The organism is Colwellia sp. BRX8-5 (assembly GCF_014077325.1).
In the GTDB taxonomy this organism is placed as follows: domain Bacteria; phylum Pseudomonadota; class Gammaproteobacteria; order Enterobacterales; family Alteromonadaceae; genus Colwellia_A.
Window position 1 is genome coordinate 173,015 of sequence record NZ_JACGVR010000004.1, and the last position, 53,407, is coordinate 226,421.

Sequence of the window (53,407 nt, forward strand, 5' to 3'; positions counted from 1 at the left end):
CGGCAATGGCTCTTAATTCAGAGCTCGAGCCAAAGATAAGATCAACCGGTGTCGCTTGCCACTTTACCTTGCCTGAAGCGCGGTCAGCACCGATATAAATTCCAGCTGTAGATTCATCTTTAGTCCACACGGTAGACATATCTAATAAATTTACAAAGAAATCATTCGTTAAGACACCAGGAGTATTTGTGAACACCCCAAAAGATGAACCATCATAGTTTGCATCAAGTGCTCGCATACCGCCAACCAACACCGTCATTTCAGGGACATTTAAACCAAGAGAATTGGCTTTATCCACTAACATCTCTGTTGGCGATAGGTAACTTTCATCCGTATAAAAATTACGAAAGCCATCCGCTTTTGGTGCTAAATAATTAAATGATTTAACATCAGTTTGTGCTTGTGTTGCATCAGCACGGCCAGGCATAAAGGGGACAGCTACTGTTGTGTCTGCTTTTTTGGCTGCACTTTCAATAGCTGCTGCGCCACCTAATACGATTAAGTCTGCTAGTGATACTTGCCTTTTAGCTGATTGCTTATTGTATTTAGCTTGAATAACTTCAAGTGTTGTTAATACTTTATTAAGTTCGGCTGGATTATTAACCGTCCAACTATTTTGTGGCTCTAGTTTAATGCGAGCACCATTAGCACCGCCGCGCATATCGGTGACACGATGACTCGACGCTGAAGCCCAAGCCGTTCTCACTAACTCAGCAGTGGTTAAATCTGACTGTGTAATTTGCTTTTTCAGCTCAACAATATCTTGCTTGGTAATCAGTTGATAGTTGACCGCAGGAATAGGGTCTTGCCATGTTAGCACTTCACTCGGCACTTCACTGCCCACGTATCTTGCACGAGGTCCCATATCACGATGTGTTAATTTAAACCAAGCTCGAGCAAAAGCTTTTTCAAATGCTTCAGGCTCTGCTCTAAAACGTTCAACAATTTTACGAAACTCAGGGTCTTCTTTTAGAGCAAGATCTGTAGTAAACATAATGGGTGCATTACGTTTATTAGGGATATGGGCATCCGGTACTAAGTTAACCGCAGCTTTGTTTTCAGGTGTCCACTGTTTAGCTCCAGCAGGGCTTTTCGTTAGAACCCAATTGAAGTTCATTAGGTTGTCTAAGTAATTCGTTGACCATTGTGTTGGTGTCGTTGTCCAAGCACCTTCTAAGCCACTGGTTATCGTATCTGCGCCAACACCGCTGTCACATTTATTTTTCCAGCCTAAACCCTGTGCTTCAATATCAGCGGCTGCGGGCTCTGCACCAACACAATCACTGGGTTTTTTCGCTCCATGTGCCTTACCAAAAGTATGACCACCAGCGCTTAAAGCAACAATTTCTTCATCATTCATCGCCATACGACCAAATGACATTCTGATGTCTTGAGCAGCTAAGAGAGGATCAGGTTTACCATGGGGCCCTTCTGGATTAACATAAATCAAGCCCATTTCTACTGCAGCAAGAGGACCTTTCAATTTACCCTTTTTATCGCGACGTTTATCAGTAAGCATGGTCGTTTCAGATCCCCAATAAACTAAATCAGGTTCCCAATCATCCGTTCTGCCACCAGCAAAACCAAAGGTTTTAAAACCCATCGATTCTAGCGCTACATTGCCCGAAAGCACCATCAAATCAGCCCAAGAAATTTTACGACCATATTTTTGTTTAACCGGCCATAATAATCGACGCGCTTTATCTAAGTTAGCATTATCAGGCCAACTATTAAGGGGTTCAAAACGTTGTTGCCCACCCGACGAACCGCCGCGCCCGTCATGTACTCTATACACACCAGCACTGTGCCAAGCCATGCGGATCATTAATGGGCCGTAATGCCCCCAATCTGCAGGCCACCAAGATTTTGAGTCAGTCAGTGTGGTTTGAATATCTTTTTTAAGTTGGGTTAAATCAAGACTGGCAAATTCTTCAGCATAATTGAATTGTTCGCCGTATGGATTAGATTCAGCGCTATGCTGGCGTAAGGGGCTAAGATTTAACATATCTGGCCACCAAAACTGATTGGTTTTTGCTTCATTGGCCGCGAATGCAGTTGTAGGTATTACCATTGCAGATAACGCAACAGAGATTGCCGCAGCAATCGGAAGGGTTTTATTAAACATGTCCAGTCCTTTTTTATAATAATGGGTTTATAATAATGGGTTTATAAAATGTCATCCTTAGCATAAGAACAATAAGGAGAATTGAATAGTTGATTAAATTGAAGATAACGTTCTATTTTACATAATGACTGGTTTAATATTTTCAATTAAAAATTATTGAAGACCTATCACATAGACTTGTTGAAAAGGTACCTGCCAGTGAAATTGATGCCGATATTCTTGCATTACCCTACTCTATTGAGGGATTGATCAGTTTCAATTTTTGGCAAGAAGGCTTTTATTGGGTCTGTCATAAAGATGAGTGTCCAAAAAAAGTTCAGGGAATTATCAGTGAAGCGTTAGAAATTGATAAACTGATGTTGTTAAAAGAAGGTCATTACTTAAAAGATCATGCCATAGCAGCTTGCCGCTTGCAGCCTTCACACAAAAAGCAAGACACTGATGTTGACTCGGCGAGTCCTCATACTTTGATACAAATGGTGGCAGGAAAATTTGGTAAAACGCTTTTGCCACAGATAGCCTTAGAGCCATTGACCTAGAACGAGTCAGAGCTTCGGGCGGTTCATGTAAATGAACCCGGACCACACCATTGTCTTAATCATTAGACTAAACTATGTCCGAACTAATGAATTAACTCTACTTAAAGATATTTTCACCAAACAATTAACTAACAAGTATAGCTAAAGCGAAATGCTGTTTAGTTTCATTAAATTAACGATAATTCGCTTCTGCTAATAACGCCAATATCTTATACTAGGCAGTCATCATTATTGAGACTGAAATGACAAATAGACAACTTTTACCACTGCTGATTTTAATGGTTATTTTTAGCCCCTTAGCCATAGATATATTTTTACCCGCTTTACCCATTATGGCTGAAGAACTTCTTGTTCCCATGAAGGAAATTCAATGGAGCATAACGATATTCATTCTAAGTATGGGCTTTGGTCAACTGATAAGTGGCCCACTCGCTGATAGATATGGTCGTCGCCCCGTTGCGATAGCTGGTATAATTATTTATGGCTTGGCTTCTCTTCTTTGTGCTTATGCAGATAACTTAACGTTTTTTCTCCTTAGTCGTTTAGTACAAGGCTTTGGTGCTTGCGCCATTGTTGTAGCCGCCTTTGCCAGTGTCCGTGATAAATACAACGCAATAGAAAGTGGCGTGATGTACTCTTATTTAAACAGTGCTATATGCTGTATTCCTGCGCTTGCACCATTACTGGGTAATGTTTTAACCGAGTATTTTGGCTGGCGAAGTAACTTTCAATTTATGACAGGATATGCTGTTTTTGCCGGTTTGATTTTGTTTTTTACCCTCAAAGAAACCAGGCCCACATATACCATACCCTCTAAAAATCTTATCAGCTTGGGGCATTTTATTACGGTGGCGAAACACCCTGTCTTTCTTTTTAATGCTTTAGTAGTAATGTTATCAATGGCAATTATTATTGCCTATGTAACGAGTTCACCTGCTTGGTTAATGGTGAGATTGGGGTTAGATCAGCAAAGTTTTGTTTATTGGTTTAGTCTCAATGCTGTCATTAATATTGTCGCTTGTTTTTTGGCTCCTCAGGTTTTAGTTAAATTTGGTGCCCGGGTGACCATAGGTTTTGGTATGGTTTTACTGATTGTAGCCGGATTGTTAATGTTAGCTTTATTAACTTGGCAAACACCTGTCGCTTTTATGTTACCAATAATGATCAGTTCACTTGGTTTTTCATTACTGATGGGAGCTTGTGCAGGACAAGCTCTAGCACCTTTTGGTGAAAAGGCAGGTTCAGCTTCAGCGCTGTTAGGATTTGTACAAATGAGTGGTTCAGCAGTTATTGTATATTTATTACAACTATTGCCACTCAATGAAGCTGAGCAATTGGTGTTATTAATGTTGTCAATAATTCCAGTGTATTTCATCTGGAAGTTGCCTAAAGTAAAAGCCCGTATCATGTTAGATGGTTAGCAATTGGTGGTGATTTTTGATTTATTACCACGATTACCACTAAATTTAGATAATGAAGATATACCTGACTTGAGACTCTGGCACAAGAAAGTGTAATCGCTGACAAGTATTGTATTTTTGGTCAATATCAATATTTCACAGAGTAGATTAATTTTGACTTTGATAAATATAAACTAACCTTTCTTGTTATTTTTAACTACTTGCATAACGAACGCTTAATATTCGGGTAGCCAGCGTTTCAATGCCTCTTGTAGCTTGTTAGGGTTCACAGGTTTAGCAATAAAGTCGTCCATTCCTACGGCTAAGCATTTCTCTCGGTCACCTTGCATTGAATTGGCAGTCATGGCGATTATCGGAATATTGCTATTAAGTACCTTAGATTGAGGAAGACGAATTTTTTTAGTCGCTTCATAGCCATCCATTACCGGCATTTGACAATCCATAAAGACTAAATCAAAAGGTAAGTTTTGTAACGAATTTAGTGCTTCTTCACCGTTAGCCGCTATGTCGACTTGCACACCAAATTTTCTCAACAAACCTTGTGCAACTCTTTGATTGATAGCATTGTCTTCTACAACAAGAACCCTTGCTTTGAACTGCGGAAGTGCACGAGCGCTAAACGCCGTGATCAAAGGTTGCTGTTGGGAATTAACGCCAGCAATGGTCATTAAGGTATTGTAGAGAATCGACTGATCAACAGGTTTGTTTAGATATCCGTTAAAGCCAGCCGCTTTTAATCTTTCGACATCGCCACGTTGCCCTTGTGAGGTCAACATTAATAAACGAGTCGTTGAAAAAATATCGCTATCGGCTTTAATCTTAGTTGCTAGTTGAAGCCCATCCATTTCAGGCATTTGCATATCCAAAATAGCAATATGGTAAGGAGTTCCTTGTATTCTAGCTTGGGTCAGTTTTTCTAATGCCTTATCTCCACTATCTACTAGGGTATGCTCGACTTGCCACTTGGTCAGTAATAAACCTAACAAAGTCCGGTTAGTTAAATTATCATCAACCACCAGTATCTTTTGATTCTGTAAATTGTCATAAATTTTCTTGGGTCGCATGTTATCAGCATTAGCAATATTTATACTAAACCAAAATGTAGAGCCTTCTCCGTCAACACTTTTCAGTCCGATCTCGCCGCCCATCAATTCAACTAATTGTTTACTTATAGATAGCCCCAATCCGGTGCCACCATATTTACGGGTCGTTGAACCATCGGCCTGGCTAAAACGTTCAAATAGCTTGTTTTGATCCGCTAACGTTAGACCAATGCCAGTATCAGATATCTCAAAGAGTAATTTAGTGTGCTGATTAGTCTGCTCTTGTAATTTGCAATGTACTGAAACCTCGCCTTGCTCTGTAAACTTTATCGCATTACCGATAAGATTATTGAGTATTTGACGAATACGCCCAGAGTCTGCAATAAATGACTGAGCGGGTAAAATATTAGCCGGACAAATTAGCTCTAAACCCTTGTTATGCGCTTGAAAAGCGAGACTGGTAGCAAGGTCATGGAGCAATACTTCTAAATCAAATTCAAGTGGTTCAAGCGCTAACATTCCCGCTTCAACTTTTGAATAATCAAGAATATCGTTAATAATACACAGTAATGACTCGGCACTATTTTTTACTGTTTTCGCAAAGTTGTGTTGTTCTGGATTTAGAGCCGTATCAAGTAAGAGGTTAGTCATGCCGATGACGCCATTCATCGGTGTGCGGATTTCATGACTCATGTTAGCTAAAAAAGCGGTTTTTGATTCATTAGCAACATCAGCTTGTTTTTTGGCTTCAGCTAAGCGAATAATCGTCTCTTTTTGATGGCTAATATCAGTACTGATATAAGTATAACCACTGAGTAATTTATTTTTATCGTAAAGTGGTACAATCGTAGTGTCTACCCAATAGCATTGTCCCTCTTTAGCTTTAATACGCACCTCATCATGCCAATATTTCCCCTTAGAAATCGCCGCAAAAATCTTATGCCAATAATTTTTTGATTGGTTATTAGCATTGAGAATACTATGACTTTTACCGATGAGTTCATTACGATTGTAACCAGTAATGGCGCAAAACTTATCATTGGCGTAGCTAATAATACCGTTAATATCGATGACAAGGACCAACGAATGTTCGTCCATCGCTTTTTTTTGTGCAGCCAAATCTTGTTGGGCGGTAATGCGTTTTTCTTCATTGATCACTCGTGCATCAATTTCTATTTTTAGTTTTTTATTCATGCGAAAAAACACTAAAATAATCAAAATGAGCAATGAGGCTATCGGTAATGCCCAGACGAGAATGGTTGATAATTCAGTACCCGATTGAACGTGTACCGATAACCAATTATTTGCAATAGCAGAACGTTTTTTTTCATTCATCGCAGCAAAGGTTTTATTTAAAATAGGAATAAGAGGTTCAAGCCCTTTTCTTACCGCCATCGATATTTCAAGTGTATAAGGGGTAAAGGAGGTAATAATCAGATCATTAATTTTATTTTTGTTTATTTCATAATTAATCGCAGCAATAGAATCAACAAAGGCATCAATTTCACCCAACTGTAATTTTTTAAGTCCGTCTTCAACCGATAAAACATCTACAATTTTAATACTGGGGTGATCTCGACTAATCAATTCATTATAAACATAGCCTTTAATTAGACCTAACTTCCTGCCTTGTAATGACGATAAACTTTCAGCATAGAAAGCGTTTTTCTTGCTAACAATGACGAGAGAAATTTCAAAGTAGGGTTCAGTAAAATTAATATATTCAGCTCTTTCTTTTGTATAAAAAATTGAAGACATGACATCAATATTGCCAAGTTTAAATTCCTCTAGCGCTTCCCCCCAACTCTTACCTACTGTTGGTGTTAAATTTATTTGTAGTTGTTGTTTTGCATGCAACATGTAATCTGCTGATATTCCGCTATGTTCACCCAATTCATCATTAAATTCAAAAGGAGGAAATGCAGAGTCAGTCCCCAAACTAAAAGAATTATTTTCTGACAGCCATTTTTTTTCGTTATCCGTTAAACTAGCAACAGATGATGATTTTTGAAAAAATGGTTTTAAGGTGGGGAGCCACTGTTTTTCTAATTCAATAATGTTATTAACGGGCATGTTTTCAATACCAGCATTAATTTTAGCTAATAATTCAGGTTGACCTTTTGCTATCACCCCAAAGACATTATTAGAAACAATAATCTCTTCAGAAATAGTGAATACTCCACTTAAGCCTTTTTTCGCTATTTGTGCAAAGGCATTAGGTAACTCAGCAACAACAGCCTGAACCTCATTATCTAACAACTTCTCGAGAGCATCATCAAAGTTTTTATACGTTGATTGTTCAAAGCTAGCAAAATTTTCCTTAAGGTAGGACTCTTGAAAGCTAAAATATTGACTGGTTATTTTAATATCACTTAATTCTCTTAGCTTAGATTTTTTGTCAATTGAGCGATTATAAATGATACCGGTTTGTACATTATGGATAGGTAAGGAAAAATCAGCCCACTGTTGTCGTTGCTGATTCTTAAAGAGCCCAACATGTAAGGTATTCTTTTGTTTGAGCAACGCTATACTTTCTTCAAAGGGTAATAGAACAAAGCGAATAGGAATATTGTTAGTTTTAGACCAGAGCTGCCAAAACTCAACATAAAGCCCACTAGGATTACCATTGGGAAGCTTAAAACTAAAGGGCAAGTTATCTTCAGTGCCAACAACAGTAATAACACCTAACGGCTCATTACCCAGCTCTTGTGAAACTGATTGAAAACTATGAATAAATGCAAAAGTTAATAGCAGGTAAAAGGTAATTCTTAATTTCATATTATTAATTTTTATTCTTCATAGTCGTTAGTATAAGTTAAGTATTTTCTTGAATATCTTACCGGGAAATTAATAATTCTCAGTCAATAGCATTACCCGTAATATATCCATAATAGAGTCGTGTGTTGAGAACACATTTCATTAACTGATGATTAGAAAGCTTATCGTTATACAAGCGCATTCTATCAACAAAACTTAGCACTAAGTCGCTTTAAAATCAATCAGCACTAACATCCCTCTCCGTCTAAAATGTGCGCTTTGGCTATCCAACTACAGATATTAAAAACTATTTTTGCAATTCAACACATATCAGTTTATTCACGTCGTTTAATATCACCAACCGTAAAATTAGTCTTTGCGATGATAGCGCCAACTTAATACCTCATAAGCTTGACGAATTTCGATAAAATCCGCCGCGCAGCCACCTTTATCGGGATGGGTAATGGCAATTTTCTTCTGATAGGCCCGACGTATCCCAAACCAATCAATATTTTTATCTACCTCTAACGTCGTTAGAGCAGCAGCAACCTTATCTACTGCACGGTATCTTTGCCAAAAACGGGAAAAGAGTGACTCCACTTCTGCAAGGGTAATGTTATTCAAGTTAGACCAGCTTAAATAGTAATGGGCTAGATCAGTATCGCGCATAGCCAAGGTACCTTTTGCGGCAGCATGATTTGGTACTAAACAAATTTCTAATGGAAAAATAGTCAGTAAAAAACCCTCACTTTTAATATCTCGTTGAATTTGATAAAGCGCATTCATAACAAAAAAATTCTTTTGAAATATGGCAATTTGAGGGTCAACATCCTTTTTTATCAGTAGCAAAAAATCCTGTTGGCAAAGATTGACTAAATCAATTATGGAACAAGCACAGTTTTGTTTTTTTAAATATCCCAGTATGTTAATAATCAAAGGATTGGTCATGGGTTCATTCCTTGTTGATTTAATACTTTTAAGCCAGTAGATAAATTAAAAGCTAACGTTAAACGGTTGTCTTCTGATGACAAGTTACCTTAACGGCTACGCGATCACTCGCGGGTAAGTTTAGTAACACACCTGCAATTGAAGACATAAACTATTTTCATCTCTTTTCAAGAAAATAAGTAATAGCTCACATGTAATGTCAAAAAATAATAACTAAAATTAATGATAGGCGCGTTAGACTGATTTGTTGATATTATGGATACTATTTATCTACTAGACAGCAAGAATCCACAAAATTTTCTGTATACCTTGTTCACCAAAGGTCTGCAATTTATTATTGTGCAGCAGTAAAGTATTAAAAAAGTCATTGCCTCTCACATATCAGGAGTAATGACTTGTTAGTATTATCTATCTTAAATTTTTTCGAATACAGTCACTCTTAACTTGCGGTCAACATTATCATCGGGAAAATCACACTCACTGGTAAAGCGTTCTGACATTTTCAAACTATGGCCAGATGATTCAATAATCTCGGCATCTGACTCATCCCACGTTGCATCATAACGATGAAATAAACAAATCAACCAACCGCCCTGACTTAAAAGCTTTGAACACATACTCACCAATTTAGAAAAATCTTGTCCTTTAGGCTGATGCTCTGCATAAGGTGATTTATAAACGGTTGGCGGTGGATCTAAAATAATGCCTTCGAACTGCTGACCACTTTTTATTGCCTTAGGTAAATGCTTATAGATATCACCCTTTATAAAACTGCGAGTGCCAAAGTCCATAGCATTTTTTTCGTAGCTTTTTTCAATACGCGGTAATAACGCTTTCGATCTGTCCAGGTGAATTGCGGCCTTCGCGTTCCCTTTTAAAGCCGCTATACCCAAACTGCCCGTGAATGAAAATAAATTCAATACACGACGGCCTTCACTATTATTAGCTAACCACTTACGAACGGGACGTGCATCCAGATATAAACCACAATTATGCATCGTATCGGCAAGCAAACTATAATAGACCCCGTATTCTTTGGTAAATTCTGGCGCATCAGCAATATCGCCATGAAGCGAGAACATTCTATTCTTCAAGCGTAACCCGAGAGTTTGATCACCTTTTGCCATAATAAGCGTGAAGGGAAAACACTGTAATAGTGCATCTTTGATTACATCAAGGTCCTCACGAATATCGTCTTTAAATTCGACCAAGGCCATAGTGCCAAATTTTTCAATAACTACACCCGGCGCTCCTTCGGTGTAACCATGGAAAACACGCCAAGAATCAAATTCATCTGATTCATTTAAGACTTTTCTATCATTCCATGCTTTTTCGATGAGATCTTGCCACTTTATAGTCAAATCTATGTCCTGCCCTTAGGTATATTTCTAGTGTGGATTGTCTATATTCGTTAGATAATAAGTTAACAAAGAACACACTATCGCTTAAAACTTGTCAGCACGAGTTACTTTGAAAGCAGAACATCAAATAAATAAAATAATATAATGCTGCATCAGCAACTTATTCAATCAATATTATAACTAACCACTGCCGGTGTTAATACTGATATCCTAATAAATCAACCTTGTTATTAAAAGTTCTCCTAATTGAACATATTTTGTTTAAGATACTTCTGCCTAAATACTATCAACATCAGCAGTAGTAAATAACTGAATAAACCACCACTACTTTTTTCCCTCTTATCATCACCAGTGTCAAGCGGCATGTTGTTAACGCTAAATTTAATAGTGTTGCTTACTGAAAGTCTTGGGTTACCGTTGTCAGTTACGGTCAAGTCTACTTGATATGAATTCCCGCCGGCCATAGAAGAGGGATCAAAACTAACAAGACCACCGTCGATAATAGGTGATGGAATAGTACCGGATATAAGCCAAACATAAGAAAGGATATCGTCAGCATTTTCATCGGTGGCGTTAGCAGATATTGTGACTAAACCTACGCTAATATCAACTGATGACACAGCCACATTATTCTGTGTTATCGACAAAGAAACTTCAGGAGATATATTAACCATCTCTTCGAAACAGCCCTTTTCATCAACACTTTCTCCTGATGGAGTATTTGGACACTGATCAAGGTTGTTCTCTATGCCGTCATTATCATCATCAGCATAAACAGCGGGCGTATTTTCATTACAGCGCTGGGCATTATTTTGATTGGTAGCAGTACAATGCGCCAAATAATCCACTTCCATGGTTACTTTACGCAGACTTGGGTCTATCGCCCCACCTAGATTTCCCCCCATAGCAACATTGAGTAAAACAAACATCGGTTCTTTATATTGTGGACAATTCGATACATTATGCGAAGTAACTAAGGTATCATCCATATAAAATGATATGTTGTTTTCATCCCATTCAATGGCGTAATCATGCCAATCGAGTACATCATTAGCGCCATTTGGATAAGTGAATCTCACTTCACTACCACAAGATCCCCCTCCGGTATTAAAAAAGTTAGTTATATAAGTGCTAGGACTATTGGCAAACCATTCCCAGACATCAATCTCGCCAGCACCTGGGTTGGGCCAGTTAACAAAGTCATCATCATTTTTACGGGGGCTTTCAGCGATACGATTCTCTAACATCCAAAACGCCGGCCAAGACCCCCTTTCAAGGTTATGAAAACGAATTCTTGACTCTATTCTGCCATAGAGAAACTCACGTTTATCTTTACCGTTAATTCGACCGGAGGTCCAATCTCTAGATTGATTATTCAAGCCTGCACAATTAGTTTGCTGCTTTCTGGCGATTATTTTTAAGGTGCCATTAGAAACATCAAAGTTCTTATCAATGGAACTATCATCATCGGTATAACATTGAACTTCATTATTAAAGTTGGCATCGACTTGGGCCGTCCAATTTTGCCAATTAACACTGTCCCCTGAAAAAGTATCTATATAGTTAACTTCCCAACCTGCCATAGTAGGTGTCGTTATTAACAAACTCAGCAAACTCATTAAAAACAGTCGACTTTTAAAGCTGATATTCTTTAGCATTGAATTAACATTGCACTGATAAACTGAATATTGGTTCATTATTATTCTCTTTTTTCTTAAAAGAACTTATTAAATCAATCGATAATCAATTTAATAAGCTGCCGATTTTATAGTGATTTTAAAAAGGCTATTAATGAAGCTTCGTCAGCATCAGAAAGTGCTTCATACTTAACTTTAGAAGCTTCTGATTCCCCACCATGCCAGAGAATTGCTTCATCAATCGTTCTCGCACGTCCGTCATGCAAATAACTATGCTCGGGCGTACAAACTTCATTACCTTGGCCGCCAACTGGGTTTTCTACACCTCCAGTAACGCAAGCCGACAAACCTATGCCCCATAGCGGTGTTGTTCGCCATTCAGCCCCTGTAGCGTTGCCCTCTCCTAAGTTGTCAGCAAGACCTTCACCCATATCATGTAACAGTAAGTCGGTATAAGGATGAATAGTTTGATCTCTTAGTTCTGTAAACGGGTGATAGATACTGGTTTGTAATGTTTGCGTATGACAATCCACACAACCAATACTTGAGAATAACGCTTGTCCTTGTTGTACCTGAGGATCATCAAGGCCACGTTGCGCTCGTACACCCAACAATGCGATGTATTTCACTAAATTGTTCAAGTGCTGGTCGCTTATTTCAGATTGGTCATGACCACATTCATTTCTTTCTTGTTGAGCAGAACCACAATCTGGTGATGGTAGTACAGAGGTCATCACCCCCATATCAGTATTAAACGCTGCCGCAACTTGATGCTTTATGCTTGATGTAGCGGCTTTCCAACCAAAACGCCCAAGGCGAATATCTTGGGTTTCGGGATCGATAGCACTTTGCGCTTTACCTGAAATACCAAAGGGAGCAAATTCATCATTAACATCAGCCATCGCTAAAATAGTTTCTTCAGGAATTGCTTCTAATAATCCTAGGCCAACGAGTTGAGGTGCAATGCGTGCTGAGAATTTTTCTGGCGTACCCGTTGAAAACTTATAATTAGGTGAACGTAAACCATTCACCTCAGTCCATGATTCAATAGCTACCGTTCCTTCACTTTGTACGCTTCCCGTATTCGATGGCTGTAAAACATCGCCACGCTGGGCATCGGGTTCACCATCAGCATCAGCAATTTTAAAGACCCATTTGTCTAATGCCTCGCCAATTGGTGCTGGAGCTGCCCTACCATTACGTTCATGACAACTTGCGCAACTATGATTAACAAAATGCGTACCTGACTTACCTACCATTTCTGAAAAAACACCATTGGCTGGGTCTTCATCATGCTTACCATCAACAAAAGAGGTATGATGAATACGTCTTCCTAAAACGAACGCTTGCCCATTTAAACTTGATAAATTAGTCGCCATTTGCATGAAATGGTCATTAGGTTCATTAGTATATTGATAAGGTAATGTGGTATTACCGCCTAACCAACCTTGTTTAGCGATAGGATGTGAGTTTTCACGCTCTGATGATTTATCATCAAAATCTCCGACTGTTTTCCAAGGAGCCATGCCACCTTTACCGACTTGGTAAAGATAAGTTGTGCCGTAATAATTTGACCGCCCCTCTGGAACGCCTAATAAAAACTGACTGACTTCAATTTCCATGTGTTGGCCAATACTGAGGGTTTCTATGCTGCCATTAAGTCCGCGAAACTCATTAATGGTTACTGAATATTTATATTGATCGCCATTTGTACTTGTTTGCACAAGGTCGTCGTCGTAACTACCGTGACCGACCGTCACAACGTTAGGCTCATAATTACCATGGTATTCAGCAACAGTATTCATTCCTGAATACCATGCTCTAAATTCTAACGCCTCAAGCTGCCATTGTGTTACCCATTCAATTAAAATAGATGAGCCGCCTTTAGCCACATAATCGGTGAATTTATAACGTGCTGTTCTATGAGTCCAATAATGAGAAAGGTAATGGTCGTATTGCTGAAATTGATCTTCTTTAGCATGACGATCACGTCCTCTGTCAGCAAACTTGGTGACCACAGCATCATTAGTTTCATAAATTAAAGCATGTTCTTGTGCCGTGCTAGAGGTATAAAGTGGCACGATATCACCAAAAAGTCCGTATTCTTGAAGGTTCCAACCCGCTATAGCCGCACCTTCAATAGTTCCTTTTTCGGTGTCACCTTTATAAAAGTATAACGGTTTACCCTGATAGGCAGCTTGTGTTGTGCCATCATTTCGATTAATGATTGATAAATTTGGCACACCAGAAGCGACACCATCAGTCACTAGAAGCGGAGGCCAATTAACCGCACAACCATCGTTGCAATTACTGCCGTCAGATCCAATGTCATTATCAAAGGTATATAAGCTAAAACTTGGCTTTTGGCTGTCTTCACCACCAACAAGAATATCGTTGTTAAACGCCACTTCAATTAACTGTTCTACGGCTTCACAGCCGAGAAAATCCACAAAGGTCCCGATAGGTGTATCTGGACAATTATCCAGATTATTAAATACGCCATCACCATCTGAGTCAGCGCACCCGACCTCATTAATTTCTGCATTTTCAAGCGTATCAGGACACAAATCTAGGTCGTTACTAATACCATCTAAATCATCATCAATAACCGCTGTTATTTGCAGCCAATTAATATTGAATGAACCTGCGTTTATCGCTAATCGTAAGGTAAAAGTACCGCTCGTCGTTAAAAACGAATTAACCACCTGGGTTTCAAAGGTTTGCCATCCCCCCGTGCTAGCAACATTGTCACTACCAATTGTATTGCCATTTATCGACAGCGTATAATTACCACCGCCTGAATCTGAAGCCACACGGCTGCTAATGGTATAAGTCCCAGCACTTAAGGTTACCGGGTATTCTAGCCATTCTGTTGCTTGGGTATAACCAATATTGTAACCGCCGCCCACATCAGTGGTAACTTCGATATCTACAGCGTCATTACGGTAACTTGCTCCGCCTTCATTGCTCGCTGTGGTATCAAAATAGCTGATGTAATCTTCTGCTTGAACAAGCACATCAACAACCTCTTCAATGACCGCACAGCCAGAGCTGTCTACCCTTGTATTGTCTGGAGTTTCAGGACAAGTATCATCTGCATCTTTAACACCATCATTATCACTGTCCGTATCGACACTAACAATAATGATGTCGCAACCACTCGTATCTACAGTGGTATTGGCTAATGTATTAGGACACGAATCGACTTGGTCGAATACCCCATCATTATCAGTATCTACATTGATAGTCTCTTTTTCTGTTGGAGTTGACCCACCTCCACAACTTATTAGCGTACTGAGTAATAACAATGAAAGCATTTTTTTTGAAAAAACACTTAAAGCTCCTGTTAGTGCGCTAAGATTTAATGTTAATTTGCTCATTATTTTATTATTCTTCTCTTAAAATATTCAATTAAGTCAATGATTAACCAGCTTAATGAATAATTTGGTTTATAACGATCCCAAAAGATAAACAGTACTGCTGCACTTATATCAATAAGCGCTAACTCTGCATTTTTGAATTATCTTACTGTCTAGCATCCTATAAATAGTCATGTTCAGACTTGACTATTTTTAGCACAATTATTGGCCAAACAGCATCGAAATACGGTCAAAGGGGGGGTAGAAAAAGTTGAAGTGGATAAAGGAAATGAACGAGTATTAATGATAAACTTTTGTTATCACCCTCACAAAAGCTTGCTTTGTTTTCATTTAAAACAATAACTTAAAAACTTTTACATTTATTTTATTTCGTACTCATATTTAATAAAAGTATAAAGATCTCACGAAAATAAAGCTCATTGTATATCTACATAGTTAACTATGTAGATATACAATTTATAAGTGCCTTAGGCAGGCGTAACACCGTCAGTACTGTCATCTAAGTCATTCACTTCAGCCGCCATTTTTCCTCGACGTGCCTCAAGTTTACTGCGGGTATCATGAGCCATTTTCTCAGTAATCGGGTAAGTAGCGACCATCCAAATAGCAACCACCGAACAAAGTACAGGCACAAGTACATCAGCTAAGCGCATATAAAACAGTGTATCAGCAGATTGGGCTCCAGCTAACGCGACATCAAAACCTGTTGCATGAAGTAAAAATCCGCCAGCTGCCATCGCCGCTGCCAAGCCTAATTTAACAACCCACCAATAAATTGAGCCAAACATACCTTCACGTCGCTCACCGGTTTCCAATTCATCAAGATCACAGACATCCGCAACCATAGATCCCATTAAGGTGAACAAACCGCCTAAACCAAAAGAGAAAAATATTGGTGGAATAATCACTAGCATTGGATTATCCGGTGTAAAACAAATCCATTTAAGTGCATAACCAAAGATAGAAATGGCAATGGTTATGAAAAAAGCATTTCGCTTCCCTAACCAGCTTGATAATTTAGTAACAATAAAAATAGCACAAGACGTTGAAATAAATGACACCGTACCCGCCCAACCGACATATTCAGCACCTAATGCTTGATCGCCGCCAAAGACATAATAAATAATCACGTAACTTTGGAAAGCTGAAACCATCATAAAGCCGTTGAACACTAAAAAGGTTGCGCCACATAAACTAAGGAAAGGCTTAAATTTAAGTGTAATTAAAAAGCCCTTAAAGAAATCAGTAACGGCATAACTCAAGCTTCTTGGTTTTACTGGTGGTGCATTCGGGTCAATAATTGTTTTTGAAGTTGCTATGGGTGTAAAGCGTTCAGTAAGAAATATTGCCGGTAAAATACCAACAATAATAGTAAATAGCCCAATAATGACGGCCAACCAACTGGCGCCTTCAATCATATCGCTAAACAGCGATTCATTTTGCATAAACAGTAAGAACCAAGGTGCAAATAACCAAGCAAATTGGCCCATAAAATTCTGCACAGCCATGATGCTGGTACGTTCATGATAATCAGGCGTTAATTCATAGCCTAATGCGACCCAAGGTGTTGCAAAAATAGTATAGGCTAGATAAAAAATGATAGAACCAATTAAAAAGAACCAAAAGTAAAATTCTTCACTCTGGCCTCTCGGTAATTGCCATAACAAGGCAAAAGTAATACCTGCGACAATAGCGCCCCAAAATATATAAGGTCTGCGTCGACCCCACTTTGATCTTGTGTGATCGGAAATATACCCCATTAGCGGATCGGTAAAGGCATCGACCAAACGAGGTAATGCACCTAACAAACCCACTAAAGCTGGATTCATACCTAAACCCAAGTTAAGCACTATGGTCATAGTACCAATTGCCGCACCTAATAAGTTATTTACGAAAGCGCCGAAGCCATAGATAATTTTTCTTAGTGTGGAAATTTTATCTTCAGTCGCGGTTTGATAATGTTCTTGCGTACTCATAAAGCGCTATTCCGTTAAAATGATTATTGAATGAAACTTTAGCCTAATTAAAATTTAGTGAAAGGTTTCAATTATAAATGTCATTTGACACTATATAATTGTAAATCTTAAACAATATAAAAACGATGAGTCGGTCATTGTGGGGCGATGAAATGGTCACAATGAGCTTTTTAAATTGATATAATTTTTTCTACTAGCTCAATAGTCCAATAAAAGTATTTACTGAAAAATTGATAAAATCCCAATAACCTCGAAATAAGTCCACCCTACCGTATTTTAGTTGTATCAATTTACATTCGTAATAGTCTGTTAAAGTAAACTAATTTATAAATAATATGGCTAAGGTTAATTAACCGTTTAAATTTATATTTTTAATTTCATTTGAGAGATGTAATACCTGTAAATATTTGTCAGCAACTAAGCAACGCTAAGGATCTAGATATAGCGTTTTACGTGCCTGCTTAGCTCACTCAAATGACATTAAAATAAAATTGGCAAAATGAAGAAATTAAATAATGTCAGGATAACTCAATACTATGCAGCCACTACTTAGTCAGCCGTCAATAAAGGAACAAGTTGATGAGCTAATGTCAAAAATGACATTAGCACAAAAAATTGGACAAATGACCCAAGCTGAACGACTGAGCTGTACGCCCGATGATGTCAGAAAGTACCATTTAGGTTCGGTATTGAGTGGCGCAGGTTCATTACCCGAAAATAATGATCTTAACAGTTGGCTAAAAACAACCGATAGCTATTGGCAAGCATCAATGGTTAGTGACGAAAATCATTTAGCAATCCCCTTACTCTATGGTGTTGATGCCATACATGGTCACAATAATCTTAAGGGAGCAACAATTTTCCCACACAATATCGGTTTAGGTGCTGCCGCCGATGCTGATTTAATAGCACGTATTGCACAAGTAACACGAAAAGAGGTATTAGCGAGTGGCGTCGATTGGGTCTTTGCACCCAACCTAGCTGTTGCACAAAATATTCAATGGGGTCGCAGCTATGAAAGCTACGCTCAAACCCCAGAATTAATTAATCAATACGCAAGTGAAATTATCAACGGTCTTCATGGAAAGCTTGCTGGTGAAGGCGTTATCGCTTGTGTCAAACATTGGGTTGGCGATGGAGCTACAACGCATGGTATTGACCAAGGTGATGCTAATATTTCTTGGCAAGAACTCAACAATACCCATATTAGCCCCTACATAATCGCTTTAAAAGCGGGGGCAATGACAGTTATGGCGTCATTTAATAGTTGGAATGGCAACAAGTGCCATGGCCATAAGTATCTGCTCACGGATGTACTAAAACAACAATTGAATTTTTCTGGTTTCATTGTTTCTGACATGAATGGTATTGATTACCTCTGTGATGATTTTTATCTCGCGGTTGCTCAAGGCGTTAATGCTGGCATCGATATGTTTATGCTCCCCGAAAACTGGCAGCAATTTATTCACCATCTTCATAACCATGTTGAATTAGGAACTGTGCCTATATCAAGAATTAATGACGCCGTCCGCCGGATATTGTCAGTAAAGTTTGCCAGCGGATTATTTAATTCGCCTCGTCCCAGTGAAAGGATTTGGGCAAATAATGTTAGTTTTGGTGCTAGTGCGCATAGGAATATTGCACGAGAAGCGGTCAGAAAGTCACTTGTGCTGTTAAAAAACAAGAAAAACACACTGCCTTTAAAAAAGCAGGCTCGAATTTTAGTTACGGGTAAGAATGCTGATAATATCGGTCATCAGTGCGGAGGGTTTACCATTGATTGGCAAGGTGTATCAGGAAACGATCAATTTGAAGGAGCCACTTCTGTCTGGCAAGGTATTTCAGCGGTTGCGCCCAATGCGGTATTAAGGCGTGATAGTGATGTTTCAGCAATATCGGCAAAAGATCATGATATCGCTGTGGTGGTGATCGGTGAGTACCCTTATGCAGAAGGCCATGGTGATATCAGAGATTGTGAAAACCTTATAATAGAGGCAGGATCACAAATAAACGGTCAAGTAAATATTTCAGCGCCCTATGGCAACTCACTAGCATTAAAACAGTTACACCCAGAAGACTATCTATTGATAAAAGATATTAGTGATAAGGGCATACCCCTGGTTGTTATTTTGATCTCAGGGAGAACATTAATCATTAATGACGAATTAGATAAGTCAGCAGCATTCATTGCTGCTTGGCTTCCTGGCTCGGAAGGCCAAGGTGTTAGTGACATGCTCTTTGGCGAGTTTAACTTTCAGGGAAAGCTGTCTTTTTCTTGGCCCAAAAAAACCTCAGCAGAAAAGAAGAAAAATAACACCAAACCACTCTTCCCCATCGGTTATGGTTTACGTTACAAAAAATAAAATAATGATATTCACTGGCAATAAATCCTACGATGATAGTGCATTCACACTTAGTGAGCACCCACCATCACTTAGAGCAACTGGCAATAGGATGGACTAATGCTTTGGTAATTTTTCCCTGTTGGTGTTTAACCAATGGTTGATTAATATAGCCAGTAAATTTAGCTGACATGCGTTCAGATATTAAGGTAGCGCCTGAGCTTAAATTGGCAATAAACCCCGTGGACTTTTGTAGTTTTTGTTTCTTTTTATTGGCATTTTTATTGGCGTTATCACTATGTGAATCGACCGATAAGCAGCCCGCAGCGAAGCTCTGTTCACGACTCGCGGCAAGAATACAAATTCTATTTTCTGCGGCACGCGATAACAAGCAATATTCAACCTCACCTGGCTCTTGAATTTCAAAAGGCACCAGTAATAAGTGAACTTGATTCAACGCCGCTACGTTAACTATTTCAGGTATGGTTGCATCATCAGCTGTTAGCATAACAAGCTTGATATTACCTTGCTCTAACGGTAATTCTACAAGAGTTAACGCATCTCCAAGTGGTGTCCACTGGTATCGTTGGCAAAAGTGTAATTGCTGCTGTTTTGCCAATAAACCCTGTTCGCTTATTAACACCGCCTGATGTGCGCCATCAATCACTAAACTAGTACACACATATTGAAAAGGTCTCAGTACTGAGCTGATTTGTATAATGAGTTGTTTACTCAAAGAGGCTATATCGGCGAGTTGCTCAGCATTATTCGTTATGGTTTTATCTGCAATAAAAAATAACTCAGGCAATTGAATAATATCACTGAGGTTGTTTTCAATGTAAAAACAAACATCTTCAATGGCTTGTTCATTAGACTTATAGGTTGCAAATATTGCGACATTCGCCGTTTCGGGAACCTTGTCATTATTCATATGCTTAGCCACCTTTTTTATCGGTAATGTTAGCGCTTGATAAAGTTCAGGGCGTCGTTGCATAAAGACATCGCTGCCATCAGGTCGGCATTTGTTATTGGGTGCTATCGCAGAGTTTTCTAAATCAAGATCAGCAAACACAAAACCTGCTTCATTATGGTTCATTTTAGCGAGTACTTTACCCTCAGGAGAAACTATTTGGCTTTGGCCTGCGCCACTTAGAGATCCCGTTGCTGACAATCGACCAATTTTATTTGCTGTGGCCAAAAATACTTTATTTTCACACGCTCGAGCTGGGTCATGTAAGTGACTTTGATCGTAGGAAAATGTGCTTATTGAATTACAGAATAATTGCCCACCTTGCAAAGCTAATTCACGAGAGGTGTTAAAGGTCATCGTGTCATTACCCATTAACAGTCCAATTTTTGCTAGCGGCGTTAAAGTTAACGTAGACGCCTGACTTGCATTAATAAAAAAATCATTTTCATGACCTTCTAATTTTTGTTTATCGACTTGGTCAAGGCGTTGCCCAAACGGCGAAAATAAACAAGTGGTTATACTAACACCTGCTTTAATCGCATCCTTTTTTTGTTCAGGTGACCAGCTACTTGCAGCATATCGCCTTAAAGTAACGTTAATTACGATGTAGCAGTGATGCTTTTTGGCTTGTTCTGCAATAGCCAGTAAAAAAGGACCGTCAATGTCTAAAGCTTGATGCCAAGCCTGACTACGGTCCTTGTACCCTGGTTCGGTATGGCAAAAAAGTGTATTACAAAATTGAGGTAACACTATGAGTGCTGGCTGACAGACGGCCGCCTCATTTATCATACCCAGGCAGGTTACTTGATTTTCTTGAACATCCAAAGTGGTGGCAAATTGAGAAACGGCGACTCGCATGATATTTTTTCCGGATAATGGGCTGGTGCAGTGATGCAAGCTTAAAGTCATAACTTTAAGCGAGGGGATATTATACTATTAAACATTGCAGCCCAAACTTTCGACAAACTTAAGGGTGGGCTAACAATTAAGGGGTTAGCAATAGTAGGTGATTAAACCTTATAACGTTGCGTTACTTATAAAAATTTCATTTGCATACCCAAACTAATGCGTTGTTGATGACGGTCATAGTCGATAAGTGAATCCCCATAACCATTAAAGTACTGTATCAAGAAGTCATAACCTTCAGTCAATGAATAAGAAAGATTTAGTTCGACACTACCTTTATTATCACTCAATTTAAGATTATTTCGCACCGCAGTGAAAAGGTTGAATTTGCCTAGCTGAGTACCAACACCAAATTCCATATGCCCAAGATAGTCTGTAATATCTGGATTGTCATCACCAATCACAGAAAGTGGTGTTTCTTTTTCATCTTCAGCTAGTCGATGCCAAGCTTTTATATAATAAAAAGCACTTTCGTCACTAAACACTAACGAAGCAAAAACTCGGTTCCAACTGCGCGATGAAAGACCACTTTGACCATTGGATTGATGATTGATGCCAAACTGAACTTGATTAAACTCAAAGCCTAATATGCTGTGATTCTGTTGCCAACTGTAAAATAATTCAGGTTCGTAATTTGTTTCTCGAAAAGGTTTAGATGCCTCACTGTTGTACAATTGCCAATACGATACTGCGGTAAAACCAAAGTACAGACCTGAAGCATCAGTCGTTGGTAAATATATAGGAAACTTGATGCTAATTTGATATTTAGCCTCTACATTATCAACATTATCATTAGTTAACTCTTCAACCGTGCGGGTACCTGGTTTACTAATATAGGAGACTGGCAGTAGGTAATTTAATCTATGTTGCGAAATAGCAAAGGGGTTAGCGGTTGTTTTCAAAAGCGCTTGTTCTCTTTTCTCTAGAATAGATTTTTCTTTTTTTGTGGCGACACTTACTTCTTCAGCCATTAATAACTGAGGTAAAAAAAGCAGGATTAAGCATAAGGTTTTAGTTATAACTGTTGGTATATGGACGTTGTTCAAGTGTTATTTCTCATAAAAATTTAGTATAGGATCGACTTATCAATCAATGTTTAAAGGCATTGTGATAGTCGCTCAGTTTATTTTTCGTCATTCACTGTTTTGTTATTAAGTACTTAAACAGGGGTTGATTAAGTACATTGTTAACTAGAGTTAATAATAGCGATAATAACAGGTAAATCCAATTGGGTCAGTCAAACTTATTTGTAAAAGTAGTTTACATAAGCACCAGGGTGCGGCTTATTGGCCTTCTGCTGATGATTAAAACAAGGCTAATTAAATCAAAATATAAGTCGCAGTCCCTAAAAAGATTAAAAAACCAACCGCATCGGTTATGGTTGTTAAAATAACACCGCCCGCAATGGCTGGGTCTACACCCAGTTTTTTCAATATTATAGGAATAAGCGCACCTGAAAGCGTACCGGTAAGGCTCACAACAAAAAGAGCCAGCGCAAAAACGCCCCCTAACTGCCAATCGTCATACCATAAAATTGTAATTAAAAAGACCACTGCAGCCCATAATATGCCATTAATAAAAGAGACTTTTAATTCATGAATGGTCAGCGAAACAATATTGGCACTACTGACTAAATCGCGCGCAATACCACGAGTAACGACAGTTAACGTTTGGCTACCTGTAACGCCTCCCATGCTTGCCACTACGGGCATGAGTACCGCGAGCGCGACAAGTTGTTCTATTGATGCTTCAAAAAAGCCAATGACCCAAGCGGCCACAAAGGCGGTGATTAAATTGGTGCCTAGCCAAATAGCTCGATTAAAAGAAATATGAGAAACAGGGGCAAACATATCGAGCTCTTCATTAAGGCCGGCGGAGGCCAATAAACGCTGCTCTGAATTATGTTTTAGCACATCGATAACATCATCAACCGTTATTCGACCCAACAAAAAATTATTTTCATCTACAACTGGCGCAGAGATTAAATCATGGTCTTCGAAAATTTGTGCAACCTGAATGGCCGATTGTAACGAATCAATCAAGGGCACATCGTTTTTCATTACATCGCCAACCGACAAGCTATTATCCATTGAAACCAAGTCACTAAGATATAAGGTTCCTTGTACCTTGTTATTTCTGTCAACAACAACCAGTTGGTCAAGTTGTTCGGGCAACATACCTTCTTTTTTTCTTAACTTACACAAATACCGATAGACGGCTTTAAGACTAACATCCTTTCTGACCGCCGTAGCGTCAACATCCATCATACCGCCGGCTGTATTATCAGGAAAAGAGGCCACTGTTTGGTAACGCTCTTTTCGCTGACTATCCATGGCCTCAACCATAGCGCTTACTACTGGTAATGGTAAATCAGCATCAATGTCGGCTAACTCATCCATTTGAAGCGTCGATAAACATTTAAGTAAATCAGCTTCACTGGTTTTTTTAATCAAAAATTGGCGCAGTTCGCGGTGCACTGAGAGTAAGACTTCACCCTTGTAATTAACCGGGATCAAACTCCAAAAATCATCGCGATATTTATTGGGTAGTGATTCGAGTAATCGGCCCAATTTAGCCGGATGATATTTCTCTATTGAAATCAACAGCTCACGATCGTCTTCTTGCTCTAATGAATGCGTTAATTGGCTAACAAGTTTGGTAAAAGTATTGCTCATAGGATCCACTTATAGTGATTAATTCAATATTTACTGGAAAAGGCGTGCTTAGCAAGTTGCTTGAGCGTAATTTAGTCGCAATCACCACTGACATCAAGGCTTATTAATAGGTCAAGCTATTGCTTGAAAAGCCCGGCTAAATTTATGTAAATAAAACACTTACTTTAGGCGCTTAACAATAAGTCATCGCTAAAAGCGCTAGCCAGTCACTAGATATTAAAATAACGAGGACAAAAATAATTTTAACAATATGCATATAATAATGTAGACAAAGCAGTGCATTGGCCTTATAAAAACATTAAAATTGTACCATTTGCTAACTTTACTGGACCACCACTTTTTAGCCTTTAAATAATAGATAGAAGTAAGGCTTTCTCTATTTCTTGTTATAGAAAGCCTTAATGTAAACACTGAGTGCCAGTAATGCTAACCGGTAAGCTAACACCTACAAATCGTCAATAGGCCTAGTAATAATAACGTTTAAATATCGCCTGAGGTTTTTAATTACTTGGCTTACCAAATGATAATGACTGCAATAATTTTATTATTTTAAAATACCACACAACAAAACAATTAGAGTATACACTGAGCCAATTATTTGTATTAAACAAGGGTTACAATGAAGGAAAATATGCAGACATTCATCGCTTTATTGTCAGCAGATGACGATAATGATTTACGCCAACATTATTTAGCTTCAAGTGAGTCGGAAAATATCATTCAATTAGCTTATCTATTTCAACAAGGAATAGCGCAAGTCGCATCGTTTGATTTTTATCAACAATTAACCACGACATTAATAGCCAGTAAAATTTTACCTGTTGCGCTTATCGCACAAATTAAAACCAACGACACATTGAGTTTTTTTACCCCTGCCCTTCAGGTACAAGACAACTTTACAAAAACAGATCGCAGACAGCGCAATGCTTTACATTATTTATTCGCTGGCAATAAAGCAGTCGCCAGTACCCCACCCTTTATTTATTTACGTTCAATGATGTTATTTGGCAGCAATAATACCTTACGTGATGCACTCTGCCAGCGTGACCACGAAAACTTAACTCCCATTGAAGTTTATTTATCGACTAATCAAAATTTAATTTCGCTAGCGCCGCACGAACTTACCGCATTATTGGCCTTAATAGAGATCGAAAGTAAACAACAGCCCTTAGCCACAACCAACTACTCAAAGGTAATTAAAGTGCTTGCTGAATTATGTTCTCGTCAAGATAAGCACTTTGACAGTGAGCTACAACGTCTTATCTTGGTCGCCATCTACTACAAAAAAGCCATTAACGATATCGTTAATGGCTTACACTAAATTCCAGTTGGCGTTATCGCAATGATTATTGAGACTTGTTATCTTGTAAAAATTGTTTAACAACTAATACTGTTGCCTGAGGGTTTTCTTCGTGAGGTACATGCCCTAAATCATCAAAGACAACTAATTGACTGTTGATAATATCTTTCTTAAATTTCATCGCAAGCTTGATGGGGATGAGCTTATCTTTTCTTCCCCAAATGATAAGCGTTGGTACATTTATTGTTGAGATCTTTTTGGCTAAATCCCCGGGGACCGTCTGCTTAAAGCGTTCTTTTAGAGCGTTACGATTTCCTTCACGAAGCGTCAAATCATAGTATCTGTCAACTAATTCACTGGTGACTAAGTCAGGGTTTCCATAAACATTCTCAACACTTTTTTTCACCAAAGATTTAGGTAAAACGTTTTTTAATAACCGGCTCGTTATCGGATTTTTAGACAATTTAAAGGCTAAGGGTAAAGATTCAGACTTAAAAGGATAGCCACTCGCGTCGACTAAAATTATTTGAGAGACTCGCTCTGGATATAACACTGCGGTAGCCCAAGCAATATACCCGCCTAAAGAGTTACCTGCTAATACACTTTTTTTAACCTTTAACTTATCTAACACAGCAATAACAACTTCAGCATAATGTTCAATAGTATAATTATTTTTAGGATCGGGGCCGGTTAGACCAAAGGCAGGTAAATCAAAGCGAATAACTCTGCGTTGTGTTTTTAGTTGGTCAACCCAGCCATCCCATGTATGTAATGACGCGCTCGTACCATGAATTAAGACAATAGGATCTTCATCAGACTTTGGTCCTTCATCTCTAAAATGTATATTCATACCAGCAATCTGCATAAATTGTGATGGCTCAGCAGCCCAGCGCTTGCTGAGTTCAGCGACAGACTTATCAGGTGCTTGATTAACATAAAGATAACTGGCAAATAAAACGACTACGCTTAGTAGTATAAACAGACTGATTTTTAAAATTCTCAAGAGATTATTGGCCTTTTTCTCTATATATTGTTGATGAAGATTGATTGTAGCTGAATTTATTCTATCAGTATCAGCTACAATGAATAATCATCCCGGGTAAATATCCAAACGCTAACAACGCCATAATGATAAGTTGTTATTAAGCATAATCGTAATGACCTCCAGACTTAAGGGCTTTTTGATAGGCTGAACGGGCTTGAAAACGCTTAACGTAAGCGGTAATTTCTGGGTAGTTATTGTCATTTGAACTTTTGGCAACCCAAGCCTCTAGAGGAAAACTCATTTGAATATCAGCACCAGATAATTCTTCTCCAGCAAACCACTGATTATTTTTTAAATGGCTTTCGATAAAGTCTAAGTTCCCGGTAATATTTGGCCCAACATAGCCTTTCATTACTTTTTTCACAATCCCTCTAGCAATTGGCTTAACAAAAAAGGGCATCGTACTTTTCAATATTTTTTCAAAGATTATTTTTAGTAATAATTGTGGCATCAATGTTCCCTCAGCAAAATGTAACCAGTATATATACTGGCGATGTGCTTCTGTGCCAATATCGGGAGTAAAATCATCACCACCATAAGTTTGTGCAAGGTATTCAATAATGGCTCCAGACTCAGCAACAGTAATGCCACCATCAGTGATCACTGGAGATTTACCCAATGGATGTACTTTCTTTAAGGTGTTAGGCGCTAAATTTGTTTTTAGGTCTCGCTCATAACGCTTAACTTCATAAGGGACGCCAAGCTCTTCTAAAGCCCAAAGTACCCGCTGCGAACGTGAGTTATTAAGGTGGTGTACAACAATCATAGTTTTCCCCATTAAGATAAAAGCCTAGAGCCAACTATTGTACTATAAATTGCTATCATGATTTATTCGTGATGACCGCAATCAATAGTACAATAGTGCTAAGTAAATATTATTTTAATAGCTTTATTGCCTGGCGTCGCATACGATTGAACCACATAATTATACTATCGGACTATTTTAATGCTTTGGACATCCAGTGTTGTATTACGTCGAGATATCGAGCAGCACCAGCATAACCTGCATGAGTTTGTCGTTTGTTTAAAAGGTGCTGTAAGCATAACGATTAATGACGAAAGCCATCAAATTTTAAGTGGACATTCTGTTTTTATCCCTGCTGAATATCAACATTCAATTACGACAGATAAAAACACCGAAACAAAATTACTGTTTGCATGTATTGCTCCCCCGTCCTTTGATAACTTGTCAACACCCGCCAACAGTTTGTATTTAAAAACGTTATCTAAAGGAGGATTTTTAACTAACAATCTCAATTTAAGCAGCCAGCACAGTACGCAAGGAATGCAAAAAATTGCCAATGAACTCGAAATACAACCCATTTCGAGCTCACCATTAAATGTTTGTTTAAAAGAGAACCTCTACTTACGACTATTACTGATCCATATCAGCAACGCCGGTTACGAGCAGCAAGCAAATGCACAATCATCTTTGCGAATGACCAATGCTCAAGATTGGATCAACAATAATTACACTATGGATATCACTCTAGATAAGGTGGCAAAGCAAGTTAATCTATCAAGAAGTCATTTTGCTCGCCAATTTCGCCAGCACACCGGTTTCAGCTTTATTGAATACCTTTTAAAACTGCGTTGTGATGCCGTTGCTAAAAACCTTGCTAGTTCCAACACCGATATAACCGAAATTGCTTTTGCTTCGGGCTTTAGTAATCTTAGTCATTTTTACCGGCACTTTAAACGCCGCTACGGGATAACTCCCGGTGCTTTTAGGTTAATGATTAAACATCAAGGGGTAACACTGAGACCTTAGGCCGCTGTAAAATTTTTCTAGCTAAGGAGTGTTTTACCTTAAGTGTTGTCATAGATGTATTAGCGCAAATATAGACTTCAAAACCCTATAAGCTCAAATATAATAAAGTTACCCTTGCAAGGGTTCGAGATAGAGTGACACAAGATTCATGCAATGTGTTGCCAGAATACTATTTTTCAAAGTAACCACAGCAGAAATTTGTCTACGTCAGATAAATTTATCATTTGAGAACCTGCTTAGATTCACGATTAAATACCTGTCGATTATCAGAATTATATAGGGGAGCTAAGATATAAACTTTGCTGAAGTCTTTACGGGTAATGGGGATAACGTTGAGCAGGTATTATGCAGGATAACAAAAAATAAAATCGAGCACGATGAAGATAACGAACACCTACTTCAGCATGCTTTAAATCAGCCTTACTTGATTGAACTACTCGGCACTTAAGTACCGAGTTTTCTCGACGACACTGATAAATTTAACCGAACTTTAGTCATAAGTATTAAATTTATTAAACTTTATAATAGAGGTTAATTCATCACCATATTCTGCACCCTTTTCAGAATAACGGTCTAACTTTTTAACTAAAGAGTAGGGGTCATCAGTTTTTAGTCGTAATTGCCTAAATTTCTGAAAGGCGGCGCTGCGTCCAAGGGTTCGATAGTAGCCCCTTACCGAGGCTTTAATAGAAGGGTATCTTTTTAGCCAAATGGTTTTATCACCCCTTTTTTTCAGTGCCGCGATTCTAGGTTCATCTTCATCGAATGACCAAACACCAAAAATATTATTAGCTTCATTAAAAAAACGAGAGGTTGCCCAAGAACTCTCCATTGCCGCTTGTGCAATAGCAATACTTTTAGGGTGAGGTTTAAGTGCCATTAACAGCTCATTATCAGTTTTGGCTTTATATTCTATTTTCAGTTTTTCTATCATATCGTTATCACTACCTAACTTAAGTGACTCTGAAACGTCAAGATATTGAACCATAAGTTCATCATAAACTTCGTCTATTGCAGGAATAATTAAATTTTTAAAGCGAGCCTTTTTCTCTTGTACTGTCATTTTTGGCAAAGTAGGTTCATTTGCGCCATAGAAATAAATCGCTGTCGATAATAATAATATTAAGGGGATAAGTATCAATAATGTTTTTGACTGAAAAGCAGTTAATTTCATGGCAAGCCTTGTAGTTAGAAATATATTGTTAAGTATAAAAAAGCGGTTAACTTTCAGGAAGTATAGCATAAAGTCCGCTAAAATTTTAAAAGTAAAGTTATCTAGTTCTGCAGTCTCGTGTCATAAAAAATTTACTTGTTTGATAAACAGCTGTGAAAAATTATTTTTCGTCTATTTTTCGTCTATTTTTCGTCTATACTCATTTTACTTATTTATTATCCTATTAACTAACATATGCAGCTAAAACTATTTTTATTAATCATCAGTTTGTTATTTACTCTGCCTTCCTTTGCTCAACAAAAAATCACCATTGCCTTTGGTGATGCTCTTGCACCTTGGGTAATGCCTGAAACTAACGACGGTATAATAATAACTTTAATAAGAGAGGCCTTAGAGCCAGCTGGCTATGAAATAGAAGCAATTTATTATCCATATGCTCGCCGAATAACATCATTCAGAGCTAAGGATGTTGATGCGGCCTGTGACATGAACTTAAAAACAATGACCAAAGAAAACCTTACCGGTTTCTTATCTGATGAAGCTTATGCTTACGAAAATTTTGCCTTCGCATTAAAAAAGCATAATTATAAATTTACTCACTTGAATGAGCTAGCTTCATACTCTTTATTGTCTTGGCAAGGCGCCAAAACACACTTGGGTGGAGAGTATGCCGTAATGGCCAACAAAAACCCGCTTTATCTAGAGAATCATGATCAAGAATTACAGGTTAAAATGTTATATCTAGAACGTTTCGATATCATTCAGTTAGACCTACAAATATTTAAACATTACCGAGCTAAAATTCAAAAAGAAGGACAAATCAATACCCATTTATTAGTGGATAAATTTCCACTTTTTGGAGCAAGCCCTAATAATATTCTTTTTCATGATAAAAAAGCCAGAAATGCCTTCAATAAAGGCCTTAAAGAATTAAAAGCGAATGGTCGTTATGAAAAAATATTCGCATCGTATACCTTAGGTAACTAGTGAGTTATTTACGGATTATAGTCTCGACTCTAAGGATGACGAACCATTAGCGAAAAGTGCTCAACGTTTAGTGGTTTATTCTTATCATCCTCGCCTCAATATTACTCATCAATTTTGCACGAAGATAAAATGCCTTCGCTATTTTATATCCGTTAGCTTAAACAAAAATATTACAAGGTTAGCTTCATAGCTACTTATGCTCTATATTTCACGTAAAAAATACCGTTAGTTTAATCTGATCTTGACCAGAATATTAAGCTTAATGTAAAGTTAGTTTAAATGAGCTCGTCGTTCATCTTAACCATTATTTCACTCAACTATTTTAAAGGGCAATGCTATAGCGAAAGCATTTTTTTTACGCTAATAGCCACTTAAGTCTGGACTAAATGACTAAAATTAAAAACATACAAGATGTCTCTTTTGGCACCCCTATCGGTATATCGATGGGCAATGTAACCGCTTATTCTAGCGATTATGATACCGTAGACCCATTAATCTATAAATCGCGTAGTCACTTTAGAAGCTATGTAGATGATATTTATATGGGACATAAATGGCAATGTGTTGAATTTGCTCGTCGATGGCTTTACACCAACAAAGGTTATATTTTTAACGATGTAGCTATGGCTTACGAAATATTTAATTTACGTTCCGTGAGAGATATTGTAAATAATAACGAACTCGCCTTAAATGCCTTTGAAAATGGTGCAAAGAGATTACCTGAAGTAGGAAGTTTACTGATTTGGGATGAAGGTGGAGAATTTGAAGAAACGGGTCACGTAGCTATTATCACTGCAGTTTTTAACGATAAAGTGCATATCGCCGAACAAAACATGGCCTTTGCACCTTGGCCAAATGGGCAAAACTATTCGCGTGAAATAAAAGCAAAATTAGGCAGTAACGGCGACTACTGGCTACACTGCCCCTCTGATGGGTCAACCATTTTAGGGTGGTTAATACAAACTGATGATGAAACAGATGCGCTGATTTTTTCTCTGCCAGAACCCGCAGTGTTTAATATTGAAGCTTGTACTGCGCCAGCACAAAATAAAGCCAATACCCCTTGGTTAAACCTCGCCAATGACGACGAATATGCATTTTTTCAAATGATGGCTGGCCATAGACTTTCATGTGATGATGCAAGCGCTTTACGCTATTACCGTATATCACCCCAAGCTCATTTAGCACTAGAAACGGCCACGGATGAACTGCATCAAATGTTTATGCATGCTACCGATTACGTGCTGGAACATCCAGAGCTATTGGAAAAATTCGGCTTACCCAAAAATCTAAATGAAAAAATTAAGCGCTCATGGTCTAACCGCGCTAATCAATTAGTAACAAGTCGTTTTGATTTTTCAATGTCTGAACATGGCTTGAAGGTCTACGAATATAATTGTGATTCGGCATCATGCTATATGGAGGTTGGAAAAGTACAAGGTAGATGGCTAAAACACTTCCAAGTGAAAGGTGGAACTGATGCAGGCACAGCCTTATTTAGCCTTTTAGTTAAAGCTTGGCAAGCTCGTGCTATCGACTCCGTTATTCATATATTACAAGATGATGACCCCGAAGAAACCTATCATGCACTCTTTATGAAAAACGCCATAGAAGCGGCGGGTCATCAATGTAAAATATTGGTAGGGATTGATTCATTAACGTGCAATAAAAATAATGAAATTGAAGATTCAGCCGGCATAAAGCTTCAATGGATATGGAAAACATGGGCGTGGGAGACTGCACTTGACGAAATAAGAGCAAATCAAGATGATGTCATTAATGATGATGTCATTAATAAAGCTCAGCATAAAAAACCGCATAAACCTAGCTTATCTGACGTACTACTAAACGATAATATTATGGTTTTTGAGCCACTTTGGACACTTATTCCTAGCAACAAAGCGATTTTACCTGTGCTATGTATGCTATTTCCAAATCATCCCTACTTGTTAAATACCAGCTTTGAATTAACGGATGAACTTGAGCAAACTGGCTACGTAAGTAAGCCAATCGTTGGCCGCTGTGGTGCAAATATAAAGATAATAGATGAAAACAAGCAAGTGATTGCCGAAAAGTCAGGTAATTTTGAAACAAGAGAGCAAATCTACCAAACATTGTTCCCCTTGCCCTATGTCGAGGATAAATATGTGCAAGTTTGTACTTTTACCGCAAATGGCAATTATGCCGGTAGTGGTGTAAGAGTGGACTCGTCAATGATTATTGATAAAGATAGTGATTGTTTAGCATTACAATGTAAACATGACGTATAAAAATGTTTCTTGCGCTAACATTCAGCATATCTGCGCTTATTTCAACCGTATCTAGGATATTAACTTGCAATTATTAAGTATATTAAAAAATATTAAAAACTTTTTATTAACGGCATTTATTGGTGGAATGGTTATATTATTGCCCGTTGTTATTGTCTTTAAAGTCGCTTTTTGGCTATTAAATTCACTTTCAATGGCCTTTGAACCGATATCTACTTTTTTCTCAACACAATTTGTCTCTCACATCCCTTTAGCTGAAATCCTTGCGTTTACTGCCGTATTTTTATTGTGTTTTATCATAGGACTACTCGTACAAACAGTATGGGGACGCTATGTTCATGGCCAATTAGAACAACGCTTACTTGTTCCAATTCCTGGTTATACGCTGATAAGAGATATACTGAGCCAGTTTAAAAATAAAGATGGTGGTTCTTTTACGCGCCCAGTAATGCTTAAAGCATTTCAATCTGAACAATTAGTTTTGGGTTATATTACTGACGAATTAGAGGATCATTTTGCAGTATTTGTGCCTACTAGCCCTAGCCCATTTAATGGTTTTGTTATTTTTGCTCCTAAAGCAGATGTTAAACACATTGAAGGCAGTGCTAAAAGTGTGATGAACTTAATCGTCGGCTGTGGTGTTGGCTCAGCCAAAACATTAACAAAAGATCATTTTAAAACCCCTTAACTTTACTATGTGTTAATGCGCAAATTTACAGAGTAAAACCAATAACATAACAATTTACTTTTGGTGCTATAACTCAGTTAGTAACTCGTAATGACTATGGAATTTAATGACCAATGAATACATTAGAAGTGGAAAAAGAACGGATATGCCAGATAAGTTCTATTCTATATAGCGCTAGCCAACCGATTAGAATACTCACCCATTTAGAATGGAACAGAGATATTAAACAGCAATTCTTTGCAGATAAGTGTAAAGAGCTACCTAAGGTTAGCTACCCTACTTTTGATCCCAGTAAAACTTTAAGTTTAGTGAATGAAGCTAGAAGCTTAATGGGTAATTCAGACATAGATGAATGGCTAAAGCGCATTTCAACTAAGCTTGAATATGGTGCTTTGATGATGGGATCGGTAGGCACTAAAAAGTTTTATGAATTTTCTGAAGCGCTTTACGGTAAACCCACCAACCCATTTACTGACGGTAAATCAACACCGCTTGAATTAGCGAATATTTTTGACAAACAAATTAGTAGTTATGCTAGTTACAACTTTGGTAGTCCACCACCTATGTGTTATCTAGCTTCAGATATCGCTGAGCAAATGCAAGCAGCCGTAACTAAAATGTTTGGTACAGATGCGCCAAAAGTTGAAGTGGTTGACGAGCTATCTGCCAACGCACTAGCAAACCCAAAGTTAATACGGATTAGGAAGACAGCCTGTTTTACTGATCTTGACGCGCAACAACTCATTAATCATGAAGCCCATATTCATGTTGCCACTTCAATTAATGGACTTAATCAGCCGCACCTTAAAATATTAGCCGCTGGTCATCCTGGGACCACTAAAACACAAGAAGGCTTGGCGGTATTTTCTGAATATATCACTAATTCTATCGATTTAGATAGACTGCGCAGATTAGCTGACCGTATTATCGCGATACAAATGTCGATTGAAGGCGCAGACTTTTTAGAAGTGTATAACTACTTTTTAGGTCGTATTGGCAATGAATCACAAGCTTATGAAAATACTCGAAGAGTTTTCAGGGGAGGTGTCTTAACTGGCGGCGCTCCCTTTACTAAAGATGGTGTTTACTTAGAAGGACTTATCCGCGTGCATAATTTCTTAAAAGCTATCGCCGCTAATGGTCGAGCAGATTGTCTTAAGTTATTATTTTGTGGAAAGTTAGATATTGAAGACATTCCTGTACTATACAAATTAGAGGAAATGGGACTATGTCAGCCCGGTAAATACTTACCACCATGGGTTGAAGACGCACGCTATTTATTGGCTTACTTAACCTGCTCTGAGTTCCTCAATAAAATGGATATGCCTAAAATTTATAGCCATTACGATGAGTTGCTGCACAGCATTCCAAAAACGTTCAATTAACGTTGCGGAATACAATAGCTACTAGCTGCCATCCGGCTTAAATTCGATAGCGGCTAATGCTGTTGTTAAAACAGCGTTACTTATGCAAAAGTTAGTGATCGTCCTTATATTTTTCATAGACCTTTTCAAAATTCTCTGGATGTGCGGCAAAAGCAGCAAGCACCTTAGGGTCAAAATGCTCAGGCATGGTTCTACCATCACCTTCAATAATTATTTTTACTGCCTTTTCATGACTAAAAGCAAGCTTGTAAGGACGTTTTGAACGCAGCGCATCATAAACGCCACACAGCGCCATAATACCACCAGATAATGGAATATCTTAACCAGAAAGACCATTAGGATAGCCAGTGCCACCCCATCTTTCGTGGTGATTTAATGCTATTTCAGCGCCCATTTTGATAAAAGGAGAATCCCCCTTTTGCAGGATTTTTGCGCCAATAGCACTATGGGTGTTCATGGTCTCACGCTCTTGAGGTGTAAAAGGCGTTGTTTTGAAAAGAATAGCATCTGATATACCAATCTTACCAATGTCGTGCATTGGGCTCGCATAAAACAATGCTTTATTCATTTTTTTACTCAGACCAAGCAATCGTCCTTACAGATATGAATAGTGTGCAATAAGGCGTACGTGTGCCCCTGTCTCCTCATCCTTAAATTCAACAGCGCTGACCATGGTGATGATAGTTTCCTTATAAGCATTTTTAATGCTTAATAGTACGTTCTTTAACCTTGTCTTCAAGTTTATTGTTGTAGTCTGTAAGGAGATCACTTTAATCCTTTAAGCGCAACATATTCCTAACCCGTAATATAAGTTCAGCTCGGTCGATTGGCTTAGTAAGAAAATCATCAGCGCCTACTTTAAGTGCCGTCAATTTAGCCGCATGCTCGTCCTATCGAAGTCACCATAATAATTGGAATATACATGGTCTCAGGATTAAGTTTTAACCTTTCAGCAACTATATTGCCATTTAGCCCAGGCATCATGATGTCGAGTTAAGGTTTGATAGCGTGCTCAATAAACAAAACACTTAATATAGCTAATTCATTAATACTCAGCTTGGGGTAAAGCATAAGTAGCTTTAATCGCTAACCGTTGCGGTGCAATATCATCGAAGGCCTTTTGATATAGTGCTATCACGTCATTGGCTGTGTTTATATTGAAAGCAAAGTAGTTACCTACCTTATTGACCTGCCAGACCTGTTCATAGTCAGTTTCATCAAAGCCAAGTTGTTCTGCTAAATGAGCGAAACCATGTATAGAGATAACAATCATGTCGACACGATCTGATTGCATCATTAAAAAAGCTTGTTTTAAGGAGGAGACTTTTGCCAAGTTAGAGGAAGGGAAACCCACTTGATTAAGCGAAATTTCTGAGATATCGCCTGCTACGGTGGCAACTTTACGATAAAAAACTTGCCCTAAATTAGCGAACTCAAAGTTTTTTGATTTTTTGGCCATTAGTACATGAGTAGAGTGAAAAATAGGCCCGACCCATTTAAATAAACCTTCGCGAGCTTGTGTTCTAGAAACGGTAAACAAAGCGCTGTTGGCTTTATCTAAGGTAAATCTATAGCCACGTGCCCAGGGAACAACCAGAATTTCTTGTTCTGCAATGTCTAAATGTTTCCATAACGCTTTTAAGGTCTCTACTGAAATTCCCTTAAGCTTATCATTAACTAAATAATTAGCAGGAGGATAGTTTTCAGTATAAAAAGTAATATTTTTTGTTGGCGATAATTGTTGAAGTGCTTGTAGCGGAGCAATCACAATAAAAAATAGTAAAATAGACTTAATAATAAATTTATTCATTAAAACTGAATCCTCCACCACGACAAAACAAAATTAACAGACTTTATTATCAATTAACGTCGACCTTATTTATAGTCAATATATCTTCCCATATCAACGTTATTGATGGTGGACTGAGCTATGTGCTGTAAATAAAGTACGGACTACATTTATCAGCTGACTATAAAACTATAACTAACTTAACATATTGTTTGAGTTTATTATTTTAATTAGTAACTTTTTTAGTGTACAGGTATTACTGGCTATAATCCTCGTTGCCATTCTTGACGAAGCGGAATTTCTGTAGAATGCGCTAATGCCATTTGCACCGTATTAACTAGTTTCTCTTTATCTTTCCCTAAAATGCCCTTTAAGACTAAGTAATTTGAAGCATGATCAGACCTAAAAATAGTTTTTTCTAATTCCAGAGCGGATAACAATGTTGCCATTTCAATAAATAACTCTTGCTGACTTAGCAGTCGATAGGGTTGATATTGTCGGTCAGTAAAGTTTTTAGCAAAACGTTCTTGCCCTAAAGGAAAGCTAACCACGAGTGTCGATAAGTAGTCGGGTTGTGCTTCATTCATTAATTTAGCTGAGTTAATGGCATGCTGTTTGGATAGCTCAGGTCCGCCAAGTCCATTTAAGATCATCACTGAACTTTTAATACCTGCTTGCTTAATTTTGTTGAGCGCAATTAAAGAGCTTTGATAGGTTTCGCCCTTGTCAATTAATTGTAAGACCTCATCGTCACCGCTTTCACAACCAACATACAAGAGAGACAAGCCTAACGCCTTTAACTCTGCTAGCTGTTCAACCGTTTTATTACTGACGTTTCTTGGTAGACAATAACTTGCAACACGAGTGACTTGCGGAAAATATTGCTTTATTAGCTCAAGTATTTCTTTCAAGCGTTTAAACGGTAACATCATTGCGTCACCGTCGGCTAAAAACACCCGACCAACCAGTAAGCCTGAGTCGACAACTTTAATCATCTCTTCTTCAATTAATGCGACTTTTTTCGGTTTAAATTTTTTATTTTCGGCCGTATACATTTCACAAAAAGAACAATTATTCCAAGAGCAGCCATTGGTAACTTGCAAAATAAGGCTCTTCCACTCACTGGGCGGACGAAAAACTGGCTCTATATATTTAAGGGGATACATTGGTCACTCACTTTTTAGATCACTTTAGATAGCTACACATCATCGAAAAAAGTAGCAAATTCAACCTGAAAATATTCAGTTAAATCTTACGACCAATCGCCTCTATCTTTAAAGACTTTCGCTTCACTGGTGCTATGGGTTTGGTTGTAAGTTTTTATCTTTTGATTTTTACCTAACATAACTTTTAATTGATAATAAGTTTCACGGGCTAAGGTAAAACGGTCACTTCGCCACCAAACATGATTATAAAGTTTTTTAACACCTGCAACCGCATCCGGTGATTGCTGGCAAAGTTTATCTGCTAAGCTTTTTGCTGACACTAAGGGATCAGCACAAATATCGGTAATTAACTTGAATTCAAGTGCTTGCTGCGCAGAAATTTCTTGACCAGTCATCGCCAACAACTTCGCTTGATCTGCTGGCAAGTGTTCTTTAAGTGCCAAAGTGCCGCCCATATCCGGAATGAGTCCCCACCTTGCCTCTAAAATAGATAAAGTAGCACTGGGCTCAACAAAGCGAAAATCGCCACCGAGTGCTATTTGTAAACCGCCCCCCCAAACTCTGCCATGTAATGCCATGATCACCGGAGCAGGAATTTTACGCCAGCCCGTTGATACACGTTGTGCTAAATTTGATTGACCGGGTAACCATTTAAACAGGAGTTTAAAGATATTAACCGGTGCTTTCATCACAGACTTAACATCTAAACCACTACAAAAATCGACACCCTTACCATGAACAATTACTGCTCGCAGTGATTTATCTTTTTGTAATTGTTTAATAATATTATCAAGTTGATAAAACATCATCATATTAATAGCGTTATGTTTATCTGCACGATTAAGGGCAACATAAGCAATGTTGTTTTCGATAGTTAACAATACGGTTTTTTCTGGCATACTGACCTCTGGTTAGACCAGAATAAAATAACCTTGTCGACATGAGATGTAAATAAATAAAACAAATAAAAACAAATGAAACTGGAAGCATAAAGATGGAACATTATTTTCAAGGTAAAACAGTCGTTATTACCGGTGCATCTGCAGGTGTTGGTGCAGAAACTGCCCGAGCCTTTGCCAAATTGAAAGCTAATTTGGTTTTGTTAGCGAGAGGACAACAAGCACTCGACGAGATTGAAAAAGAACTTAGTGTTGAAACTTCGGTGTTAACGATCAAGATGGATGTCGCTAATTCAGCTGATTGCCAAAAAATGCTAGAGAGTGCTCAAGAGAAATTTGGCAGTATTCATTATCTTATTAATAATGCTGGCTATCATCAACGCGGTAATGTTGAAGATAATACCGCTGAACAATTAGCAAAAATGGTCGATGTAAATTTACGTGCGCCAATAGCACTGTCGGCATTAATTTTACCTTATATACGCAGCAGTATAACTAATGGTGGCTTTGGCGGCATCGTTAATGTTGGCTCTTTAGCTGGTCGAACACCATTACAGGGCGCTGCAACCTATTGCGCAACTAAGTCTGGGCTGCGTGCATTTACCTATGCCCTTGCTGATGAATTAAGCGGTTCGGGGATTAGTATTGGTTTGGTTTCTCCGGGGCCAATCAATACTGGCTTTATTATGTCTGAAATAGATGAAGTAGAAGATATTGTATTTTCGCAACCCATGAGCAGTCCACAGCAAGTCACTGAGGCAATAATCCGCGTAGCTAAAGGTGAGCAAATCGAGATTACATTGCCTCGTTCGAGCGGTTGGTTAACTACTGTTTCTTATCTATTTCCTTCACTAAGACGCTTTCTAAGACCGGCACTTTATAAAAAAGGTCGAAAAGCAAAAGAGCGTTATCGAAACAAAAAATAATAAAGGCAAGTACATTGTCCGCATATCCGTATATAATATGGCTATAACTGTTTAGTAAAAAAGAATCTCATGACGCTAGAAGACGAACAACTCAATAATCCCTTGCACGGGCTTAAATTAGATACACTTTTAAATGAAGTGTATGATCATTATGGTTGGGAAATTCTAGCGGAATATACCAATATTAATTGTTTTAAAAACAAGCCTAGTATTGAATCTAGCTTAAAGTTTTTGCGTAAGACCGAGTGGGCACGTGAAAAAATGGAACGTTTTTATTTATATCAATTTAAGAACTTGCCTAAAGCTGATGATGAACAATATGAAATTCCACCGCGTCTGCGAGTGATACCCGCACGCCAGAAACCTAAAGACCCTGCCGTACTCATTTTAGGACAAGCCCCTATCCCTACAATCAGATCATCCAATTTTTCTAATAACAAACCTTCATCACAAGGTCGAGATAGCAGAAGTAATAGCAGTAAGGGTAGCTATAAAGATAAAAGTGAACAGGGCTTTGCTCGTCGTACAGAAAAACCTGAACGCTCAAAGCCAGCTAGTGCATCTTCAAATCCTTACTCTGATTCTCCTAAGTAACATCAATATAAGCATTCAAGTGACAGATTTACTACAGGGTTAATCTGTCAACATATCAATAAATCTCAAACTAAAATTATAAATATCTCCAGGCCATCGCGCCGATAAGTAGTTTCTATCTTTAACGATAAAGCCACGTGACAAGTGCTGTAAATCATCACGAGCTATTGGCAAGCTGCCGGCAACAAACTGAGTTTTACTGGCAAGTGCTGCCACTAATTCATCTTCTGTGGTTGTTTCTGGATATGTTAAATAATAATCATCTAACCAAAGTCGAGTTAATTGGAAAGCCATAAGCTCTTGACGCTTTAATAGCCCGGTACATTGATAATTATAGATGACCGATTTTTGACTTTTGGGATCAATACTTCTCGCTGGAATTAATACGCCATGACAAACAGCCGCGACGGGTTTATTTTCATTAAAAAAATCAACCACCAATCTTTGTAATACCTCTGACTCTAAATATTCTTTTACCCCTTTGTCATGCCCACCCGGTAATAATAATCCATCGAAGTCACTGGCTTTCACATCGGTGTAAAATAAAGGCTTATTAAATTCAGCTGATTGTTCCAGTTGACGATAGGCATTTATGGCATCTTGTCTAGCCTGTAGTAAGGGTTTGAGCAAGCCCAAACCTTTTCCAGTCAGCATAATATCGTCAGCCGTCGCGACCTTGCCATCAGGTGTTATAAAGGTCATTTCAACCTGCTGTTCTTTTAGCAATAACCAAGGAATAGCAACTTCTGAAGGATCGCAACCATAGCGCGGTAGGGGGATCAGTACTTTTTTGTTATGCATCTTTATTGACCCTATTTAAGATTTATTTGTTAGCCTGTTCTTGTTGCAGGAAATAAGTCCATTGCTGCTCGTAGGCAGACATTTGCTGATGTTTCTTAGTGGCTAAATGCATTTGCTTGTCGTGCTCTGTGGCGAAAGCGCCTGTATGACAAGCTAAGCATTTTTTATCTTCAGGCACCCTACTTTTACGGTTATAGGTAATATAGTCGTCGCTGTTAGCATCAAACATCGCCTTACAGTTTTCTAGAGGCGCTTGGCTGTATATATAAGTTGTACCTTGAGTTGATTTAACATGTTTATCTCTGTTTACATTCCTGACTTTATAATCTGGAAATTTAGTAATATCAAAGAAAAAACGACCAATATAGTTGATATCGGTATCAGTGATTAATGCTTTTTCAATATTCCATTGCAGATAAGGTTTAACATTCTTTGAAGTGATCAACGCAAGTTTTGCACCGTTTTCATCAAGAAAGTATTGAAAGCAGTTCAACAGATATTTTCTCAGTAAAGCTCTGTTTAAGGTATTAACACTTAATTGCTGGCACTGAGCTTGAAAAGCTTGTTCAGAAGGAAAAGCGGGGAATAATGGAAATTGAAAGATCACCAAATCAAATGATTTTTCAGCTAACGTCCCCCAAGTATTTTCATCAGTGACGTCAAAATCAGTGATGACTTGGCAATTGTCCTGCTGTAACTGCTGATAATAAACATCACCGTACTTTTCCTGTAAACAAGCCATGCTGTCATAGATGGTTGCTGTCAGCTGCTGGGGTTGATGATGTTTAAGTAAAGATGCAGAAAAAGATAAGTCGCCATCGCCAACCGTTAAAACACGCCATTTAGGATCAATATACATAATGAGATTTATAGAATAATAAAATTAGCATTGTATACCCGTTAACGCGTAAAGTGCAGAATTTCAGTGCTAATTAAAGTGACAATAACAATCGCCAGCTTTTGTCTAAATTGATAACTACTCGCATTTAAGGTACTAGCTTTGTACTTTACTTACGGCATCTTGCCACTGTGCATAAAGACGATTTTTTTTCTGCTCGCTGATTTGTGGCGTAAAACTTTTTTCACAGCGCCACAAGGTTGATAATTGATCAACCGAGGAAAAAACGCCTGCTTGTAAGCCGGTTAAATAAGCAACGCCTAACGCTGTGGTTTCAACGATATCAGGGCGTTCAACCGTTATCGATAACATATCGCTGATAAAATTAAGCAGCCAGTTATTTTCCGCCATACCGCCGTCTACTTTTAAAAATGAGAGCGCTAAGCCATCTTTTGCCATAGCATTTTGTAAGTCTTTGCTTTGAAAAGCAACCGACTGCAAAGCAGCAGAAATTATTTCATTTCGACCTGAGTCACGACTAAGGCCTGAAATGACAGCGCGAGCATTAGGATCCCAATACGGGGCACCCAAGCCTGTAAATGCTGGGACTAAAAAAACACCATGCTCAACAACCGTATTTTCAGCAATTTTTTCACTGTCACTTGCTTTATCAATGATCTTTAATTGATCTCTTAGCCATTGAATAGTTGCCCCTGCCATAAAAATACTGCCTTCAATAGCATAAGTAACGTCACCGTTTAAACGATAGGCAATAGTTGTCAGTAGGCGATTAGTTGACTTTAAAGCTTTATTGCCGGTATTTAGCATTAAAAATGCGCCTGTACCATAAGTACATTTCGCCATGCCCTCAGTAAAACAAGCTTGACCAAATAAAGCCGCCTGTTGATCGCCAGCCATCGCTAAAATGGGGATTTCACCATTAAATAAAGATGATTGCGTGACACCAAATTCAGCGGCGCAGTCCATCACGTCAGGCAACATACTTTTGGGTATTGAAAATAAAGCCAGTAATTCATCATCCCAACATTGTTGGTGAATATTAAATAACATAGTGCGAGAAGCATTAGTTGCATCAGTTTTATGGGACTTCCCCGCCGTTAATTGCCACAATAAAAAAGTATCAACAGTGCCAAAAAGTAACTGACCTGCGTCTGCTTTTTCTCTTGCGCCGGGTACATTATCCAATAACCAATTAATTTTGGTTGCAGAAAAGTACGCATCTAAAATTAACCCCGTTTTATCCATAATGCTATTTTTGATGTCTTGACAATCGATTGAATCACAAAAAAAAGCGGTACGTCTATCTTGCCAAACAATCGCATTGTAAATAACAGCGCCAGTATTTTTATCCCATACGAGAGTCGTTTCTCGCTGGTTGGTTATGCCAATACCTAAGATATCGCTAGCACTCAACTGATTTTCATCTAGCACTTTTTGACAGGTACTTAAGACACTCTGCCATAGTTCGTTAGGGTTGTGTTCGACCCAACCATCTTGAGGAAAATATTGCGGAAACTCTTCTTGGGCACTCGCGTAACGTTCACCTTGGGTGGTGAACAATATCGCTCGTGAACTTGTCGTGCCTTGGTCTATTGATAAAAGGTACTTTGCCATAAAAAGAAAAGTCTCCGCTGAATGAATAAAGTTAAGCTGATTAAACAGATCATGCCACAACTTGCTTGTTGAGCAATTATAAAGGTTTTCTCGCCACGATTTGCGCTATAGCTTGGCTATTATTACCCGTGTCTGAAATTGTTATCCCTTAAACATATCGATAAAAGATACTTTGCGGTAAAACAAAACAGTCTCCGCTGAATGAATAAAGTTAAACAGATTATGCCACAACTTGCTTATTGAGCAATTATAAAGGTTTTATCGCCACAACTTGCGCTATGCCTTGGCTATTATTACCCGTGTCTGAAATTGTTATCGCTTAAACATATCGATAAAAGATACTTTGCGATAAAACAAAACAGTCTCCGCTGAATGAATAAAGTTAAGCAGGTTAAACAGATCATGCCACAACTTACTTGTTAAGTAATTATAAAGGTTTTCTCGCCACGACTTGCGCTATGGCTTGGCTATGATTTCCCGTATCTGAAATTATTGTCCCTTCAAAAGAATGAATAATTTGCCAACCAGCAAAATGCTCAAGTAATTCTCCTTTTTTTAATAAAAAATCAGGATTTTTGGGGCGACCAAGAACCGCTTGTCCTAAGGTGAACGTTTCATAAATAACGAGACCATTAGGAACTACTGCCGCTTTAATCTGCTCGATAAGTGGTCGATGTAAGTAGCGAAAAACCATTACGGCACTATAACTATTTTCAACTAATGGCTGAGAAAACCTTTGTTCAAAGTCAATAAGCCAAAAGGTGGCTAATGTTGATTGATATTTATCTGCATCATGACTTATTGCTTGCTGAACATTCGCTAATGACTGCGAGTTAATATCAGCAAAAGTCACCGCTAAATTTTTCTCTAGGCAAAACAAACCATTCCTGCCATTGCCACAAGCCAGATCTAAGATGGGTAATGAATTTTCATGAGGGTTAAGTTCAGGTAAATACTTTTCTAGCAAGGAAGAATGCATAATTTTAGCTTTTTGACTTTTTTCTATGAGTAATAAAAAAGGCTGCAATCAATTTGCAGCCTTCATTTAATTCAATACTCATCATTAATAAGTATCGTTATTTAATCGCTTGATGACTGAGTCACTTAGCTACTTAAAACTGAGATACTGGCGCCGCTATTGCTTTACGGGTGATCTCAGCATTAACTTTTAATGCTTCAACAAAGCTTTGGTAAGCAGATTGTGCAAGTTGTTGCGTTTGTTGTTGTGCCATTCTTGGGTCAAGTGCTTTTTCAACATTACTCGCTATAACAGCTTGAACTTCTAATAAGGCTAAATCACCGTTATTTAATGTTACCGTCGTTGCTGAAATCTGACCTTCACTTGGATGAGGTAATTTAAAAGCCTCACGACTTAAGCTAGGCGCAATATCACTACCTGAGCGTGTAACATCAGCTTTTTCAATAAACACGGCGTTAATCGCTGTTAACTGCTCGCTAATATCATTACCTGCTTTAAATGAAACAAGTAAAGAGTCAGCTGTTGTTTGTGCTAGCTCTGTTGCTTTCTCGCTAATCAAAGTATCACTAATTTGTACAGTAACTTCAGTAAGTGGCTTAACTTCTGCTGGTTGGTACTCTTCTAAACGAATAACAATCGCTAAAGTATCGCTAACTTCAATAATGTCTGAGTTTAAGTTCTCTTGAAGGACTAAATCAGAGAAAGCAGCTTCAATTGCTTTAGGGCTATCAAATGGCGCTACGTTGCCAAATTTACTTAACCAGTCTGTCGTCATTATTTTTGAGTTAACGGCTTCAGCAGCTTCGTCTAAACTATCAGGAGCTTCAAAACTTAATCGTGCCATTTCCTGTTGTAAATCAAAAAACTTATCTTGTGCTTTTGATTGACTCACTTTTGCTTGCAGTTCTACTTCTACGTCAGCAAAAGCCTGAACTTGTTCAGCTTTTAGGTCGGTTAATTTAATGATATGAAAACCAAAGTCACTTTCGACAACATCACTTACGCTATTAATCTCGGTTAACGCGAAGGCGCCTTCGTCAAACGCATCGCCCATGGCACCACGTTCAATCCATTCTAAATCACCACCATTTTCACCGCTAAAAGTATCGTCTGAACTTTCTTTGGCTAAAGTAGCAAAATCTTCTCCGGCATTAACACGGGCTAATAAAGCTTCTGCCGTTACTTTTGCCACAACTTCATCATCACCAAACTCAATTAAAATATGAGCAACACGACGCTGTTCGTCTTGACGATAGCTGGCAATATTCTCTTGGTAGTAAGCTTTAACATCAGCGTCACTAACTTCAATTGTTTTTGCAATGTCGTTAACATCAAGTGCGATGTAGTTAAGTTTTACTTTTTCTTCGTTTTCAAAACGGCCTTGATTAGCTAAGTAGTACTGATTGATTTCATCGTCAGTTAACTCAATACCGGCTTTAAACTGTTCAGCATTAATGGTCGCATAGCGGACGTTACGCTTTTGGTTTTGTAAAGCGCTTACCCGTTTTTCTTGGTATGGCAAGTTGAACTCGCTGGCAACAAGTGCTTGTGTTAATTGACGACGAGTCATTTGAACACGTAAGTAATCACGAAAATCTGAAGATTGATAAAAACCGGCTTGGTTAATCATCGCTAAATAACGATTATTATCAAAAACACCATCGACCTGAAATTCAGTCATCGTGCGAATAGTTTGCTTAATACGTTCATCAGAAGCGCGAATAGACATATCAACTGTACTTTGATCAATCAGCTTTTCATTAATTAGGTTATCTAAAATACCGTTACGAAAGTTAGCCATATAATTTTCATCTGCTGATAATGTTTCGAACATATCACCAAATTGTTGTGCCATACGATTACGTTGCGCTTGATAAGCTTTATTAAAAGCATCTTGTGATATTTTTTCACCGTTAACGTCAGCGACAGATGTGTCTACTGAGTTGGTATAAGTACCAATTCCCGCTAAAGCAAAAGTTAAAATAACTAAACCTAGGATTGATTTTGCAATCCAGCCCTGTGAACCTTCTCGAATATTTTCTAACATCTTTTTCTCTATTTATTACGACAGATATATCTTTGTTCAGGATTCTATCAGAAGCATCACTGACCTTGAAGTAGCAGACGAAGATTTAATTATTTTATAGTGATATAAATGAAGCTATTTATGGGATATGTAAAATAAAAAAAGCCTTCGTTTAAAAAGGCTTTTCTGATTTATCTACAAAAATTGAAGCAGATAATTATGGATTAACTGAATCTTTTAATGCTTTACCAGCTTTAAATGCTGGGATTTTAGCTGCAGCGATTTGAATAGTTGCACCCGTCTGTGGGTTGCGGCCAGTGCGCGCAGCACGGTCACGTACTGAGAAAGTACCAAAACCAACTAGAGCAACTTGCTCACCATTTTTCAATTCGTCTGTAACAGCTTCAATAAATGAATCTAACGCACGACCAGCAGCAGCTTTAGAGATGTCTGCACCAGCAGCGATTTTTTCGATTAGTTGAGATTTGTTCACAAGTATTCCCCTTCAATTGTTATTATTCAGTGCCATCATTTGTTTTAGCGTCCTGCGGAAACTTTTATATTGAGCTTCTTTTGAACATCAAGCACTGTGTTTAAGAAAATAAAATTTATTATTTATTTTTATCTTAACCAAACCCTAATCCTATGTATGGATAGGGGTCTAGCGTTATCAGCGACATTAACTTAACACAGTTTCAGTGTTTGAAAAGCAAAAATCACTGTTTTTTGTTAATTTTTTGCAATTTTTTCTTTTATTTACTAAAAAAACAGCAATTTTTACAAATTAGTTGCCTAATTTGAATTTTTCTACTGGATGCTCTAAGGCAATATCTAATACCTCTTCTATCCATTTTACCGGATGAATAACCAAATCACCTTTAACATTGTCAGGAATTTCTTCCAAATCACGCTCATTATCTTTTGGAATAATGACTGTTTTAATACCACCACGATGCGCAGCCAAGAGTTTTTCTTTTAAGCCGCCAATAGGAAGTACTTCACCTCGTAACGTAATTTCACCTGTCATAGCAACATCTGCTCTGACCGGATTACCGGTTAGGCTAGAAACTAATGCCGTACACATACCAACACCTGCGCTTGGCCCATCTTTTGGTGTAGCACCTTCTGGGACATGAACATGGATATCACGTTTTTCATGAAAATCAGCATTAATACGAAATTTATCGGCTCGACTTCGTACAACGGTCATCGCTGCTTGTATCGATTCCTGCATCACGTCACCTAATGAACCGGTGTAAGTCAGTTTACCTTTACCTGGAACCGAAGCTGTTTCTATAGTTAATAACTCACCACCTACAGATGTCCATGCTAAACCAGTCACTTGACCTATTCTATTTTCACTATCCGCTTTACCATAATCAAAACGTTGTACACCCAAAAATTCAGATAAGTTATCTTGATTAATAGTGACTTTTTTAATGGTTTTATCTAATAAAATCGCTTTTACCGCTTTACGACAAAGTTTTGATATCTCTCGCTCTAAGCCACGTACCCCAGCTTCTCTTGTGTAGTAGCGAATGATGCCCATAATAGCGCTGTCTTCAATTGAAATTTCTTTCTCTTTTAGACCATTACGACCAACTTGCTTATCGAGTAAGTGATTCTTGGCAATATTAAGCTTCTCATCTTCGGTATAACCCGACAAACGAATAACTTCCATGCGATCCAATAAAGGTCCAGGGATATCCATACTATTAGAAGTAGCAACAAACATCACATCGGATAAATCGTAATCAACTTCCAAGTAATGGTCGTTAAACGTCGTGTTTTGCTCAGGATCAAGCACTTCCAGTAAAGCAGATGCAGGATCGCCACGCATATCAGACGCCATTTTATCTATTTCATCTAATAAAAATAGTGGATTCTTAACCCCAACTTTAGCAATTTTTTGAATCAACTTACCTGGCAAAGAACCAATATATGTGCGGCGATGGCCTCGAATTTCAGCTTCATCACGCACACCACCTAGTGCCATACGCACGTATTTACGTCCGGTTGACTTAGCAATAGATTGTCCTAAAGACGTTTTACCAACCCCTGGAGGGCCAACTAAACAAAGAATAGGTCCTTTTAGCTGGCTAACACGTTGCTGCACCGCTAAATACTCTAAAATACGTTCTTTAACTTTATCTAAACCGTAATGATCTTTATCTAAAATATCTTGAGCAAGCTTTAAGTTACGCTTTAACTTACTACGCTTCTTCCAAGGTACACTGATCATCCAGTCGATGTATGAGCGAACCACGGTTGCTTCTGCCGACATCGGTGACATCATTTTTAATTTACGTACTTCGGCTAAAGTCTTTTCTTTAGCTTCTTCGGGCATTTGCGCATCTTCAATTTGCTTTTCAAGCTGCTCAACTTCGTTTGAACCTTCTTCGTCATCGCCTAATTCTTTTTGAATGGCTTTCATTTGCTCATTCAAATAATATTCGCGCTGACTTTTTTCCATTTGTTTTTTAACACGGGTACGAATTTTCTTTTCAACTTGCAATAAGTCAATTTCGCCTTCCATCAGTGCCATTAAATATTCTAGACGTTGAGCAACATTCTCTATTTCTAGTACTTTTTGTTTTTCAGCTAACTTTAATGGCATATGTGCAGCCATCGTATCCGCTAATTGTTCTGCATCATCAATACCTGAAACTGAAGTTAACACTTCAGGTGGTATTTTTTTATTGAGTTTGACATAACCTTCAAACTGAGAAATAGCCGAACGAACCAAGACTTCACAATCGTCTTCGTTAACGGTTTCTACGTCAAGAAACTCAATATCGGCAGTGAAGTATTCTTGTGTTTCAACAAATTGAGTTATACGCGCTCTACGCGCTCCTTCAACTAACACTTTCACTGTGCCATCAGGTAATTTCAACATTTGTAAAATAGTGGCAATCGTACCCGCACGATAAACATCATCGGCTGTAGGGTCGTCAACTGCGGCATCTTTTTGTGCAACAAGAAAAACCTGCTTGTCGTTTTCCATCGCTATATCTAAACAGCGAATAGATTTTTCGCGACCTACAAATAATGGGATCACCATTTGGGGATAAACAACAACGTCGCGCAAGGCTAGAACAGGAATTTCATTGATACCAGATAACTCTTCGGTCATAGGTTACTCTCTCGAAAATCAGTAGGGAAAAAATTGTAGTTAAAAAGTATATGGGGATTTTAGTAAAGCTTTCAACGGATAGACAAAAAAAAAGAGCTAAATGATCAATGTCATCTAACTCTTTTTATCGAAACACCTAAAATTTTAGCAATGAACGGCTATTCGCTCGCTACTTTTTCCTGTGGTGTATCGTAAATAATAATCGGTTTTGACTCACCTTTTATTACTGTTTCATCGACCACAACTTTTATCGCATCATTCATTGATGGCAATTCATACATGGTATCAAGTAAGACGCTTTCAACGATTGAGCGTAAACCACGCGCGCCCGTTTTACGCACCATTGCTTTGTGTGCAATAGCAATTAATGCATCTTCTCTGAACTCTAATTCAACGTTTTCCATGTCGAACAATGCACCAAACTGCTTAGTTAGCGCATTTTTAGGCTCTTGCAATATTTGGATTAATGCGTCTTCATCAAGTTCTGTCAATGTTGCTACAACAGGCAAGCGACCAATAAACTCAGGAATTAAACCATACTTAATCAGATCTTCTGGCTCAACATCTTGTAAGTGTTGAGTTAGCGTTTTCTTGCTATCTTTGCCACGAACTTCTGCGCCAAAACCTATACCTGCACCAGTATGTGAACGTTGCTCAACAACTTTATCTAAACCGGCAAATGCACCACCACAGATAAATAAGATTTTCGAGGTATCAACCTGCAAAAACTCTTGTTGAGGATGTTTACGCCCACCTTGTGGTGGAACTGAAGCGATAGTGCCTTCAATAAGCTTTAACAATGCTTGCTGAACACCTTCACCTGATACATCACGCGTGATTGATGGATTATCTGATTTACGTGAAATCTTATCAATTTCATCGATGTAAACAATACCACGCTGGGCTTTTTCAACATCGTAATCACATTTTTGTAAAAGCTTTTGAATGATGTTTTCAACATCTTCACCAACATAACCTGCTTCAGTTAATGTCGTTGCGTCGGCCATAGTAAACGGCACATCAAGTAAACGCGCTAAGGTTTCAGCCAGTAATGTTTTACCACTACCCGTTGGGCCAATAAGTAAAATATTACTTTTACTTAACTCTATACCATTGTGAGAGTCACCATTGCGTAAACGTTTGTAGTGATTATAAACCGCTACGGCTAATACTTTTTTCGCGTGATCTTGACCAATAACGTAGTCGTCTAAACTTTCACGGATCTCTATCGGTGTAGGTAAGCTTTCTTTTTCTTCTTTCGGGGAAATTTCTTTTATTTCTTCACGAATAATATCGTTGCACAGTTCAACACACTCATCACAAACAAATACTGACGGACCAGCAATAAGTTTACGAACTTCATGTTGGCTCTTGCCACAAAACGAACAATACAAAAGCTTGCCGTTATCACCGTCACCATTTTTAATATCGGTCATACGGAACCTCAATTTGTTTAATTTCTAATACAGATACTGTTAAGTATTTCATAAATTATCTAGATCACAAAGTTGTGAAATTATTTATCTAATCGTTCTGTTAATATGGAGTCAACTAATCCATATTCAACCGCACTTTCTGCACTTAGGAAGTTGTCACGGTCGGTGTCATGAGAAACTTTCTCTAATGACTGACCTGTATGCTCGGCCATTAAACTGTTCAATTTAGTTTTAATATAAAGAATTTCTTTCGCATGAATTTCAAAGTCAGATGCTTGACCTTGGAAACCACCAAGTGGCTGATGAATCATCACACGGGCATTGGGTAGACAGTAACGTTTACCTTTTTCACCGCCTGACAATAAGAATGCGCCCATGCTAGCCGCCTGACCGATACATACTGTACTAATGTTTGGCTTAATAAACTTCATCGTATCGTAAATAGCCATACCTGCAGTTACCGAACCGCCAGGTGAATTAATATATAAGTATATATCTTTATCAGGACTTTCAGACTCAAGGAATAATAACTGAGCAACAATCAAATTAGCCATGTGATCTTCAACTTGACCACACAAGAAAATAACACGCTCTTTTAAAAGTCTTGAATAAATATCGAACGAGCGCTCACCCTTAGGTGTTTGCTCAATAACCATTGGCACTAAAGCACTATCGATAGTGCTGGTGATTTTCTGAGAATTATTTTGAGAAGTAAACAACTAAAATTTCCTTTCTATATAAAAAATGGCTCGTATGTCCCCATACCAGCCATTTAAGCGATTGCTTGACATAATGTCAATCTAAAAGGTCTACCAATTCACATTTGTTTCACTAAAGTGCTACAAATTTAAGCAAATGGCAGCAACTTAGCCGATTAAGTTTCTTTGCTCAGTGGCAAGAATCCTAAGAGACTCAGTCTTATTTACCTTCTGGATTCATTATATCTTTAAAGCTTGCTTTCTTTTTATTAACTTTTGCGCTTTCAAGTAACAATTCAACAGCTTGCTCTTCTAATGCAACATTCTGCATTTGTTGATTAAGCTCTTTGTTTGTTGCGTAGTACTCGATAACTTCTTTTGGATCTTCGTAAGCTGATGCGGCTGATGCAATTAATTCGTTAACTTTGTTTTCGTCAACTTTTAATTCATTAACTTTGATCACTTCACCTAGTAACAAACCAACTTTAACACGGCGTTTAGCTTGCTCTTCAAACATATCAGCTGGAAGCTCTGGCATGTTATTAGGATCCATTTGACCTGCAAAACGTTGCATTGCTTGCTTACGTAAAACGTCAATTTCTTGAGCGATTAACGCTTTAGGAATTTCAACATCGTTAGCAGCTAATAAGCCTTCGATTACTTGCTCTTTAACTTTAGCTTTAACCGCTTGGGTTAACTCACGAGTCATGTTAGTGCTTACTTCAGTGCGTAATGCTTCTACGCCACCTTCTTGAACACCAAACAATTTAGCAAAATCTTCATCGATTGTTGGTAATACTGGACCTTCAGTTTTATGAAGAACGATATCAAACTCTGCTTCTTTACCTTTTAGGTTTTCAGCATGGTAATCATCAGGGAAAGTCACTTTAATTGTTTTTTCATCGCCAGCTTTCATGCCAGTAATTTCTTTTTCAAAACCTGGGATCATGCGACCAGCGCCTAATTCAAGTTCGAAATCTTTAGCTTCGCCGCCTTCAAAAACTTCACCGTCAACACGGCCAGTAAAATCTAAAACAAGTTTGTCACCGGCTTTAGTTTTACGCTTGTTTTCTTTCCACGTTTTATGTTGATTCTGTAATGTAATAAACATTTCATCTAAATCAGCATCTGTAACTTCAACGTCAGGACGTTCAACGTTAATTGAATCTAAGCCCGTTAAAGCAACATCAGGGTAAACTTCAAAAGTAGCTTCGAATTCTAGCGCTTTGCCGTCTTCATTGCTTTTAGCAATAAAACTTGGACGACCAGCTGGATTCATTTTTTCTGCAACAATTGCATCAACAAAGTTACGTTGCATTAATTCGCCAGCAACTTCTTGACGAACTGATTGACCGTAACGCTTTTGGATAACAGTCGCAGGAACTTTACCTGGACGGAAACCATTAATTCGCTGGGTTTTTGATATGTGACGAAGACGGTTTTTAACTTCTACATCTACTGATTCTGCAGGAACAGAAATAGTTAACTTACGTTCCAAACCTTGTGTAGTCTCTACTGAAACTTGCATTTTAATACCTCAAAACTTAGCGTTTTAGTAACGCTTTCAATAACACAACTACTTCACAGCTTAATTAGCCAAAGAGTGTGACGTTTGTAGCCCTATAACCAACGCTACAGAAGCCCGAAAAATCAGAGTAAATACCAACACTAATAAATAGTTCCTCGCTCAGCGAGGTTTAAAAGGCATGATATAGACCTAGATTTTAAAATAATGACGCGAAATTATAGCGATGCTTGATATAAGAGTCGACCCTTTAATGACGTTA

General features: G+C 38.2%; 39 protein-coding genes (1 of these 39 only partly in view). 11 read left to right on the forward strand and 28 right to left on the reverse strand.

Annotated features, from left to right (window positions below; all coding sequences use genetic code 11):
* Nucleotides 1–2,125: the 5' portion of a catalase/peroxidase HPI gene (katG, locus tag H4J62_RS04725; protein ID WP_182214905.1), read on the reverse strand. 98 nt of this gene lie to the left of the window's left edge; the window shows 2,125 of its 2,223 coding nt (coding positions 1–2,125); it begins with the start codon at nt 2,123–2,125; the stop codon falls past the left edge of the window.
* Nucleotides 2,126–2,328: 203 nt separating this feature from the next.
* On the opposite strand from katG, the gene H4J62_RS20325 reads away from it, so the two are divergent.
* Both H4J62_RS20325 and H4J62_RS04735 read left to right on the forward strand, forming a co-directional pair.
* A complete protein-coding gene (locus H4J62_RS20325; protein ID WP_310733978.1) occupies nt 2,329–2,664 on the forward strand; it encodes a LysR substrate-binding domain-containing protein in 336 nt (111 codons plus the stop codon).
* Nucleotides 2,665–2,906: 242 nt separating this feature from the next.
* Nucleotides 2,907–4,085 (forward strand): multidrug effflux MFS transporter, encoded by a 1,179-nt coding sequence (locus H4J62_RS04735; RefSeq protein ID WP_182214903.1) that lies wholly within the window; start codon nt 2,907–2,909, stop codon nt 4,083–4,085.
* 215 nt (nt 4,086–4,300) lie between these two features.
* Here H4J62_RS04735 and H4J62_RS04740 read toward each other — a convergent pair whose 3' ends face one another.
* The 6 genes from H4J62_RS04740 to H4J62_RS04765 form a co-directional block, all read right to left on the reverse strand.
* Nucleotides 4,301–7,906 carry a response regulator gene (locus tag H4J62_RS04740; protein ID WP_182214901.1) on the reverse strand — a complete coding sequence of 1,202 codons (3,606 nt, stop codon included), beginning with the start codon at nt 7,904–7,906 and terminating at the stop codon, nt 4,301–4,303.
* A gap of 348 nt (nt 7,907–8,254) precedes the next feature.
* Entirely contained in the window at nt 8,255–8,833 is a 579-nt protein-coding gene (locus tag H4J62_RS04745) for a DNA-J related domain-containing protein (RefSeq protein ID WP_182214899.1), read from the reverse strand.
* A 413-nt stretch (nt 8,834–9,246) separates the two neighbouring features.
* Entirely contained in the window at nt 9,247–10,194 is a 948-nt protein-coding gene (locus H4J62_RS04750; RefSeq protein WP_182214897.1) for a class I SAM-dependent methyltransferase, read from the reverse strand.
* 242 nt (nt 10,195–10,436) lie between these two features.
* The gene (locus H4J62_RS04755) at nt 10,437–11,891 is read right to left on the reverse strand and encodes a glycoside hydrolase family 16 protein (RefSeq protein ID WP_259364598.1); all 1,455 of its coding nucleotides are present in this window, start codon (nt 11,889–11,891) and stop codon (nt 10,437–10,439) included.
* Between the two features lie 68 nt (nt 11,892–11,959).
* Complete coding sequence (locus H4J62_RS20630) at nt 11,960–15,211, reverse strand: di-heme oxidoredictase family protein (protein WP_182214895.1); 3,252 nt, start codon at nt 15,209–15,211, stop codon at nt 11,960–11,962.
* Between the two features lie 467 nt (nt 15,212–15,678).
* Entirely contained in the window at nt 15,679–17,187 is a 1,509-nt protein-coding gene (locus H4J62_RS04765) for an MFS transporter (RefSeq protein WP_182214893.1), read from the reverse strand.
* A gap of 536 nt (nt 17,188–17,723) precedes the next feature.
* Here H4J62_RS04765 and H4J62_RS04770 point away from each other — a divergent pair.
* Nucleotides 17,724–19,550 (forward strand): glycoside hydrolase family 3 protein, encoded by a 1,827-nt coding sequence (locus H4J62_RS04770; protein ID WP_182214891.1) that lies wholly within the window; start codon nt 17,724–17,726, stop codon nt 19,548–19,550.
* Between the two features lie 67 nt (nt 19,551–19,617).
* Here the strand turns inward: H4J62_RS04770 and H4J62_RS04775 are convergent, their stop codons facing one another.
* From H4J62_RS04775 to mgtE, 3 genes are all read right to left on the reverse strand, one after another.
* Nucleotides 19,618–21,357: a nitrilase-related carbon-nitrogen hydrolase gene (locus H4J62_RS04775; RefSeq protein WP_182214890.1), complete on the reverse strand. Its 1,740-nt coding sequence runs from the start codon at nt 21,355–21,357 to the stop codon at nt 19,618–19,620.
* 176 nt (nt 21,358–21,533) lie between these two features.
* Complete coding sequence (locus H4J62_RS04780) at nt 21,534–22,376, reverse strand: phospholipase A (protein WP_157470793.1); 843 nt, start codon at nt 22,374–22,376, stop codon at nt 21,534–21,536.
* Nucleotides 22,377–22,724: 348 nt separating this feature from the next.
* Entirely contained in the window at nt 22,725–24,080 is a 1,356-nt protein-coding gene (gene mgtE / locus H4J62_RS04785) for a magnesium transporter (protein WP_182214888.1), read from the reverse strand.
* 631 nt (nt 24,081–24,711) lie between these two features.
* On the opposite strand from mgtE, the gene H4J62_RS04790 reads away from it, so the two are divergent.
* Nucleotides 24,712–25,401 carry a hypothetical protein gene (locus H4J62_RS04790; RefSeq protein ID WP_182214887.1) on the forward strand — a complete coding sequence of 230 codons (690 nt, stop codon included), beginning with the start codon at nt 24,712–24,714 and terminating at the stop codon, nt 25,399–25,401.
* A 25-nt stretch (nt 25,402–25,426) separates the two neighbouring features.
* Here the strand turns inward: H4J62_RS04790 and H4J62_RS04795 are convergent, their stop codons facing one another.
* Together H4J62_RS04795 and H4J62_RS04800 are read right to left on the reverse strand one after the other, a co-directional pair.
* Nucleotides 25,427–26,383 (reverse strand): alpha/beta fold hydrolase, encoded by a 957-nt coding sequence (locus tag H4J62_RS04795; RefSeq protein ID WP_220465247.1) that lies wholly within the window; start codon nt 26,381–26,383, stop codon nt 25,427–25,429.
* Between the two features lie 139 nt (nt 26,384–26,522).
* Nucleotides 26,523–27,191 (reverse strand): glutathione S-transferase family protein, encoded by a 669-nt coding sequence (locus tag H4J62_RS04800; RefSeq protein WP_182214885.1) that lies wholly within the window; start codon nt 27,189–27,191, stop codon nt 26,523–26,525.
* 180 nt (nt 27,192–27,371) lie between these two features.
* Here H4J62_RS04800 and H4J62_RS04805 point away from each other — a divergent pair, with 180 nt between their 5' ends.
* A complete protein-coding gene (locus H4J62_RS04805) occupies nt 27,372–28,196 on the forward strand; it encodes an AraC family transcriptional regulator (RefSeq protein WP_182214884.1) in 825 nt (274 codons plus the stop codon).
* Between the two features lie 490 nt (nt 28,197–28,686).
* Here H4J62_RS04805 and H4J62_RS04810 read toward each other — a convergent pair whose 3' ends face one another.
* Entirely contained in the window at nt 28,687–29,370 is a 684-nt protein-coding gene (locus tag H4J62_RS04810; protein WP_182214882.1) for a glucosaminidase domain-containing protein, read from the reverse strand.
* 234 nt (nt 29,371–29,604) lie between these two features.
* Between H4J62_RS04810 and H4J62_RS04815 the strand changes: the two genes are divergently transcribed.
* The 4 genes from H4J62_RS04815 to H4J62_RS04830 all read left to right on the forward strand — a co-directional run bounded on the left by H4J62_RS04815 (nt 29,605) and on the right by H4J62_RS04830 (nt 34,700).
* Nucleotides 29,605–30,357 carry an ABC transporter substrate-binding protein gene (locus tag H4J62_RS04815; RefSeq protein ID WP_182214880.1) on the forward strand — a complete coding sequence of 251 codons (753 nt, stop codon included), beginning with the start codon at nt 29,605–29,607 and terminating at the stop codon, nt 30,355–30,357.
* Nucleotides 30,358–30,743: 386 nt separating this feature from the next.
* On the forward strand, nt 30,744–32,627 hold the full coding sequence (locus tag H4J62_RS04820; RefSeq protein ID WP_182214878.1) for a glutathionylspermidine synthase family protein: 1,884 nt from the start codon (nt 30,744–30,746) through the stop codon (nt 32,625–32,627).
* A 64-nt stretch (nt 32,628–32,691) separates the two neighbouring features.
* The gene (locus tag H4J62_RS04825; RefSeq protein WP_182214877.1) at nt 32,692–33,315 is read left to right on the forward strand and encodes a DUF502 domain-containing protein; all 624 of its coding nucleotides are present in this window, start codon (nt 32,692–32,694) and stop codon (nt 33,313–33,315) included.
* A gap of 113 nt (nt 33,316–33,428) precedes the next feature.
* A complete protein-coding gene (locus H4J62_RS04830; RefSeq protein ID WP_182214875.1) occupies nt 33,429–34,700 on the forward strand; it encodes a flavohemoglobin expression-modulating QEGLA motif protein in 1,272 nt (423 codons plus the stop codon).
* A gap of 91 nt (nt 34,701–34,791) precedes the next feature.
* On the opposite strand, the gene H4J62_RS04835 is transcribed toward H4J62_RS04830, so the two are convergent.
* The 5 genes from H4J62_RS04835 to H4J62_RS04855 all read right to left on the reverse strand — a co-directional run bounded on the left by H4J62_RS04835 (nt 34,792) and on the right by H4J62_RS04855 (nt 38,554).
* Nucleotides 34,792–34,995, reverse strand: coding sequence for a hypothetical protein (locus tag H4J62_RS04835; protein ID WP_182214873.1), 204 nt, complete (start codon nt 34,993–34,995; stop codon nt 34,792–34,794).
* Between the two features lie 24 nt (nt 34,996–35,019).
* The gene (locus H4J62_RS04840) at nt 35,020–35,289 is read right to left on the reverse strand and encodes an HD-GYP domain-containing protein (protein WP_404842391.1); all 270 of its coding nucleotides are present in this window, start codon (nt 35,287–35,289) and stop codon (nt 35,020–35,022) included.
* Between the two features lie 456 nt (nt 35,290–35,745).
* Complete coding sequence (locus H4J62_RS04845; protein ID WP_182214870.1) at nt 35,746–36,510, reverse strand: ABC transporter substrate-binding protein; 765 nt, start codon at nt 36,508–36,510, stop codon at nt 35,746–35,748.
* Nucleotides 36,511–36,752: 242 nt separating this feature from the next.
* Nucleotides 36,753–37,655: a radical SAM protein gene (locus tag H4J62_RS04850; RefSeq protein WP_182214868.1), complete on the reverse strand. Its 903-nt coding sequence runs from the start codon at nt 37,653–37,655 to the stop codon at nt 36,753–36,755.
* An 86-nt stretch (nt 37,656–37,741) separates the two neighbouring features.
* Entirely contained in the window at nt 37,742–38,554 is an 813-nt protein-coding gene (locus tag H4J62_RS04855) for a crotonase/enoyl-CoA hydratase family protein (RefSeq protein WP_182214866.1), read from the reverse strand.
* 95 nt (nt 38,555–38,649) lie between these two features.
* Between H4J62_RS04855 and H4J62_RS04860 the strand changes: the two genes are divergently transcribed.
* Entirely contained in the window at nt 38,650–39,480 is an 831-nt protein-coding gene (locus H4J62_RS04860) for an SDR family oxidoreductase (RefSeq protein WP_182214865.1), read from the forward strand.
* A gap of 69 nt (nt 39,481–39,549) precedes the next feature.
* Complete coding sequence (locus H4J62_RS04865) at nt 39,550–40,074, forward strand: VF530 family DNA-binding protein (protein ID WP_182214863.1); 525 nt, start codon at nt 39,550–39,552, stop codon at nt 40,072–40,074.
* Between the two features lie 39 nt (nt 40,075–40,113).
* On the opposite strand, the gene H4J62_RS04870 is transcribed toward H4J62_RS04865, so the two are convergent.
* From H4J62_RS04870 to tig, 10 genes are all read right to left on the reverse strand, one after another.
* A complete protein-coding gene (locus tag H4J62_RS04870) occupies nt 40,114–40,875 on the reverse strand; it encodes a type 1 glutamine amidotransferase domain-containing protein (protein ID WP_182214861.1) in 762 nt (253 codons plus the stop codon).
* 22 nt (nt 40,876–40,897) lie between these two features.
* Entirely contained in the window at nt 40,898–41,734 is an 837-nt protein-coding gene (locus H4J62_RS04875; RefSeq protein WP_182214860.1) for a class I SAM-dependent methyltransferase, read from the reverse strand.
* A 135-nt stretch (nt 41,735–41,869) separates the two neighbouring features.
* Nucleotides 41,870–43,348: a glycerol kinase GlpK gene (gene glpK / locus H4J62_RS04880; RefSeq protein ID WP_182214858.1), complete on the reverse strand. Its 1,479-nt coding sequence runs from the start codon at nt 43,346–43,348 to the stop codon at nt 41,870–41,872.
* 427 nt (nt 43,349–43,775) lie between these two features.
* Nucleotides 43,776–44,327 (reverse strand): methyltransferase domain-containing protein, encoded by a 552-nt coding sequence (locus H4J62_RS04885; protein ID WP_220470072.1) that lies wholly within the window; start codon nt 44,325–44,327, stop codon nt 43,776–43,778.
* 133 nt (nt 44,328–44,460) lie between these two features.
* A complete protein-coding gene (locus H4J62_RS04890) occupies nt 44,461–46,374 on the reverse strand; it encodes a SurA N-terminal domain-containing protein (RefSeq protein WP_182214855.1) in 1,914 nt (637 codons plus the stop codon).
* A gap of 196 nt (nt 46,375–46,570) precedes the next feature.
* Nucleotides 46,571–46,846, reverse strand: a complete 276-nt coding sequence (gene hupB, locus H4J62_RS04895) for a nucleoid-associated protein HU-beta (RefSeq protein WP_070374161.1) — start codon at nt 46,844–46,846, stop codon at nt 46,571–46,573.
* 291 nt (nt 46,847–47,137) lie between these two features.
* On the reverse strand, nt 47,138–49,486 hold the full coding sequence (gene lon / locus H4J62_RS04900) for an endopeptidase La (protein ID WP_070374162.1): 2,349 nt from the start codon (nt 49,484–49,486) through the stop codon (nt 47,138–47,140).
* Between the two features lie 158 nt (nt 49,487–49,644).
* Nucleotides 49,645–50,922, reverse strand: a complete 1,278-nt coding sequence (gene clpX, locus H4J62_RS04905; protein WP_070374163.1) for an ATP-dependent protease ATP-binding subunit ClpX — start codon at nt 50,920–50,922, stop codon at nt 49,645–49,647.
* Nucleotides 50,923–51,002: 80 nt separating this feature from the next.
* Entirely contained in the window at nt 51,003–51,611 is a 609-nt protein-coding gene (clpP, locus tag H4J62_RS04910) for an ATP-dependent Clp endopeptidase proteolytic subunit ClpP (protein WP_182214969.1), read from the reverse strand.
* Between the two features lie 229 nt (nt 51,612–51,840).
* Nucleotides 51,841–53,148: a trigger factor gene (gene tig, locus H4J62_RS04915; RefSeq protein WP_070374164.1), complete on the reverse strand. Its 1,308-nt coding sequence runs from the start codon at nt 53,146–53,148 to the stop codon at nt 51,841–51,843.
* Nucleotides 53,149–53,407 lie beyond the last annotated feature (259 nt).

Coding starts and splice junctions, on each gene's coding strand:
- H4J62_RS04845 (WP_182214870.1), bottom strand. CDS start 36,510: ATGAATAAATTTATTATTAAGTCTATTTTACTATTTTTTATTGTGATT.
- lon (WP_070374162.1), bottom strand. CDS start 49,486: ATGACCGAAGAGTTATCTGGTATCAATGAAATTCCTGTTCTAGCCTTG.
- H4J62_RS04885 (WP_220470072.1), bottom strand. CDS start 44,327: ATGCATTCTTCCTTGCTAGAAAAGTATTTACCTGAACTTAACCCTCAT.
- H4J62_RS04745 (WP_182214899.1), bottom strand. CDS start 8,833: ATGACCAATCCTTTGATTATTAACATACTGGGATATTTAAAAAAACAA.
- mgtE (WP_182214888.1), bottom strand. CDS start 24,080: ATGAGCAATACTTTTACCAAACTTGTTAGCCAATTAACGCATTCATTA.
- H4J62_RS04815 (WP_182214880.1), top strand. CDS start 29,605: ATGCAGCTAAAACTATTTTTATTAATCATCAGTTTGTTATTTACTCTG.
- H4J62_RS04875 (WP_182214860.1), bottom strand. CDS start 41,734: ATGTATATTGATCCTAAATGGCGTGTTTTAACGGTTGGCGATGGCGAC.
- H4J62_RS04890 (WP_182214855.1), bottom strand. CDS start 46,374: ATGTTAGAAAATATTCGAGAAGGTTCACAGGGCTGGATTGCAAAATCA.
- H4J62_RS04740 (WP_182214901.1), bottom strand. CDS start 7,906: ATGAAATTAAGAATTACCTTTTACCTGCTATTAACTTTTGCATTTATT.
- H4J62_RS04800 (WP_182214885.1), bottom strand. CDS start 27,191: ATGATTGTTGTACACCACCTTAATAACTCACGTTCGCAGCGGGTACTT.
- H4J62_RS04790 (WP_182214887.1), top strand. CDS start 24,712: ATGCAGACATTCATCGCTTTATTGTCAGCAGATGACGATAATGATTTA.
- H4J62_RS04810 (WP_182214882.1), bottom strand. CDS start 29,370: ATGAAATTAACTGCTTTTCAGTCAAAAACATTATTGATACTTATCCCC.
- H4J62_RS04755 (WP_259364598.1), bottom strand. CDS start 11,891: ATGAACCAATATTCAGTTTATCAGTGCAATGTTAATTCAATGCTAAAG.
- H4J62_RS04835 (WP_182214873.1), bottom strand. CDS start 34,995: ATGGCGCTGTGTGGCGTTTATGATGCGCTGCGTTCAAAACGTCCTTAC.
- tig (WP_070374164.1), bottom strand. CDS start 53,148: ATGCAAGTTTCAGTAGAGACTACACAAGGTTTGGAACGTAAGTTAACT.
- H4J62_RS04775 (WP_182214890.1), bottom strand. CDS start 21,357: ATGCGAGTCGCCGTTTCTCAATTTGCCACCACTTTGGATGTTCAAGAA.
- clpX (WP_070374163.1), bottom strand. CDS start 50,922: ATGACCGATATTAAAAATGGTGACGGTGATAACGGCAAGCTTTTGTAT.
- H4J62_RS04855 (WP_182214866.1), bottom strand. CDS start 38,554: ATGCCAGAAAAAACCGTATTGTTAACTATCGAAAACAACATTGCTTAT.
- H4J62_RS04780 (WP_157470793.1), bottom strand. CDS start 22,376: ATGGCTGAAGAAGTAAGTGTCGCCACAAAAAAAGAAAAATCTATTCTA.
- H4J62_RS04865 (WP_182214863.1), top strand. CDS start 39,550: ATGACGCTAGAAGACGAACAACTCAATAATCCCTTGCACGGGCTTAAA.
- H4J62_RS04735 (WP_182214903.1), top strand. CDS start 2,907: ATGACAAATAGACAACTTTTACCACTGCTGATTTTAATGGTTATTTTT.
- H4J62_RS04860 (WP_182214865.1), top strand. CDS start 38,650: ATGGAACATTATTTTCAAGGTAAAACAGTCGTTATTACCGGTGCATCT.
- H4J62_RS04805 (WP_182214884.1), top strand. CDS start 27,372: ATGCTTTGGACATCCAGTGTTGTATTACGTCGAGATATCGAGCAGCAC.
- H4J62_RS04770 (WP_182214891.1), top strand. CDS start 17,724: ATGCAGCCACTACTTAGTCAGCCGTCAATAAAGGAACAAGTTGATGAG.
- H4J62_RS04830 (WP_182214875.1), top strand. CDS start 33,429: ATGAATACATTAGAAGTGGAAAAAGAACGGATATGCCAGATAAGTTCT.
- H4J62_RS04850 (WP_182214868.1), bottom strand. CDS start 37,655: ATGTATCCCCTTAAATATATAGAGCCAGTTTTTCGTCCGCCCAGTGAG.
- glpK (WP_182214858.1), bottom strand. CDS start 43,348: ATGGCAAAGTACCTTTTATCAATAGACCAAGGCACGACAAGTTCACGA.
- H4J62_RS04820 (WP_182214878.1), top strand. CDS start 30,744: ATGACTAAAATTAAAAACATACAAGATGTCTCTTTTGGCACCCCTATC.
- H4J62_RS20630 (WP_182214895.1), bottom strand. CDS start 15,211: ATGAGCAAATTAACATTAAATCTTAGCGCACTAACAGGAGCTTTAAGT.
- H4J62_RS04765 (WP_182214893.1), bottom strand. CDS start 17,187: ATGAGTACGCAAGAACATTATCAAACCGCGACTGAAGATAAAATTTCC.
- H4J62_RS04870 (WP_182214861.1), bottom strand. CDS start 40,875: ATGCATAACAAAAAAGTACTGATCCCCCTACCGCGCTATGGTTGCGAT.